The sequence below is a fragment of the Stenotrophomonas sp. PAMC25021 genome (assembly GCF_004795795.1).
Classification (GTDB): domain Bacteria; phylum Pseudomonadota; class Gammaproteobacteria; order Xanthomonadales; family Xanthomonadaceae; genus Stenotrophomonas; species Stenotrophomonas muris.
The window spans coordinates 3,737,247-3,794,917 of record NZ_CP039255.1 but is presented as its reverse complement, the minus strand read 5'-3'; the positions used below and the strand labels follow the sequence as shown (position 1 = coordinate 3,794,917).

Sequence of the window (57,671 nt, the reverse complement as noted above, 5' to 3'; positions counted from 1 at the left end):
GACTCCATCGCGAGATCCCTGCGCAGCCGGTCATGCAACCAGCGCGTCTGGAAACGCCTGCGTGAGTCTTCCCCTTCCGGCAGCAGGGCAATCACCGCTTCGCTCAGTTCCGGGTGCCACTGCTCCTGCGCGTTGTCCAGGTCCTGCTGCTCGAAAACCACCGAGGGCAGGCGTTTCCAGGGCAGCATCATTACCTTCTGTGAGGTCGACACCAGCACCACATCCGGACGCCCCGGCCGGCTCACGACAACCGTCATCATCGGCACATCATCGGTCCAGAGCCCGGAGAAATGCCGGTCGACACGCGACTGCAGGCTCCGTCCGGACAGCGCCTTGCGCGCCCACGCGCGCTGCTGTGCGAACGAGCAGGCATCCGTGTCCAAGCTGTGCAGCCCCGGGTCCAGGGACAGTATTTCGGCGCGATCCAGCCGCGAAGCGATCCGCTGCACCGCGGCCGCCCTGGTCAGCGGGGCGGTCTGCAGCGCGGTGTCGAGCGCCGCCATGGCGCCAAACGGCAGCAGCTCCGGCAATCGCGCCTTGCCGTCGGGCCTCTCCACCACCTGCACGCGGGTGGTCAGGCCATAGGCATCGCGCCGGATCACCCAGTGCTCCGATACCGAGCCCCAGCCGTACCAGTCGTATCTCACATCGACGCTCATCTGTGGCTGTGCCGCCATCGCCGCAGACGATGCGCACACCGCTGTCAGTCCCAACAACCAAGTCTTCATGGAGCTGCCTTGCCTCTGGGGTTCCGACGAACGGCAGCCGAGCATGGGCTCGGCTCTACAGAATGCAGGAAGGCCGCTCTGAGGCGGCCTTCCTGTTCCTTCACTTGGCGTTCTTCACGTAGGTATCGAACCAGTTCAGCATTTCCGCCACCAACTGTTCGTTCGATTCCAGCGCGGTGTACCAGTGCGGCTCGTTCGGCAGCATCACCAGCCGGGTGGTGCCGCCGTTGCCGCGGATCGCCTGGTACAGCTTGCGCGACTGGAACGGCTCGGTGCCCGGGTTGGCGTCGTCCTCGCCGTGGACCAGCAGCAGCGGCAGCTTGATCTTGTCGGCATAGAAGAACGGCGAGGCCTTCAGGTACACGTCCTGCGCCTGCCACACCGAGCGACGCTCGTTCTGGAAGCCGAACGGGGTAAAGGTCTTGTTGTACGAACCGCTGGTCGCCACACCGGCCTTGAACAGCTTGGTGTGCGCGATCAGGTTGGCGGTCATCAGGCCGCCGTGGCTGTGGCCGGTCACGCCGATGCGGTTGCGGTCAACCACGCCCATGTCCACGGCCTTGTCCACCGCCGCCTTGGCGTCGGCTTCCAGCTGCTCCAGGTAGGTGTCGTAGGCGTTCTTCGGATCGCCCACGATCGGGAACGAGGCGTTGTCGATGATCGCGTAGCCGGCCAGCAGCATCAGGCGGTACGGCTGCAGGCGGGTGAAGGTCTGCTGCGAACCGGACACCTGCCCCGCCTGCGCGGCGTTGGCGAAGTCGGCCGGATAGGCGTACAGGATCGCCGGCACGCGCTGGCCTTCCTTGTAGCCCGGCGGCGTGTACAGGGTGAACGACAGGTCCACGCCGTCGGCGCGCTTGTAGGTCACCAGCTGCTTCTTGATCTGGCGCACTTCCGGTGTCGGGTCGACCAGCTTGGTCAGTGCGGTCGCGGTGGACGCGAACTGCGCCTCGCCGGCCTTCGCATCAGCCACCGCCTCACCCTGCTGGCGGACGAAGGCATTCGGCGGATCGATCACCGACTGATGCCAGGTCAGGTAGCGGCCCGGCGTGTTGCTGAAACCGAGGAACTGTTCGTAGGCGTCTGCACTGCTGCGGAACAGGCGCTCGCTCTTCAACGTGGCCAGGTCGAGGCGGTCGAGGAACGGACGGTCGCCCTGCGGCGAGGCACCGCGGCCGCTGAGGAACACATGGTTGCCCTCACGGCGCACCACCTGCGCGCCATTCGGCAGGCGGGTGAAGACCAGATTGCCAGGGTTGCCGTACAGCTCATCGCTGGACATGTCCCACAGCAGGCGGCCTTCCTTCTTCGGCTGGTCCACATCCACGATGCGGGTCTGCATCCAGTGACGATTCTCGTCGTTCTCGTACTGGAAGGCCACGGCCGGATCGGCGGTCCACGCGAAGCCTTCGAAGCGCTGCGCGGTGCGGGTGATTTCGGTCGGCTTGCCGTTGAACGGCGCCTTCAGCATCAGCACGCGATCGCGATGCGGCACGTTGACCTTCCAGTCGCCCTTGTCCAGCGCTTCGGCGTAGACCAGGGTAGCCGGATCGGTGGCGCGCCAGTCGAAACCGCGCGGGCCTTCCGGCACGCCGTGCACCGGCACGCGGTCGGCCAGCGGGAGGCTGGCGATCGGCGTGCTGCGGCCACTGCTGATATCCAGCACGGCCACGTCGTTGGCGAAACGCTGGTAGGTCACCGCGTGCGAATACGGTGCCTTGATCGATTCAGTCAGCACGTGCACGCCATCGGGCGCGGCGCTGACTTCGTTGAACAGTGCCGGCTGCCCGACCGGGCGCACGCTGCCTGCGGCGGTATCTACCACGGCCAACTGCGAGGCACCGTAGTAAGCGAACAGCTTTTCGTCGTGCACGCTGGTCAGCGTGTCGCGGGCCTCATAGGTGCTGCTCTCGCCACTGCTGCCCAGCGACTCCTGTGCATCCGGGCCGGTCGGTACGCCGCCGTTGGAAGGTGCCGGGCCCTGGTTGGCCGGTACCAGTTTCACCAGCAGATTCTGGCTGCCGCCCAGCCACTGCACGGTGTAGCCGAAGATCGGGTTCAGCTGCACGTTCGGCACCTGCTTCACCTGCCCGGTGGCCGCATCGCCCACCCACAGCTGCACGCTGGTATCGACCGCATTCTGGAAGGCGAAATGGCTGCCATCGGCCGACCACAGCGCGCCGGTGGCACAGCCCTGCGGCAGGTTGACCTTGGTCTCCTTGCCACTGCCGATGTCGACCAGGGTGAAGTCGGCCACGCAGGCCGGAATGCCGTAGCCACCCGGGGTGTCATGGCGGCTGCGGTTCTTCGGCTCCAGCCGCACGCCGGCCAGCTTCAGGTAGGGCTGGGCCACGCGGCTGATCGAGGGGTAGGTCTGCGCGGTGGTCAGCAGCAGGCGCTGGCCGCCCGGGGCCACGTTCGGCGCCGGCGGTGGCGGTGCCTTCAGCACCTTGAGCAGGTGTTCCGGCGGCTTGGCGTAGTCGGCCAAGGCCGGGCCAGCGGCCAACAGGCCGACGGTGGCAACGGCAACAGCCGCCGCCAGAGAGGTTCGACGGATCAGCATCCTTATCCCCTGGGTGTGAATGGGTACCCGGAATCGGGCATGGACCCGAATCTAGCACCGCAGGGGATGGGATGAATGGGCCGGAAGGGCTAGAGGCCGGATGGGGCAAAGTGGGACACGCCCGGAGAGGCCGGCGATGGACCGGCATCTGCCAGGCGTGGTCTGTCGTCACTGCTGGGCGTGCAGGTCCCAGGCGGTCAGGTAATCGGGGTCGACCACGATCATGCCACTGTTCCGCATGCGGTATTCGCCTGGCTCGGCCCGCTGGTACTGGTCGAGCATGGGCGGCAGGTAGCGCTCATGACCATCGTCTTCGTCGGCCAGCACCACGCCTTCGTCGGCGCTGATGCGCAGCACGGTGCCCGCGTACTGCTCCAGACCCTGCACTTGGCCGTCGCCACCATAGCGGGTGACACCCACCAGCACGACCTTGCCGATCATTTCCTCGGCCTTGGCATCGTCCAGTGGGGGCAGCATGGCATTGAATTCGTCGTTCATCGGTGCACCTCCAAAGCCTGTGGGGATAGCGTGGGTTCGGCGGTCCCACGCTGCCAGCGTCGACGGCAACGCAGGAATCTCTCTCGGGGCGCAAGTAGCTGGATCGCAGGCCCGACCGGGCAACGCGGGGGTGCGATGGGTGAAAGGTGTCTGGAACTTGGCTGGAACTGCGGCGGATGGCCATCTGCGCCGATGGCGGGACCGTGTCAGGTCAAGATCAACACCACGCGTTGCGTTGCATACACGGTGAAGCGTGACAGCTGCACTGTAGTGGCATGAGCGCCTCCTGTTGAAGGTCACACGCGGGTGCGTTGCTCCGTTGGAACGAATGCTGCCACTCCACGCGGAAGGAACAAGTGAAGATTGCAGGCGACCTGCAACAAGCGGTTCGCGCGGTACCCGTTCATTAAGCTGGCGCCCCGCTCTGCTGCGGCACGCCTGCCCTGGCAGGACGCTAGAATGCGTCCATGCGCACCGTACATGCCCTCCGCTACATCACCCCGTTACGGGAAGGCGGCTCCCTGCCCGCCGTGGTCGAGACCGACGACGACGGCATGGCCGTGCTGAAATTCCGTGGAGCCGGCCAAGGCCCGAAGGCGTTGATCGCCGAGCTGATCGTCGGCGAGATGGCACGCACGCTGGGCCTGCCGATTCCGGAAATCCTGTTCGTCGAGCTGGACCGCGAGTTCGCCCGCACCGAGCCCGACCCGGAAATCCAGGAGCTGATCCGCGCCAGCGAGGGCCTGAACCTGGGCCTGGACTATCTGCCCGGTGCAATCAATTACGACCCGGCCGCGATGCCTGTGGATGCCGAGCTGGCCTCGCGCATCGTCTGGTTCGATGCATTCACCAGCAACGTCGATCGCACCACCCGCAACCCCAACCTGATGGTATGGCATCGCAAGCTGTACCTGATCGACCACGGTGCGGCCATGTACTTCCACCACGACTGGGCCAGCGCCGGCGATGCCTGCGAGAAGCCGTTCGTGCTGATCCGCGACCACGTGCTGCTGTCGTTCGCCAGCCGCATTGCCGAGGTGGACGCAGAACTGGCTGCGTGCCTGACCGATGCCGAAATCGAGCGCATCGTTGACCTGGTGCCGGACAGCTGGCTGGTGGACGAACCGGCGTTCGACAGCCCACAGGCCTATCGCCAGGGCTATATCGACTATCTCAAGCACCGCCTGAAAGTGCGTGCAGTGTTCGTGCAGGAGGCCATCCGTGCCCACGCTGCACACGTATGACTATGCGGTCATCCGCGTCGTGCCGCGGGTGGAACGCGAGGAATTCATCAACGTCGGGGTGATCGTCTCCTGCCCTGGCGCGCGCCATCTGGAGGCGGCCATCGAAATCGATCCTGAGCGCCTGCGTGCCTTCGCACCGGCGCTGGACCAGGACGCGCTGCAGCCATGGCTGGATGCAATCGTGGCCATCTGCCGTGGCGACGCCAGCGCCGGACCCATCGCAAAGCTGCCCGCGCGCGCCCGCTTTCATTTCCTCACCGCCAAGCGCAGCTCGGTTGTACAGATGTCGAGCACGCATGTCGGCCGCACTGCGGACCCGGCGGGTGTGGTGGAACACTTGATGACGAAGATGGTGCGGGTACCGGAATGAACGGCACCTGCCGCGTTCACAGTGGCAACCTTCGCGCGATGTAGTTGACCACATTGCCGATCGCATCCGGATCGACATTGGCCAGGCCAACGATCACGTAGCCCTGCGCCGGCAGCACCACGATGGCACTGTTCGATCCGGGCGCACCGCCTTCGTGGCCGTACTGATGCTCCCTGCCCTCGCCCTGAACCACGAAACCAAAGCCATACCAGCCCTTGTGGTTCTGCGCCGTGGTGGCCTGCTGCAGCAATGCAGGTGAAACCAGCTTCCCGCCTTGCAGTGCCTCGGCGAATTTCACCATATCGGCCACTGTGCTGTAGCCACCACCGGCCGACATGCCGCGCCAGGGCAGCGACTTCGTTTCACGGACCCATTGCCCATCGTGCTTCGTGTAAGCGACGGCACGCTTTGGAACGCTCGCTGTTTCCGGCTCGAAGCCGGTGCCGGTCATGCCCACCGGGTGCAGGATGTGCTCCTCCACATATGCGTAGTACGACTGCCCCGATACCGCCTCGATGATGCGTCCCAATACGATGAAGCCATAGTTGGAGTAGCTGTCCTGGCTGCCGGGCGTGAACTGCGGCGCATCCCTGGCGAACCGCTGCACGTAGTCATCCAGCGTCTTCAGGGACGCGGAATACTGTTCGAAACCATCGCCAAAGAAGTCCCCCAGGCCACTGGTGTGTGACAGCAACTCGCGCACGGTCACGCTGCTGGCGACAGCCTTGTTCGGATAGTCCGGCAAGTGCTTGCCGATCGTGTCATCGAGACTGAGCCTGCCATCCTGAACCAGCTGCAGGATGGCCACGGCGGTGAACATCTTGTTGGAGGACGCAAGGCGGAACTGCGTCTCCACGCCCACTGCAATTCCAGTGCTGCGATCGGCATCACCACCGCGCCAGTCCAGCAGCACCTTCCCATTCTGTGCCACCTGCAACGCGCCCGACAGCGCGTCCTGTGCCCGCAGCGCCTCCAGCTTTGCTGTGACGTCGGCCATCAGGGCAGGCAATGCAACCCGTGCCGGCTTGTGCTTGTCCGGCGTTTCAGTGCCCTCGATCTGGAACTGCATCAGGTGCGACGGATTGGCCGGGTCCATGACGGCGGTCACCCACATCGCGCGTTCGTTCATCTGGCCCATCACCAGCAGCTTCGCTTGGCCGGGTGCACTCTCGGTTGATTCGAGTACGCGCAAGGGGCCTGTGCTTTCGCGGAACTCGAGATAGTCCTTGGGACCGCTGCCTTGCTTCTTCGCGTATCTATCGGCGAATGCCTGCAACCCCTCGAGGCTGCCCGCATTGAAGGCCGCAAGCCAGTCACCGATGGCGTCCTGCGCACGCGGATGTGCACGCACGCTGGAGGCGGCGCCCACTGCCGGAACAGCCCAAAGCGTCATCAGCACCGAACAGGCCAGTACTTTGCAGAGCAGCAGGCATCCAACAGCCTTCATGGCAGTTCCTTTGCGGGTATCCCTGGGCGCATCCTAGATCATCGAACCGCCCGCTGCATCCACGCCAGGGACCCTGCCGCAGCACCTCAACCGTGACGATGAACGCCTCGATGCGATGCCAATCGCCCCGCTCATGCGGCAGCGATTCCACGCCCATGCCGATCTGGTACCTCACCGCATCCGGGCCGTCGCGCCAGTAGTACGGCGCGCCATTGCTCCAGCCGCAACAGGCGTAGCGCAATGCAGGCATGCCAAAGGTCTCGCGCAGATAGGCTTCCACCTTCACTGCCTGGGTACCTGGAACGCGGTAGTGGGCCTGCATGGGTTTGATGCAGGACGCGTCGTCCTGGCTGCAGCCGCTGTATTCCAGTCCCGCAGGCTTCCGGCCCATCGCCTGCAGGAAATCCTGGCATTCGATATCCGGTCGCGCCAGGCCATCCGCACGCCCCTGCGCTTCCCACGCGGCCAGCGCCTGCGCAGTCGTCTGCTGCGCAATCACGTTGGCGGCGAACAGCAATGCCGCCAGCCCCAGCAGCAAGCGCGCGCTACGCAGCGGCAACCGGCCAATCGTCTCAGGGCGATCCTTCGCAGGCAGTCACAGGAATGCCAACCGATGCCGTGCTATCGCCGTGCCATCGTCTGCTCGCTGAAGCGTGCCACGCAGAAGTCCAGGAAACTGCGCAGCTTGGGCGTCAGCTGGCGGTCGCGCGGGTACACCAGGTTGATCCACGTCGACACCGGCACGTAGTCCGGCAGCACTTCCACCAGTTCACCACGCGCCAGCGCGGCGGCAAGCATTTCATGGGGCTGCAGGATCAACCCCAGCCCACCGACTGCCGCGGTCAGCAGCGGCTCGGCCTGGTTGACCATGAAGCGGCTGGACACCGGCACGCTCAGCACGCTGCCGTCAGCATCGCGGAAGCTCCAGCGCGTGCGGATGATCGAATGCGCGAAGCCCAGGCACTCGTGCCGACTCAGATCGGCCGGATGGACAATGGCCGGGCGCGATGCGAGGTACGCCGGCGATGCACACAGCACCAGCGGATACGGCCCCAGGCGTCGCGCCACCAGCCCACTGTCGGCCAGATCACCGGTGCGGAACACAAGATCAAAGCCGTCCTCGACGATGTCCACCAGGCTGTTGGACAGGTTCAGATCAACCTGCACGTCCGGGTACTGCTGCAGGTAGGCCACCACCGCCGGCCCCAGTGCATGCACGCCGAAGGTGACCGGTGCGCTGACGCGCAGGCGCCCCATCGGCCGCCCGCGCGCTACTTCGGCCAGCTGCTCGGCGCCTTCCACCTCCTCCAGGATCACCCGCGCACGCGCCAGATAGGCCTGGCCGAAGTCGGTCAGGCTCTGCTTGCGCGTGGTGCGGTTGAGCAGGCGCACGCCCAGGTGTTGTTCCAGCGACTGCACGTGTTTGCCGACCAGCTGCGGCGACAGGCCCAGCGCGTCGGCGGCAGCGGCGAAGGAGCCAACCTCGGCCACTTTGACGAAGGTCCGCAGGGGAGCGATCAGGTCCATTGCAAACAATTGGTTTTCAATGAAACGCCAGATTACCCCTTATTCTGGAGGCTGGCCACGCGCACAGTAGCCTCCACCTTTCCGCCGGCCCCAGCGCCGGCCTTGCCCAGGAGCCCCCCCATGAGCCAGGTTGTCCGCATCCACGAATATGGCAGCGCCGATGTGCTGCGCATCGACGACATCGATGTTCCCGCCCCCGCAGCCGACGAGGTCCAGATCCGGGTCAAGGCCATCGGCCTGAACCGTGCCGAGGTGATGTTCCGCAACGGCGCCTATCTGCAGGAGGCGCAGTTCCCCAGCCGGCTGGGCTATGAAGCGGCCGGCATGGTCGAGGCGGTCGGCAGTGCGGTGAGCGGATTCACTGCTGGCGATGCGGTGAGCGTGGTGCCGCCGCTGGACATCGCCCGCTGGGGCACCTACGGCGAGCTGGCCAACGTGCCGGCACGACTGGTGGTCAAGCACCCGCAGGCGCTGGGCTTCGAAACGGCGGCTGCGGTGTGGATGCAGTACGTCACCGCCTGGGGCGCACTGTTGGAGCAGGCGCAGCTGGCCGCCGGGGATTCCGTCATCATCACCGCTGCCAGCAGCAGCGTCGGCCTGGCCGCGATCCAGATCGCCAATGCAGTGGGTGCCACGCCGATTGCGGTGACCCGTGGCCCGGGCAAGCGCCAGGCCTTGCTCGATGCCGGTGCCGCCCATGTCATCGCCACCCAGGAGCAGGACCTGGCAGCTGAGGTGGCGCGCATCACCGGCGGTGCCGGCGCCCGCGTGGTGTTCGACCCGATCGGTGGCCCGCAGTTCGTGCCGCTGACCGAGGCAATGGCCCGTGGCGGCATCCTGCTGGAATACGGCGCGCTGAGCAGCGAACCCACCCCGTTCCCGTTGTTCAACGTGCTGGGCAAGTCGCTGACGCTGAAGGGCTACCTGTACTCGGAAATCGTCTCCGACGATGCCGCGCTGGCACGTGCCAAAGCGTTCATCGTCGACGGCCTGGACAAGGGCACGCTGGCGCCGAAGATCGCGAAGGTGTTCCCCTTCGCACAGATCCAGGACGCCCACCGCTACCTGGAATCGAACGAACAGATCGGCAAAGTGGTGGTGACGCTGTAAACACCCTGCCGGCAGCGACGGACCCACTGCGGGCACGTCGCTGCCGCAGGCTCAGGCCATTGAAGGCCCGCGGTTCTCATGGTGACGGCTTTCGAGGGTGAGCTGGTGCTCGCGCTGCCGGTTGTCACCGGCCAGATCATTCACCGTTTCCTCCATCGAGCGCGCCGGCTGTGCCGTATCCACACTGGCGCGCTCACCGGGAATCAACCCGGCAACCCACAGGCGGTCTCCGGCCATCATCACCCGGTCGACGCGCGCGGCATCATCGATGCCGTTGCGCTTGGACTCCAGCACTGCCTGCATGACGTGCTCGTCGCCGATGGTGTCAGGTACCCCCTGGCGGATGCGCTCGAACAGCGCGGCGTCCCTGGGCGACAGCGATTCCATGCCATTGGGCTGCGGTGCGGGCTCCGGCGCGGCCGGACCAGCGACCGGTGCATTCGCCGCTGCCTGCTGCCGCGCCTGCACCTGCTCCGGCTGGAACTCCGCCCGCGTATAGGGCGGACGCTGCGGCGGCCAGTTCTCCGCGCGGTCGAACTCGGTGGTCGGCGCATGCTCGCGAGCGACGGCGGCATCGTTCAACTGCCGGCGCGCATCCGTGTCGATGACGCCGCCGGGGCGCAGCGGCAGGCCATAGTCCTGCTGGAAGTTGCGCATGGCCGCCTGCATGCCGGCATCAAACGTGCGCGCATCGCGCTCGGCACGTGGGTTCGGTTCGGTCAGGTACCCCGACGCCTCCAGCTGCCGGCGCATTTCGAACACCGGCTCGCCCTTCTCACCGGGGCCCAGGTTGCCGTCGGCCAGCGGCCCGGTCAGGTCGGTCACCGTCCGGCGCTTGAAGTCCGGATCGACCGCCAGCGTGTCGCTGCGCATGCGTTCCAGCAGCGCAGCGTCGATGCGGCCATTGGCCGGGCTGATACCCCGCTCGGTCTGGAAGCGGCGCACGGCCTGCTCGGTGGAGGCGCCGAAATCACCGTCGGGCTTGATCGCGGCATTGGCGTTGTTGCGGATGTCCAAGCGCTGCAGGTACTGCTGCGCTTCCAGCACGTGCTGGTTGGCGTCACCCCGGTGCAGGTCCATCGCCCCGGTGGGCGCCTGGGGGGTCGGCACCGGCATCTGGAAGCCTGGTTGCTGCACACGCTGGACCAGGCCGGCAACCTGGGATTCCCATTCAGTGGCCCGTGTGGCGATGGCGTCTGGATAGGGACTGCCGTTGTTCAGCTCACCGCCATTGACCGAGGCCCGCGCCTGCCGGTAGTCGGCATGGTTGGCGTTGACGTTGTCGGACAGCCGCGCACCAAACAGGCCGTCGCGCATCCCCACCACCAGCACCTTGGTGGCGATGTCTGCCTGGGCAGCCCGTTCCGGATGCTCGACCAGCTCGCGGCCGATCCCCAGCGCCTCGCCCAGCCGCTCGTAGTTGTTGACGTGGGTGAGGTGGGCAAAGCCCCGGCCGAAGTACTCCTCGCCGCCGAAGTAGCGCAGATCCACCGCCTGCTTCCTGCCCCAGTCTTCCTCGGGCGCGGCGAAATCACGCGATTCGTGCTGCGCCGTGGCCAGCACATAGGCAATCTGCCGATGGTCGGTAATGCCGTTGTCGATGCAGGTACGCACGATCATCTCGACCGACTGGTCCCGGGTCAGGCCGAAGCCCGACCCACCTTTTCCATAGCCTTCGCTCATCCTTCAGCTCTCCAGTTCCGGAACGCATCCATTCGTCGGGGGAAGACCTACTTCAGCAGGTCCGGTTCGGTAGGGGCCTCGCCCCTGCAGGTGTCATAGCGGCGCTGCAGCAGCGTGCGCGTGTCGGTTCCGCGCAGCTGGATGACCTTGTCCTCGCGCTCGCACGGGCTGACCTTCGCGCGAAGCACGAACCGCCCATTGTCGATATGGTCGATGTCGCGCCCACCGATGGCCGCTTCCAACGCCTTGGCACGCACATAGCGGTTGCGCTTGGCATCGAACAGGTAGAACGCATGCACCGGAACGTTGTAGACACCGCTGTTGTCCTGCCACACCTGCAGGTCCGGCACGCCATCACCATTGAAATCCGAAACGGTCAGCAGCACGGCGGTCGCACCCTGGGCACCGGTGCCGGCGCGGGTCAGGCGCGGCTGCACGTCCGTGACCACCACGTTGCGCCCACCACGGGTCACGCCCATGCTCCGCACCTGGCAGGTCGTCACGTTGTCGGTGCCGCTGCAATCGGTCACCTGGAAGACCACCTGCAGTGCCGGTGTGAGCCTGCCCTCGCCGGGCCGCAGGACGATCCTGCCCTGCTTGTCGGGCGCGGCATCGGCGGCATGCACAGCGGCCTGCGCCGGCGCCGGGGCCGCCTTGGCTTCCGCCACCAGCGCCGCCGCACCGCCGCCCTGCAACTGGCGGGCACGCAGCAGGGTCATGTGCGTGCGGCACTGCTGTGAATCCAGCTGGGCAACGGCCGTGCTGCCTTCCGGGCACCGGTTGTCGCGCTGGCGCAGCCATTGCCGCTGCAGATCGCGCAGCACCTGCTGATCACTGGCGGTCAGTGTGGAGCGCGCCGCGCTGTAGGCGGCATTGAGTGCATCGTCGTGCACCTTGAGTTCAGCGTCGGCACAACGGCGACGGGCGTCCAGCGCGGTGCCTGCGGCCGCCATGCAAGGCGCATGAGCGGGGCTCAGAGAGCGCGCATCGCCTGCGATCAGTTCGGCACCGCTGGGCAACTTGCGTGCCGCGGGCTGGGGCGACGCCTGCGCGCTTGTCCACAGGCAAGGGCCAAGCAGAAGCAGTCCTGCCAGCAACCGGGTGGCACGCCCCGGCAGGCGTTCGGAGTTCAGCATGCGTTTCCTTCCCTGGGGGCGTTGGCCGGCCCCGTCCTGTTCCGATGATGGATGCTGCCCGGTCGCCAGCGCAACTTCAGCGACCAGCGGTCACAGCCCGTAGGCCGCACTCAGGCCGGCAGCGCTATTTCGGCAGTGCGTAGGCCATCACGTAATCGCCGTTCGGGGTTTCCATGAAATGGTGGCCGCCAGCCATGATCACCACGTACTGGCGCCCGCCCTGCGCGTACACCATCGGATTGGCCTGGCCACCCGCGGGCAGCTTGGCATGCCACAGCTCCTTGCCGGTCTTCAGGTCGATGGCGCGCAGCAGGTCATCAGTGGCGGCGGCGATGAAGATCAGGCCGCTGGCGGTGACTACCGAACCGCCATTGTTCGGCGTGCCGATCTCGATGGGCAGGCCCGAACGGATGCCGAATGGTCCGTTGCCGCGCGCACTGCCGAACGGACGGTCCCACAGCAGCTTGCCGGTGCGCAGGTCGATGGCCCGGATGCCGCCATAGGGTGGCTGCTTGCACAGCAGACCAGTGAAAGGCAGGCGCCAACCGGCGTTCACCTGGATGGCGTAGGGCGTGCCCACCTGTGGGTCGCCCGCGCCTTCGGCGCCGCCCTTGTCGAACCGGACCTTCTCGCGTGGCAGCCAGCCCAGCCTGTCGGCCTCGGCGCGTGGCACCAGCCGGTTGTAGTTGGGCATGTCGTTGTAGTTGGCCACGATCACGCCGCGGCGTGTATCGATGGACACACTTCCCCAATCCGAACCGCCGTTGTAGCCGGGATATTCGATGGAATGGCGATCACTGCTCGGCGGGGTGTAGAAGCCTTCGTAGTACGCCTTGCGGAACTGGATGCGGCAGATCAGCTGGTCGACCGGGGTGATGCCCCACATGTCGCGCTCGGTCAGGTCATGCTGCCGGCGCAGCGTGTGATACAGCGAGAACAGCTGCGTGGGTGAGCGTTGTTCCGGTTCGACACCGCCGACCGGCACCCTGCGCTCTTCGGCGGCGGTCAGCAGCTGGCCGTTGCGGCGGTCAAGGATGTAGAGATCACCCTGCTTGGTCGGCAGCAGGAGCGCCGGCACCTTGCCAGCCGCCGTCGGGTAATCGATCAGGCTGGCCTGCGAACCCAGGTCGTAGTCCCACACATCCTTGCGCACCGCCTGGAAATGCCAGGCCGGCTTGCCCGTGGCCACATTGATCGCCACCAGCGACGTCGCGTAGCGGTTCTGGTTTTCCGTGCGTGAGCCACTCCAGTAATCGCCAGCGGAATTGCCCAGCGGCAGATAGACCAGCCCCAGCGCCTCATCACCGGTCGCGGTGGTCCACATGTTCGGCGTGCCGCGCGTGTAGGTCTGCTCATGCGGCGGCAGGCCGCTGCGTTCGGGCTGGTCCATGTCCCACGCCCAGCGCAGCTTGCCGGTGATCGCATCGTAGGCCTGGATCACCCCCGATGGCGCGTCGCGGCGCTGACCATCCAGCACCTGGTGGCCGGTGACGATCACCCCGCGCACGATGGCCGGTGGCGAGGTGATCGACACATAGCCCGGTGGCACCTCGCCCATGCCCAGAGTGATGTCGACCTGGCCGTTGTTGCCGAAATTCGCACAGGGGCGGCCACTGTCGGCATCCACCGCGATGATGCGCCCGTCCAGCGTGCCCTCGATGATGCGCGCCCAGCATGCCGGACGACTGCCCGGTGCAGCGCTGCGGGTGGCACTGGGCGGCGGTTCCGGCAACGCCAGATCAGCAGCGGCATCGGCCAATGCGGCATCGGCGGGGATCGGCGTGGCCGGTTGCTCGTAATAACTCACGCCACGGCAGGCGGCGGTGTATGGAATCGAAGCGTCCTTTACCTTCGGATCGAACCGCCACACTTCCTTGCCGCTGGCCGCATCCAGTGCAATCAGGCGGTTGCGGGCGGTGCACAGGTACAGACGGTCGCCGATCTTCAGTGGCGTGGTTTCCGCACCCCAGCGCTTCTTCGGCATATCGCCGGTGCGGAACTGCCAGGCCAGCTGCAGCGTGGCCACGTTGGCCGGGGTGATCTGCTGCAGCGGCGAATAGCGGGTGGCGGCATTGCTGCGCCCCCACGCCGGCCAGTCCCCTTCGGCAGGCTGGTCGGCCGGCTGCAGGCCGGTGGTGTCGCGGGTCGGTTCCAGCCCGACGCTGGCCGCGCCTTCCGGGAACGGCTGGTGCCCGTCCACTTCGCCGTGCGGCGCGAACGCCAATCCGAAGGCAGCGACGAACACCAGCATCAGCACGCCGGCCACGCTGCGCGACAGGCGCCTGGAAACCGGTTGGTGGAGGGTGGGCGCCAGCAGCGCCAGCACGATGCCAAGCGCGGTCACCAGGCCGAGCCGCGGTACCCAGCGCCAGTAGTCGCTGCCCGACTCCCACCAGGTCCACAACAGCGTACCGGCGAACACCAGCGCATACAGCAGCGCGCCGCTGCGGCGATTGCCGAACAACAGGAGGCCACTGGCCAGCAGGCCGGCCCCGGCGATGGCGTAGTACGCCGAGCCGCCCAGGCTGAGCAACCACGCGCCGAGCCCGCCGATGACCAGGCCGAGCAGGACCAGCAGCAGCGACAGCACGGTAACGAGAGGATGCCGGGAGGCGCGGACGGGAGCAGGAGCGGACGGCGGCGTGGCGGACATCGTCGATCTCCGGGGGCAGCATGCGCCGTTATCCCACCGCCGACGTGAAGCGCGCGCGTATGTGCGGCATCCGGATACGACGACGCCGGCACAGGGCCGGCGTCGTCGCGTAGCTCAACCTTGCGGCAGGATCACTCCTGTGCGGCGTCCTCGCTGCTGGAAGCCGCCGGGGCGCCATCGGTCGTGGTCGCGGCCGGGGCCGGGCCAGGCACTGCCACCTCATCCTCGTCCTCGTCGATCGAGGCATCCATGCGCTCCACCGCCTGCAGCTTCTCGTCCTTGGACAGGCGGATCAGGGTCACGCCCTGGGTGTTGCGGCCGACGCGGCTGATTTCCGAGCCACGCGTACGCACCAGGGTGCCACCATCGGAGATCAGCAGGACTTCGTCGCTGGAGCCCATCAGCACTGCGGCGACCAGCTTGCCGTTGCGCTCGGTGGTCTGGATGCCGATCACGCCCTGCGTACCACGGCCCTTGCGCGGGTAGTCCGGCAGCGGGGTGCGCTTGCCGTAGCCGTTCTCGGTGGCGGTAAGGATGTACTGAACGCTGGCGTCGTCGGCGCCGTCGATCACCGCGTCAGCGCTGGCCGCGGCGTCCTCGACACCATTGTCGTCCTCGTTCTCGTCCTCGATGCCACCGGCACTCTCGGCCACGATCAGGCTGACCACTTCCTCGCCCGGCGGCATCTTGATGCCGCGCACGCCGGTGGCGGTACGGCCCATCGACCGGACCTTGTCTTCACCGAAGCGCACGGTCTTGCCGTTGGAGGCGAACAGCAGGATGTCGCGCTCGCCGTCGGTCAAGCCGACGCCGACCAGCGCATCGCCCTCGTCCAGGTTGATCGCGATCTTGCCGCGGGCCAGGCGGAAGGCGAACTCGCTCAGCGGGGTCTTCTTGACCGTACCGTTCTTCGTGGCGAAGAACACGAACTGGCCATCGGCGTACTCGCGCACCGGCAGCACGGCCTGCACGCGTTCGCCCGGCTCCAGCGGGATCCAGTTGATGATCGGACGGCCGCGGGCGTTGGAACCGGCTTCGGGCAGCTGGTAGACCGGCAGCCAGAACACCTTGCCCGAGCTGGTGAAGGTCAGCAGCGTGTCGTGCGTGTTGACCAGCCACAGCTGTTCGATGAAATCCTCTTCCTTGGTCGCCGCCGCGCTGCGGCCACGGCCACCACGGCGCTGTGCGCGGTATACGCTCACCGGCTGCCGCTTCACGTAACCGGCATGCGACACGGTAACCACCACGTCTTCCGGCGCGATCAGGTCGAGGATGTCCAGGTCCTCTTCGCTGTGGCGGATTTCGGTGCGACGTTCGTCGCCGAATTCGGCCTTGACGTTGACCAGCTCCTCGCGGATCACCTGCAGCAGGCGGTCGGGATCTTCCAGGATGTGGATCAGCCCGGCGATCACTTCCAGCAGCTGCTTGTACTCGTCGGTCAGGCGGTCCTGCTCCAGCCCGGTCAGGCGGTGCAGCCGCATTTCCAGGATCTGGGTGGCCTGGATCTCGGTCAGCTGGTAGCCGCCCTCGATCAGGCCCACGCCCTTGGGCAGGTCTTCCGGACGGGAGGCCTCGGCACCGGCCGCACCCAGCATCGCACCGACCAGGCCCGGCTCCCACACGCGGGCCAGCATGCGCTCGCGGGCTTCGTTCGGGTTCGGCGAGGTCTTGATCAGTTCGATCATCTCGTCGATGTTGGCCAACGCAACGGTCAGGCCTTCCAGCACGTGGGCACGGGCGCGCGCCTTGCGCAGCTCGAACACGGTGCGGCGGGTGACCACTTCGCGACGGTGGCGGACGAACGCCTCCAGCATCTGCTTGAGGTTCATCAACTGCGGGCGGCCATCGACCAGCGCCACCATGTTGATGCCGAACACCGATTCCATCTGCGTCTGCTGGTACAGGTTGTTCAGCACAACCTCGGCAGATTCACCGCGCTTGATCTCGATGTAGATGCGCATGCCGTCCTTGTCGGACTCATCGCGCAGCTCGCTGATGCCTTCGATCTTCTTTTCCTTGACCAGCTCGGCGATCTTCTCGATCAGACGCGCCTTGTTCACCTGGTAAGGAATTTCAGTGACGATGATCGATTCGCGGCCGTTGTCGGCCACTTCGATATCGGCCTTGGCACGGATGCGCACGCGGCCACGGCCGGTGCGGTAGCCGGCGACGATGCCGGCAGTGCCGTTGATGATGCCGGCAGTCGGGAAATCCGGGCCCGGGATGTATTCCATCAGGCCGTCGACATCGATGTCCGGGTTGTCGATCAGCGCGATACAGGCGTTGATCGATTCGCTCAGGTTGTGCGGCGGAATGTTGGTCGCCATGCCCACCGCGATGCCAGCCGAACCATTGACCAGCAGGTTCGGGAACCGGGTCGGCATGACCGTCGGCTCCAGTTCCTTTTCATCGTAGTTGGGCTGGAAATCGACGGTTTCCTTGTCGATGTCCGCCATCAGCTCATGCGCCAGGCGCGACATGCGCGCCTCGGTGTATCGCATTGCTGCAGCGGAGTCGCCGTCGATCGAACCGAAGTTACCCTGGCCGTCGACCAGCATGTAGCGCAGCGAGAACGGCTGTGCCAAGCGCACCAGCGTGTCGTACACCGACTGATCGCCATGCGGGTGGTACTTACCGATGACGTCACCGACGATACGCGCCGACTTGAAGTAGGGCTTGTTGCTGTGCGCGTTGAGTTCGTTCATCGCGTACAGCACGCGGCGATGCACCGGCTTGAGGCCGTCGCGCGCATCCGGCAGCGCGCGGCCCACGATCACGCTCATGGCGTAATCGAGGTAGCTCTTGCGCATCTCGTCTTCCAGGTTGACCTGGATGATTTCCTTGGCGGTTTCTGCCATTCGGGTTCCGTTGTCTGGTAGCGGTCCAGTCCGGCGCAGCCCTCTGCGGGAGGGGGTCGCGCCGGAACCTCGATTCAACCTGCGGATACTACCACAACAGGCCGTTTTCCGCCTCCCTTTACGGGGATTTTACCGGCACAAATCAGGAACTTAGAGCCCCATACCGCCCCTGTAGAGCCGAGCCCATGCTCGGCTGCGCGAAATCAGTAGATCCACGCCGTGCGTGGATGAGGCCTGCCTGGGGTCAGAGCCCTTTCCTGCGAAAAGGGATCCGACCCCGGGACCTTCCTGCCCGCCTCAGCCGCCGAAGGCGGTGCGCATGTTCCCGGCGGTCGGGTTCAGGATGACCCCGCGCTCGGTCACGATGGCGTCGATCAGCTCGCCCGGGGTGACGTCGAACACCGGGTTCCAGGCAGCAATGCCCTCGGCGACGGTACGGGTACCCCCCACGCCGTACAGCTCACCCGGGTCGCGCTGCTCGATCTCGATCTGGCTGCCGTCCACGGTCTCCATGTCCACGGTCGAGGACGGAGCGACCACCATGAACTTGACCCCGTGGTGGCGGGCGGCGATGGCCAGCTGGTAGGTGCCGATCTTGTTGGCGGTATCGCCATTGGCGCAGATGCGGTCCGCGCCCACGATCACCCATTGCACGGCGCCGGTCTTCATCAGGTGCGAGGCAGCCGAATCGGCGATCAGGGTGGCATCGATGCCGTCCTGCTGCAGTTCCCACACGGTCAGGCGTGCGCCCTGCAGCCACGGCCGGGTCTCGCCGGCGAACACGCGGGCGATGCGGTGCTGGGCCATGCCGGCGCGGATCACGCCCAGCGCGGTACCGAACCCCGCAGTGGCCAGCGAGCCGGTATTGCAGTGGGTCAGCACGCCGCTGCCAGCCTCGATCAGGCCCGCGCCCAGTGCACCCATGTGGCGGTTGGCGGCCAGGTCTTCCTCGGCGATGGCCTGCGCTTCCGATTCCAGCAACGCCTTCCAGTCGGCGCCGGCGGCGTTCAGGCAACGGCGCATGCGCGCCAGCGCCCAGGCCAGGTTGACCGCAGTCGGGCGCGACGCATTGAGGCGCTGCAGGGCCGGTTCCAGCTGCTGCAGGGCGTGCGCACCATCGGCGGCCTGCACCTCGCGTGCAGCCAGCACGACACCCCAGGCAGCGGCAATGCCGATCGCCGGCGCGCCACGCACGGTCAATGCGTGGATCGCGCTGGCAACCTCGTCACTGTCATGGCAGACCACGTGCTCGACCACGAACGGCAGCTTGCGCTGGTCCAGCAGTTGCAGGGCATCGCCGGTCCACAGGATCGGGCGGATGTGGTCGTAACGGGCGTAGTCGATGTCAGAGGCAGTGTTCATGGGCCCATTGTAGGGCCACGCCCCGCAGGGTTGGAGCCTGCCCGGGCTCAATTCACCGAGAATTCGGCGCGGCAGCCGCCGTCCACCCAGATCCCGTTGCGGCTCCAGCCCCAGGTACTGCCTTCCTCGCAGGGCGTGCTGGACAGCTGCTCGGAGACCACGGCGCCAACCGAGATGCTGGCACCGCAGAAGCGCCGCTTCTTCGACTTCGATTCGCAGGTCAGGCGGCGCGGCATGTCGACGAAGCGGCCATCGTCATCGGCCACTTCGAAGTCACCCTGGCAGCCACGGCTGGTCCAGACTTCATTGCGCTTATAGCCCCAGCCCTGCCCTTCGCGGCACGGCAACACCGACAACTGGCGCAGCAGGCGCACCGGCGCGCCATCGAGTCGTACCGGGCAACTCTGCGGACGGCCATTGGACTCGCAGCGCACCACACGGCGCACCAGGCGCTTGCCCGAGCTGTCAGCCGGCGGCGCCGCGCCCGCTGCGCGCCGGGCGCGGAACTCGGCACGGCAGCCCAGGGTGACCCACACACCACTGCGGTCAGTGCCCCACTCGCTGCCGCGGATGCAGCTGTTGCTCGACAGCTGGCGCACCAGGTCGACGCCGTTGGCAACCTCGATATCGCAGTGCACCCAACCCATGTCGCGTGATTCGCAGGTCACCACTTCATCGTCGTAGCCCACCTGCTGGGCCGACGCCGGCGACGGCAGCCAGGCACCCCAGAGCGCAATGGAGTACACCGGTGCAGCGACAACCGCGAACCACTTGACCAAAGCCTTCCCCAGCAGGAATGGATGAACTGGATGCCAGTGTCCGGCATTGGCCGTGATAAGAGCATCATCGTGCTTACCGACGCAAGCGCACCGAACCCGCGTTTCGTTCAGCCTGCGATGTTCAGCAACACGCGGGGATCACGCGTGGGCGAAGTCGTAGGCCAGCACATCGGCGATGCGTGGCGTGCGGTTCATCGCCATCAACAGGCGATCGACGCCCACCGCCACGCCAGCACAGGCAGGCATCGACGGCAACGCCGACAGCAGTGCCTCGTCCACGGCCGGCTGCACCTGTCCACGTTCGTGGCGGCGCTGCTGGTCCCGCTGGAACCGGGCGCGCTGCTCGTGGGCGTCGTTCAGTTCGTGATAGCCGTTGGCCAGCTCCACTGCACCCAGGTACAGCTCGAAACGCTCGGCCAGCGGCGGCGTGCCCGGACGGATGCGGGCCAGCGCGGCCTGGCTGGCCGGCCAGTCATGCACCACGGTCATCACCGCGTCATCGAACTGCGGCTGGATGTGGTGGGTCATCAACAGGTCCAGCCAGTCATCACGGGTCAACCCGACCGGGTCGATGTGCACGTCGCCAAGTGCAACACGCAGCGCGGCTTCATCGGCCTCGAACGGATCCAGGCCCACGTGCTGCTGGAACAGCTCGCGGTAACTCAACACACGCAGCGTTGCACGGCGTCCGACCAGGGCCAGCGCCTGGCCGACCAACTCGGCGGTTTCCTCCATCAACCGGTGGTGGTCCCAGCCGACCCGATACCACTCCAGCATGGTGAATTCCGGGTTGTGGCGGCCACCGGCCTCGCCGTTGCGGAACACCCGGCCCAGTTCGTAGCAGTCGCCCACACCGGCCGCCAGCAGGCGCTTGAGCGGATATTCCGGCGAAGTGCGCAGCCAGCGACGACGGCCACCGGCATCGACATGGCCGGTGAAATCGGTATGGAAGCTGTCGATGTTCGGCTCGGTGTTGCCTGCCACCGACAGGATCGGCGTTTCCACCTCCAGCACATCGCGCTCGGCGAAGAAGCGGCGCACCAGCGCGTTGAGCGTGGCGCGCTGCTGCAGCGCGCGCAGCAGGGCCTCGCTCACAGGATGCCCTCCGGGCGCGGATGGTCGAGCGGCAGGGTCAGCAGATCGCGGGTGTCGTCGATGTAACCGCTGGCCAGGTACAGGCGGCGGGCCAGTTCGTTGTGGTGGTTCACCTCCAGGCGCAGGCGGCTGACACCACGCCCGCGAGCGCGCTGTTCACAGATGGCCAGCGCCTGCTTGCCGCGACCACGACCGCGCGCGCGATGGCTCAGGTACAGCTCGTCCAGCAGCATGAAGTGCCCGCCCTGCTCCAGGCTGAAGCCCATCGCGATCACCGCGTAGCCGACCACCTCGCCGACCTCGTCCAGCCACAGCAGCACTTCGCCATTGCGCGGATCGGCCAGCAGCGCGTCCACGCCGCGACGCACGCGCGCGTCATCGAAGTCGATCCTGTCTTCGGCGTAGAACTCGCGCATCAACGCGATCAACAGTTCTTCGTCGGCACGGGTGGCCAGGCGGAAATCCAGCGGGGCGGTCTGCATCGGCGTTCCTTTGTCTTTCATGCCGGGTGCCAGGCACCCGGCGGGGTCATCATTCGTGTTCGGCGAGGTAGGCCAGCAGGCGGTCTTCGTCCCACACCGGCACGCCCAGCGATTGCGCCTTGTCCAGCTTGGAGCCGGCCTCGGTGCCGGCGACCACGAAGCTGGTCTTCTTCGACACGCTGCCGGAGACCTTGGCACCCAGCGCTTCCAGGCGTTCCTTGGCGGCATCGCGGGTGAGCTGGGCCAGGGTGCCGGTCAGCACCACGGTCTGCCCATCCAGCGGGCCGGCCACGATCTCGGCCAGCGCCGGCGCCTTGGCCAGGATCTGCTGCATCGCCTTCTCGGCTGCCAGCAGCATCGCGCCATGGCCATCGGCATCGAGCCAGTCGGCCAGACCGCGCGCAGTGTCGTCCGGCAGGCCGGCGTTGACGAACTGGCCATGCTCGGCATCCAGCACCGCCTGGGCACCCGGCAAGGCAGCCACCAGCTTCTCCGCACGCAGGCGGGTGATGCCGGGGATTTCCGATTCGACCAGCAGTTGCGCCAGATCCAGGCCTTCGCGCAGCTTGGCACTGGGCGCGTGCACATCACTGATGCGCACCTGCCCGACCTGCAGCAGGTCGTCGATGGCCTGCTGGTTGCCCTGCTGCTCGAAGAAATGGCCGAGAGAACGCGCCACTTCGCCACCGATGTCCGGCACGCGCTTGAACAACGGCCATGGCAGGTGGCGGATCAGTTCCAGGTCACCGAACCACTGCGCCAGCGCCTTGGCCGTGCTCTCGCCGACGTGCTCGATGCCAAGCGCGAACAGCAGGCGCTCCAGCGTGGCTGCGCGACTGGCGTCGATTGCCGCGATCAGGTTGTCGGCCCATTTGGTGGCGATCTTCTTCGTGTTCCATTCGAAGCTGGCCGGCTGTGCCAGCGCCTGCGCGCGCCACGCCGGATCGTTGCCATCCAGCTTGAGCACCGCATTGAGCACCGCGCCGCTGCCTTCTGCCGGCAGGTGCAGCTTCAGCGCGGCGGCCAGTGCGGAAGGGTCCTCGGCATCCAGCACCAGCTTCAGGTGCAACAGCTGGTCGCGGTTGAGCCGGTACAGATCGGCCACGCTCCTGACGATGCCGGCGTCGACCAGGGTTTCGATGTACTTGTCGCCGAGGCCGTCGATATCCATCGCACGGCGCGAAGCGAAATGGGCAATGGCCTCCTTGCGCTGCGCAGGGCAGGACAGTTCGCCCGAACAGCGCCACGCAGCTGCACCTTCCTCGCGCACGATTTCCGAGCCGCACACCGGGCAGCGCGTCGGCATCTGCCAGGGCGAGGTGCCCTGTGGACGGCGGTCGAGGATGACGCTGACCACTTCCGGAATCACGTCGCCAGCACGTCGCACGATCACGCTGTCACCGACACGCACATCGAGACGCGCGATCTGATCGGCATTGTGCAACGTGGCATTGGACACGATCACGCCGGCCACAGCCACCGGTGCCAGCCGCGCGACCGGCGTGGCGGCACCGGTGCGGCCGATCTGGATCTCGATCGCCTCCACCGTGGTGCTCTGCTCCTGTGCCGGGAACTTGTGCGCGATGGCCCAGCGTGGCGCACGCGAGACAAACCCCATGGCCTGCTGGCCGGCGCGGTCATCCAGCTTGTAGACCACACCATCGATGTCGAACGGCAGGCCATCGCGACGCTCGCCGATGTCACGGTAGTAGCCGAGCAGGCCGTCGGCGCCTTGCACCACCTTGCACAACCCGCTGACCGGGAAGCCCCAGGCGCCGAGCTGGGCCAGCGTGCCCGAATGGGTGTCCGGCAGCTCGCCGCCCTGCACTTCACCGGTGCCGTAGGCGAAGAAACTCAGCCGGCGCTGCGCACTGATCTTCGGATCGAGCTGGCGCAGTGAACCCGCTGCCGCGTTGCGCGGATTGGCCAGCACCTTGCCGCCCTGCTGGCGCGCACGTTCGTTGTAGGCCTCGAAGTCGGCGCGGGCCATGTACACCTCGCCACGCACCTCCAGCACATCCGGCCAGTCCTTGCCGTGCAGGCGCTTGGGAACATCGCCGATTTCACGCAGGTTGGCGGTCACGTCCTCGCCGGTACTGCCATCACCGCGGGTTGCGCCGAGTACGAAATGACCGTCCTCGTAGCGCAGGCTGATCGCCAGGCCATCCATCTTCGGTTCGGCCGAGAACTGCAGGCTGCGGCGGCCCAGGCGCTCATCGATGCGGCGCACGAAGTCGGCCACTTCCTCATCGCTGAAGGCATTGGACAGCGACAGCATCGGCACCGCATGGCGCACTTCGGGGAAGCGGCCGGACGGGCGTGCACCAACCTGTTGGGTCGGGCTGTCGGCACGGGCCAGTTCCGGGTGCTCGCGCTCCAACGCTTCCAGCTCGCGCACCATCCGGTCGTAGTCGACGTCGGGGATCTCCGGCGCGTCCAGCTCGTGGTAGGCGCGGTTGGCCTGGGCGATCTGCCGGCGGAGATCTTCGGCGCGTTCGGCGGGGCTGGGGCTCATCGGGATCCGGTGGTTCTGGGATGGCCGGGGATTCTACCGCGCCCGGCCGTCAGGCCCTGTAACGCCCCGCCTTTGCAGCGTCGAGCGTGCTCGACGGGCACTCCTCGCTCCGGTAGGTGCCAACCTTGGTTGGCACGTCTGTAGTCGAGCATGGCTCGACGCCACAAAAAGCACCTTGCCGCCCGCTCACGCCGGCGCTAGCGTGCGACGGCCCCATCGGAATCCTGCCCATGACCCTGCCTGACTCCCGTAGACGCTTCCTGCAGCTGGCCGGTGCCAGCCTTGCCGTCGCCGGCAGCGGCCTGCCGCTGCGTGGCCAGGCCCAATCCGCGGCCACCGTCGGTGCGGCCCCTGCCGAAGGCGCGGTACTACTGAACTTCAACGAATGCCCCTACGGCCCCTCCCCCGCTGCCCAGCAGGCGGCGCGCGACAGCATCGCCAGCTGCGGCCGCTACCGCTTCGCCCTGGCGGCACAGGTGCGCGATGCCTTCATCGAGCAGGCCCGTATCCCGGCCGACCATGTGCGCCTCTATCCGGGCTCGAGCGAACCATTGAACCGCGCCGCCACGTTGTGGACCGGCCCGCAGGCGGGACTGGTGGTGGCCGACCCCACCTTCGAGACCCTGGGCGAGGTCGCTGCCGCACATGGTGCACACGTGCAGAAGGTGCCGCTGCGCAATGACGGCGCACACGACCTGCGTGCGATGGTCGCAGCCGCGCATGCGCGCCCGACCGGGCTGCTGTACGTGTGCAATCCGAACAACCCGACCGGTTCGATCAGCCCACCGGATGAGCTCGCCTGGCTGCTGGCCCACAAGCCTGCTTCCACCCGCGTGCTGGTCGACGAGGCCTACCTGCAATACAGCGAGCAGCCCAGCCTGATCGCGCAGGTGGCGCAGCGCGACGATCTGATCGTACTGCGTACATTCTCCAAACTGTACGGCATGGCCGGCCTGCGCCTGGGCCTGGCGGCCGCACATCCCGAGCGTCTGCGCGAGCTGGCCAGCCCCGGCGACAACCCGCTACCGGTGCCCGCGCTGGCGGCGGCGCTGGCCAGCCTGCAGGATCCGCAGCTGATTCCGCAGCGTCGCCTGCAGAACGCCAAGGTGCGCCAGGCCACCATCGCATGGCTGGGCAAGCGTGGTTTCAGCTGCCTGCCGTCGGAAGCGAACTGCTTCGTGGTCGACGTGCAACGCGACGGCAGCACGTTCGCCAAGGCGATGGCCGACAACGGTGTGGTGATCGGGCGCAGCTGGCCGATCTGGCCGCAGCACGTGCGCGTGACCGTCGGCAGCGAGGACGAGATGGCCGCGTTCCGCCGCGCGTTTGCCAAGGTGGCCGGCGTACCGGCGTAGACCCCATCCACGCAGGGCGTGGATCTACTGTTGTGGGTGCCGACCGTTGGTCGGGGTGGGTGCCGACCGTTGGTCGGCACGCCATGGCGCTCACCAGCGCGGGGTCTTGGTCAGCGGCGGCGCCTGGTGCTGACGGTCGTAGGCGCGCAGCTCGTCACGGATGTGCGCGATGCGCTGGCGACCCAGGGCGTTGCGGCTGTCATCCAGCACCACGCCATCCAGCAGTTCGGCCATGCGCTGCACCGTCGGCAGCATCTTCTCCCAGGCATCCAGCGCGGTCAGCGGCGCCGGCAGGGTCAGGAAGAAGGCGATGGCCGGGGTTTCCATGGCACGGATGTTGGCCATGTCGAAGCTGCCTGGCTTCATGATGCTGGCCATCGAGAAGATCGGCCCGCGCTCGGGATGGCCTTCCACCAGACGGTGGAACACGTTCATGTGGCCGAACACCAGGCCGGTCTTCTCCGCCGCTACCACGATGTCTTCGCCGCGCAGCTGCTCGCCGGCCCGGGCGGCCACGAACAGCGAAACGATCTTGTCGAAATCCTGGGTGGCGCGCTTGCCGAGATCGCTGGCGCCCGGGTCGGTATCGCCCAGGCCGAGTTCGGCCTGTTCGCCTTCCGTGCCCATGCCCGGTTCGACGCGGCCATCGGCCACGACAACGCCGTCCTCGCCCAATACCGGTTCGCGGCGCTCGCCGCTGGCCGGTTCCGCGCTTTCCACGCGGCGTCCCTGGGGCTTCTTCTTCGGACGGCCAAACAGGAAGATCGCGGCGATCAACAGCAGGCCGGCGGCCAGGATGCCGATGCGCAACAGTGCCGTGTCGGACATTCGATAGGTTCTCCGGCTAGTTCATTCAGGTAACTAGGATGGCACGTCAGGCCGCGCCCGCCAATCGCGCGGCTTCTTCCAGGTCCACGCTGACCAGGCGGCTGACGCCCGGTTCGCGCATGGTCACGCCCGAGAGCTGGTGCGCGGCCTCCATCGTCGCCTTGTTGTGGCTGACGAACAGGAACTGCACCTTCTCGCTCATTTCCTTGACCATGTTGGCCAGCCGGCCGACGTTGGCTTCGTCCAGCGGCGCGTCCACCTCGTCCAGCAGGCAGAATGGCGCGGGGTTCAGCTGGAAGATGGCGAACACCAGCGCCACTGCCGTCATCGCCTTCTCGCCGCCGGACAGCAGCGAGATGCTGGACACGCGCTTGCCCGGCGGGCGCGCCATGATGGTCACACCGGTGTCGAGCAGGTCTTCACCGGTCAGCTCCAGGTAGGCGTGGCCGCCACCGAACAGGCGCGGGTACAGCGCCTGCACGCCAGCATTGACGCGGTCGAAGGTGTCCTTGAAACGGCCGCGGGTCTCGCGGTCGATCTTGCGGATGGCATCCTCGAGGGTTTCCAGCGCCGTAGTCAGGTCGGTGTGCTGCGAATCCAGGTAATCCGAGCGCTGCGAAGCCTCGCCGTACTCGTGGATGGCCGCAAGGTTGACCGGCTCCAGCCGGCGCATGCGTGCGTCGATCTGATGCACGGCCTGCTCCCAGTCGCCCAGGCGCGCATCCTCGGGCAGTGCGTTGAGCACGTCCTGCAGCACGAAGCCGGCCTTTTCCACCGCCGCCTGCAGGGTGTCCGCGCTCAGCACCAGCGCCTGCTGGTCCAGCTTGCGCTGCGAAATACGCTCGCGCTGGGCCAGCGCCTGTTCGTCACGCTGGTGACGGGTCTGCTCGTAATTGCGCAGCTCGGCGTCGATGCCGTCCAGCAACGTACGCGCTTCGGTCAGCACGCGATCGGCGCGCACGCGCTCTTCCAGTGCATTCTGGTGCTCGGCCTGCAACGATTCGACCGGCGAATCACCTTCGTCCAGCTGTGAATGCAGCTCGCCCAGCCGCGAATCCAGCTGCCCGCGCTGGGTGCCCATGCGCTCCAGCGCCTGGCTCAACGAGGCCAGCTGCGCACGCTGCGATTCCAGGGTCAGGGCCAGCGAATGCGAGCGCTCGCGCACTGCACGGGCAGCATCGCGGGCCAGGTCGCGCGCCTCGGTCAGCTGGCGGCGCTCGCCCTCCAGCCGCTGCCGGGTCGACTCCAGATCACCCATGCTGCTGACCGCGTTCTCCAACCGCGAGCGCGCTTCGCGCGCCTGCGCGTTGTTGGCTTCAATCGTTTCCTGCAGTTGCTTCAGCTCGCCTTCGATGCGGTCGATGCGCGTGCGTGCAGCCTCTACCTTGCCCTGCTGGCCCTGCAGCTGGCCAGCCAGCTCGGACACCGCGCGGTGGGCCTGGTACAGCGCACGCTGCGCGTCTTCGCGCTGCTGTTCAGCCGCCTGCAGCTGCTCGCGGAAACCGGCCAGCTGTTCTTCCAGCTCGGCCTCGCGGTCCTGCAGCTGCTCGATCTGCTCGCGCAGCTCGTTGATCTCGCGTTCGCGCAGTAGCGCGCCCTGCTGGGCTGCACCGGAGCGCGACACGCGCAGCCAGCCCTGGCCCAGGCGCTCGCCGCTCTGGGTGATGATCGAATCGCCTTCCGGAAGGCTGGCCTGCAGGGCCTTCGCCTCGGACAGGTCCTTGGCACCATGCAGGTGCGCGAGCAGGCGACGGATCGCCGCCGGGCCACGCACGCGTGCGGCCAGCGACGTCGGTGCAGCCTTGACCTCGGCATCCGCGCTGGCGACCAGCGCAATGTGGCCGTCGCCGAGTTCGCCAAGGGCGTTGACCAGGCTGCCCGGGTCATCGACCAGCACGCCTTCGATCAGCTGGCCGAGCGCACTTTCCACCGCGTTTTCCCAACCGGCATCGACGTCCAGGCGTTCGCCGACACGTGCCGCCGAATCCAGCCCGCGCGCCTTCAACCACGCGACGGCCGCGCCCTGCTCCTGGCCCAGCGCGGCCTGCTGCAGGGTTTCCAGCGAGGCCAGGCGACCGCGCAGGCCGTTGGCCTGCTTGCGCAGTTCGGCCAGTTCGTTCTGGCCATTGCGCTGCTGTTCCTGCACGGCCGCCACGCCCTGCTTGCGCAGCTCGACGTCTTCGCTCAGTTCATCCAGCGCGGCCTTCTGCGTGTCGTGCTGCAGGTGCAGCTGCTCGAAGGCTTCTTCCAGCGCGTCCACGTCCAGCCCGGCGCGCTCGGCGGCCAGGGCCTCGCGACGCCGGTCGGCGTCGAGGATCTGCTTGTCCAGGTAGTCCACGCGCGTGCGCTCGACATCACCGGCGCGCGACGCCTCCGAACTCTGCGAGGTGTGCTGCTCCCAGCGCTGCTGCCAACTGGCCAGCCGGTCTTCGGCCTCGCGCAGGCTTTCCTGCTTGATCTCGTTCTCTTCCTGCAGCGCTTCCAGCTGCGGGGTGGCGGCCTCCACTGCCTCGCGCAGCACCCTCAGTTTGGCCTCGTCGCCGCTGATGTGCTGGCCCAGTTCGGCCAGGGCCTGCTGGGTTTCATCGCGCGCCTTGTGCAGGCGCTGCGACAGCTCGCGCTGGTGCTGGATCTGCTGTTCCAGGCGCGCCAGCGTGCTGCCAACCTGGTAGACCGCGGCCTGCGCGGTGTTGAGCGCGTCGGCGGCCTCTTCGCGCCGCGCGCGCGAGGTCTCGATGCGGGCCTCGGCATCACGCTGGTCGGCGATCAGCTGCTGCAGCTTGGTCTCTTCCTGCGACAGGCCTTCGCGCAGCTTCGACAGGCGACCGTCGAGACCACGGAATTCCAGCGCCTTCCACTCGGCATCCTTGATCCGGCGCTCTTCCTGCAGGGCCTGGTACTGCTCGGCCTGCCTGGCCTGGCGCTTGAGGTGTTCGAGCTGCTTGCTGATCTCGTCGCGCAGGTCGCCCAGCCGGTCCAGGTTCTCGCGGGTGTGGCGGATGCGGGTCTCGGTCTCCTTGCGGCGCTCCTTGTACTTGGAGATGCCGGCTGCCTCTTCCAGATACACGCGCAGGTCTTCCGGGCGCGCCTCGATGATCTGGCTGATCATGCCCTGCTCGATGATCGAGTAGCTGCGCGGGCCCAGGCCGGTGCCGAGGAACAGGTCGGTGATGTCGCGACGGCGGCACTTGGTGCCGTTGAGGTAATAGTTGCTGGTGCCGTCGCGGCTGACCGTGCGCTTGACCGAGATTTCGTTGAACGAGGCGTATTCGCCGGAGATCGTGTGGTCGGAGTTGTCGAAGATCAGCTCGACGGTAGCCTGCGAGACCGGCTTGCGGGCATTGGACCCGGAGAAGATCACGTCGGTCAGCGAGTCGCCACGCAGGCGGCTGGCCGAACTCTCGCCCATGACCCAGCGCACGGCATCGATGATGTTCGACTTGCCGCAGCCATTGGGGCCCACCACGCCGGTCATGTTGGTCGGCAGGTGCAGGGTGGTCGGATCGACGAACGACTTGAAGCCGGACAGCTTGATCGTGGAAAGACGCATAGGGGTTCCGGACTGGGGCCGGCAAGCGGCCTGCGTTTACCCTCCAAGTCATTGATCCTGCTGGGATCGATGCCCGTGGAACGGGTGTGACGCCCTGAGTATACCGATGTGGCCGTGTTCTACGAATGGGCGTGGAACATTGTCCAGCCCCACCCCGTCGGCCGGACGTGGCCGCACGCCACGAAACGGAGCCATAAAACAAAACGGGCACCCTTGCGGGCGCCCGTTCTGCGGTGATGCCAGGCCTTGCGGCGTGGGATCAGGCTTCGGCGACGACGACGACCTTGACGGTGGTCTCGACGTCGGCGTGCAGGTGGATCAGCACGTCGTACTCGCCGATGTTGCGGAAGGCGCCTTCGCCCAGGATGACTTCGCTCTTGCTGACCGGCAGGCCGGCAGCGGTGAAGGCATCGGCGATTTCGCGGGCGCCGACCGAGCCGTACAGCTTGCCTTCGGTCGAAGCGTTGGCCGGGATGGTCACGCTCGCGCCGTCCAGCTTGGCCTTGCGGGCGTCAGCGTCGGCGTGGATGGCCTGGGCCTTGGCTTCGTATTCGGCGCGCTTGGCTTCGAACTCGGCCTTGTTGCTCTCGGTGGCCGGAACGGCCTTGCCCTGCGGCACGAGGAAGTTACGGCCGTAGCCCGGCTTCACGTCGACCAGGTCGCCCAGGTTGCCGAGGTTGGTGACTTTCTGCAGGAGGATCAGCTGCATGGTATTGCTCCAGATGAGTTATTCGTTAGCGAGGCGATGCCCCGCAACAAAGGCTGTCCGAATAGCTGGCACAGCGGGGGCGGCACCGGGCCGCCCCGCCGGGCATCAGACGTCGTGGTTGTCGGTGTACGGGATCAGGGCCAGGAAGCGAGCGCGCTTGACGGCGGTCGCCAGCTGGCGCTGGTACTTCGACTTGGTACCGGTGACGCGGCTCGGCACGATCTTGCCGTTCTCGGTCAGGTACTGGCGCAGGGTGTTGAGATCCTTGTAGTCGATCTCCTTCACACCTTCAGCCGTGAACTTGCAGAACTTGCGGCGACGGAAGAACTTGGACATGGGAAGGCTCCTTAGGCGGCGGAAGCGGCGTCGTCGCCGGCTTCGTTGTCAGCGGTGGTGGTGGACTCGCCCTCTTCGTCGTCACGACGACGGCGCTCACCGCGCTCCGGCTTGTCACCCTTCTCGTCCTTGCTCTTCATGATCAGCGACTGCTCGGTGTCAGCCTCGTCACGCTTGATGACCAGGTTGCGCAGCACGGCGTCGTTGAAGCGGAAGCTTTCGGTCAGTTCGTTCAGAACGGCCTGGTCGGCTTCGATGTTCATCAGCACGTAGTGGGCCTTCACCAGGTTCTGGATCGGGTACGCCAGCTGGCGGCGGCCCCAGTCTTCCAGACGGTGGATGGTGCCGTTGCCGTTCTCGACCAGCGACTTGTAGCGCTCGATCATGGCCGGGACCTGCTCGCTCTGGTCCGGGTGGACCATGAACACGATTTCGTAATGACGACTCATGTTTTTTCTACCTTTCGGATGTGGCCTTGCGGCCGGACAGCCCCCCGCCGTTGAGACCGCGGTGGGGCAAGGATTCCCGCCGGGAAGGCAGGAAGCCGCGCATTATGCGGCAAGCGGCGCCACCGGGCAACCGGGCGCAAACCGGGCAACCTGAACGGGAGCGCCGGCCCATGTCCGGCACGTGCTCATTCCAGATCGACGTGAAGACGATGCTGGCCGCATTCCAGGCATTGGAACAGGCAGCCGACCATCATCCCGTCCCGGCTCAGATGCTCCAGCACCCAGTCGGCGTCGCGCGGATTGACCGCCGCCACGTCCGGCCGGACCTGGTCGAGGATCGGCAGCAGATCGTCGCTGCCGGCGTAGCCGAGGAAGGCGCAGGGCCGTTCGCAATGGCTCAACCAGACCGATTGCTGCCAGGAGGAGTAGCCCGGGGTGCGCTCGCAGATCTCCAGCAGCAGCTCACGGGCGATGGTCGGCGGCGGATCAGCCGGATCCGGGGATACCCCCTCGATATCGCTCCAGCCGATGAACTCCCCCTCGTAACTGGCCGCAGCCCTGCCATCGGCGATACACCAGGGGCACAGGTAATCCGGGCGCAGGCGGGTGTAGAACGGTCCGCGATAGCGCAGTGCGCGCGCCTGTCCGCAGCAGTCGCAGATCCCCTCGACCTCTTCGAAGGAGAGGTCGTAGGCATTGGGGTGATAGGTGAAAAGCGGTCGTTCCATCCGTGGGGTCCCTGCCGAGCCCAGCGTGCCGACCAAGGTCGGCGCCCACCAGAGCACGCCTGGTCAGCGCCGGGCCATGCCCGGTGGCCGGCCCTCAGGCCTTGTCGGCGTCGGTGGTGAAGCTCTCGCCGCAGCCACACTCGGCGGTGGCGTTCGGGTTGCTGAACGTGAAGGTCTCGCTCAGGCCGTGCTTGCCGAAGTCGATCACGGTGCCGTCCACCAGGGCCAGGCTCTTGGCGTCGACGTAGATCTTCACGCCCTCCTGCTCGAACACCGTGTCGCCCTCGCGCTCATCGCGGGCCAGGTCGGTCACGTGGCCCCAGCCGGAGCAGCCGGTCTTGGTCACGCCGAAACGCAGGCCCAGCGCGCCGGGGGTCTGGGCGACGAAGCGCTGCACGCGCTCGAAGGCAATGGGGGTCAGGCTGACGGCCATGGGGCTACTCCAGAGGTACGGGGACATTATAAGGAGCCGTTGCCACGAAAAATGCCTCGCAAACAGAACGCTGCAACCGGTAAACTCCCGTGTTCACAGATCGAGTCGATCAGCAGAGGATTCAAGTCATGACGGTGGTCAGCGTTGAACATGCGCTTGCCGGGAAGATCCCGGAAGGCGGCGAAGTCACGGTACGCGGATGGGTGCGCACGGTGCGCGGTTCAGCGAATCTGGCCTTCGTGAATGTGAGCGACGGCTCCTGCTTCGCCCCGATCCAGGTCGTGGCCGGCGACAGCCTGGCCAACTTCGATGAGATCAAGCGCCTGACCAGCGGCTGCTCGGTCATCGCCACCGGCACGCTGGTGAAGTCGCAGGGCAAGGGCCAGTCGTTCGAGATCCAGGCCAGCACGCTGGACGTGGTCGGCTGGGTCGAAGACCCGCTCACCTACCCGATCCAGCCCAAGCCGATGTCGCCGGAGTTCCTGCGCGAAGTGGCGCACCTGCGTCCGCGCACCAACCTGTTCGGCGCGGTCACCCGCATCCGCAATTGCCTGGCCCAGGCCGTGCACCGCTTCTTCCACGAGAACGGCTTCAACTGGATCAGCACCCCGATCATCACCACCTCCGACGCCGAAGGCGCCGGGCAGATGTTCCGTGTGTCCACCCTGGACATGGTGAACCTGCCGCGTGACGAGAAGGGCGCGATCGATTTCAGCCGCGACTTCTTCGGCAAGGAAACCTTCCTGACCGTGTCCGGCCAGCTGAACGTCGAGGCTTACTGCCTGGCGCTGAGCAAGGTCTACACCTTCGGCCCGACCTTCCGCGCCGAGAACAGCCACACCACCCGCCACCTGGCGGAGTTCTGGATGATCGAGCCGGAAATCGCCTTCGCCGACCTGGCCGAAGACGCGCGCCTGGCCGAAGAGTTCCTGAAGTACCTGTTCCGCGCAGTGCTGAACGAACGCAGCGACGACCTGGCCTTCATTGCCGAGCGCGTGGACAAGAACGCGATCACCAAGCTGGAAGACTTCATCAACGCACCGTTCGAGCGCATCGACTACACCGACGCGGTCAGCCTGCTGCAGAAGTCCGGCAGGAAGTTCGACTTCCCGGTCGAATGGGGCCTGGACCTGCAGACCGAGCACGAGCGCTGGCTGACCGAGGAACACGTCGGCCGCCCGGTGGTGGTGACCAACTATCCGGAGCACATCAAGGCCTTCTACATGCGCCTGAACGACGACGGCAAGACCGTTGCCGCGATGGACGTGCTGGCCCCGGGCATCGGCGAGATCATCGGCGGCAGCCAGCGCGAAGAGCGCCTGGACGTGCTGGACGCGCGCATGGCCCAGTTCGGCCTGGATCGCGAGCACTACAGTTGGTACCGCGATTTCCGCCGCTATGGTTCGGTGCCGCACGCCGGCTTCGGCCTGGGCTTCGAACGCCTGGTGGTGTACGTCTGCGGGCTGTCCAACATCCGCGATGCGATCCCCTACCCGCGCGCGCCGGGCAGCGCGGACTTCTAAGCCCCACACGACCACGGAGGTACCGCCCCATGACCCTGTTCTTCGCCCTCTGTTTCGTCGGCGTTGCAGTGGCCGGGTTCAGTGCCTTCGTGATCTTCTGGCCGCTGACCCTGGTGCACGTGCGCGACCGCCATCCGGCGCTCGCCGCGCGCTTCGGCAGCGGCGCCTTCCTCAAGCCCGATGCCCTGGCCTGGCTGCTGCGACGCGACTATCGGCAGCAACCGGACCGCTCGCTGTCCGGGCTGGCGACACCGGCCTGGGTATCGCTGCTGACCCTGCTGTCCGGACTGGGCATGGCCGCCCTGCTCTGGCTGGCCTCGCTCTGGTAATACGCTCATGAATGACATCACCGCCTCGCGCGACAGCTGGTGGCTGGCCAGCCTCGGCAACACCCTCATCTGGGCGCGCCTGCGCGTTCGCCCGGCCGGCACTGCCGAAGTGCTCGACAGCGATGGCAACACGCTGAGCTACGACAGCGAAGACACCGCCCGTTCGCAGTTGTTCGACGCCGAGTTCGTCGAGTACGACGGCCTGGACGAGGAGGACGCACTGGTGCGCGGCTTCAGCCTGCACGAAGTGCAGCCGCCGCAGGCCGACAGCGACGAGGGCCTGCGTGGCCGCATGATCCAGTCACTCGGCGGGCGCGCCTGACCCCTGCATGTTCACCCCGCGCGCCTTCGCCGAGACCGACCTGCTCTGGCTGGACCGCCTGCTGGCGCGCGACCCGTTCGTTACCGTGCTCACCCCCGGCAGCGATGGCCTGCCGGAGCTGACCCGGATGCCGGTGCTGTACCGGCGTGACGGCGACCAGATCGAACTGCGCGGCCACTGGGCCCGCGCCAACCCGCAGTCGCGCCACAGCGGCGCGGCCAAGGTGCTGGTCGATGGACCGCACGGTTACGTCTCGGCCAGCTGGTATCCGGACAAGGAGCCCGCCGCGCGGGTACCGACCTGGAACTACGCTGCTGCCGAGCTGCGTGGCCAACTGCAGACCTTCGACGATGCCGGCGCGCTGGCGGAGCTGGTCGGCGCGATCAGCGACCGCTTCGAAGCCAGCGTCGGCCAGGCCTGGCAGTTCGATGCCACGCGTGCCGAACATGGCCCGGAGCTGCGCGCCATCGTCGGCTTCCGTTTCCAGGTCGAACATGTGCAGATGAAGCTCAAGCTGAGCCAGAACCATCCCGACGCCAACCAGCGTGCGGTGATCGCCGAACTGGAACAGCTGGGCACCCCCTCTTCCACCGAGTTGGCGCAGTGGATGCGCTGGCACCGCGAACAGGCCGCCCGCAGCGACTGAACGCCGCAGATTCCCGCGACGACGCAGCCGGACGGCTGCGGCGCGCCCCCACCCGACGCCAGGGACCCGAACATGAAAGACATCCACAAGCTGCTGCAGAACAACCGCGACTGGGCCGACCGGATCGAGAAGGAAGACCCCGAGTTCTTCCACCAGCTGGCCAAGCAGCAGCACCCGGAATACCTGTGGATCGGCTGCTCCGATTCGCGCGTGCCGGCCAACCAGATCATCGGCATGGCCCCGGGCGAAGTGTTCGTGCACCGCAACGTCGCCAACGTGGTCGCGCACACCGACCTGAACTGCCTGAGCGTGGTGCAGTACGCGGTGGACCAGCTGAAGGTGAAACACATCCTGATCGTTGGCCACTACGGCTGCGGCGGTGTGCATGCCTGCCTGCACAACACCCGCGTCGGCCTGGCCGACAACTGGCTGCGCCACGTCGGTGACGTGATGCAGAAGCACACCGGCATCCTCGATGCGATCGAGACCGATGAGCTCAAGCACGCGCGCCTGTGCGAACTGAACGTGATCGAGCAGGTGGCCAACCTGTGCCGCTCGACCATCGTGCAGGATGCGTGGGCCCGCGGCCAGAAGCTGATGGTGCATGGCTGGGTCTACAGCCTGAAGGACGGACGCGTGCGCGAGATGGGCATCGACGTCGGTTCGCAGGAAGAGCTGCAGCCTGCATATGAAAAGGCCCTGTCCTACATCCCGCGCAAGGGCAAGCGCGACTGATCCCTTACGGATGACCATCATGCTCGCTTCGCCGATCAACCTGCACGCCTGGATCGAAGAGAACCGCCACCTGCTGAAGCCGCCGGTGGGCAACAAGATGATCGACAACGGCGATTTCATCGTGATGGTGGTCGGCGGGCCGAATTCGCGCACCGACTATCACTACGACGAAGGCCCCGAGTGGTTCTACCAGCTCGAAGGCGAGATGGTGCTGAAGGTGCAGGAAGACGGCGCGGTGCGCGACATCCCGATCCGCGCCGGCGAGATCTTCCTGCTGCCGGCAAAGGTTCCACACTCGCCGCGGCGCCCGCCCGGTGGCATCGGCCTGGTGGTCGAGCGCAAGCGCCTGCCGCACGAGATGGACGGCGTGATCTGGCACTGCGAGCGCTGCAACCACAAGCTGCACGAAGAGTTCTTCCCGCTGCAGAACATCGAGACCGACCTGCCCAAGGTGTTTGCGCGCTACCACGCCAGCCTGGAGCTGCGTACCTGCAGCCAGTGCGGGCACGTGGATCCGCTGCCGGCGCCGGCGGTGGGCTGAACGGTCGCCGGGCATGGCCCTTGTAGAGCCGAGCCCATGCTCGGCTGCCGGGCCGCGAAGCCGAGCATGGGCTCGGCTCTACAGTTCAACCGGCGCGCAGGCGTTCAGGGCGTCGGTCCCACCATCCCAAGCGCTACACTGGCGGTCCCGTTGCAGCCTGTTGCCCGACCATGTCCGACCTGCTCAGCCGCACCCACGCCATCGCCTTGGACGCCGCCGATCCGCTGCGCCCGCTGCGCAGTGAATTCCTGATTCCGCGCCATGAGGGCGGCGAGCAGACCTACTTCGTGGGCAACTCGCTGGGCCTGCAGCCGCGCGGCGCGCAGGCAGCGGTGCAGGAAGTGATGAAGCAGTGGGGCGAACTGGCGGTGGAAGGCCACTTCACCGGCCCGACGCAATGGCTGTCCTACCACCGCCTGGTGAGCGCGCAGCTGGCCCGCGTGGTTGGCGCGCTGCCCAGCGAAGTGGTGGCGATGAACACGCTGAGCGTAAACCTGCATCTGATGATGGTCAGCTTCTACCGGCCGACCACGCAGCGCCCGGTGATCCTGATGGAAGCCGGCGCGTTCCCGACCGATCGCCACGCAGTGGAAGCCCAGATCCGCTTCCATGGCTTCGACCCGGCCGAGTGCCTGGTGGAAGTGCAGCCGGACGAAGCCAACGGCACGATTTCACTGAACGCCATCGAGCGCGCCATGACCGAACACGGCCCGCGCCTGGCGCTCGTGCTGTGGCCTGGCGTGCAGTACCGCACCGGCCAGGCCTTCGACCTCGATGCGATCACCCGCGCCGCCCGCCTGCAGGGCGCACGCATCGGCTTCGACCTGGCGCACTCGGTCGGCAACCTGCCGCTGCGCCTGCATGACGTGGCCCCCGATTTCGCCGTGTGGTGCCATTACAAGTACCTCAACAGCGGCCCGGGCGCAGTGGCTGGCGCCTTCGTGCACGAGCGCCACCACCGCGACACCACCCTGCCACGCTTTGCTGGCTGGTGGGGCCATGAGGAAGCCACCCGCTTCCAGATGGCGCCGCAGTTCACCCCGGCCATCGGCGCCGAGGGTTGGCAGCTGAGCAATCCACCGATTCTCGGCCTGGCACCGCTGCGTGCCTCGCTGGACCTGTTCGAGCGCGCCGGCATGGAGGCGCTGCGCAGCAAATCGCTGGCGCTCACCGGCATGCTCGAAGCACTGGTGCGCGCGCGCCTGCCGCAGGTGCTGGACATCATCACCCCGGCCGATCCGCAGCGCCGCGGCTGCCAGTTGTCGCTGCGCGTGATCGGTGGCCGCGAGCGTGGCCGCGCACTGTTCGAGCACCTGCGCGGCATCGGTGTGCTCGGCGACTGGCGCGAACCCGACGTGATCCGCATCTCGCCCACCCCGCTCTACAACCGCTACCTGGACGTGCACCACTTCGTCGAGGAAGTGGAAGCCTGGGCCGGCCTTTGAGCCGGTCCCTCCCCTGCTGCTGGACAGTTCGTTGATCGCACATGCTTCCCGCTCGTTGAGCATTATCGGTGCCGGCCTGGCCGGGTCCCTGCTGGCCATCCTGCTGTCGCGGCAAGGCTGGCGCATCACCCTGTACGAACGCCGCGGTGATCCGCGCGTGGCTGATTACGAGAGTGGCCGCTCGATCAACCTGGCATTGGCCGAGCGTGGGCGCAATGCGCTGCGCCAGGCGGGTGTGGAGGACGAAGTGATGGCACGCGCGGTGATGATGCGCGGCCGCATGGTGCACCCCCGCGACGGCGAACCGCAGCTGCAGCGCTATGGCCGTGATGACAGCGAAGTGATCTGGTCGATCCACCGCAGCGATCTGAACACCACGTTGCTGGAACTGGCCGAGCAGGCCGGCGCCACCGTGCACTTCCATCGGCGCCTGCACACCGTTGATTTCGACGCCGGTTACGCGCGTTTCATCGATGACCGCGACGACAGCCCGCACGACATCCGCTTCGACACCCTGATCGGTGCCGACGGCGCCGGTTCGGCCCTGCGCGCAGCGATGAACCGCCGTGCCCCGCTGGGCGAGGACATCGCCTTCCTCGACCACTCCTACAAGGAGCTGGAGATCCCACCGGCCGCCGACGGCAGCTTCCGAATCGAGCGCAATGCGCTGCACATCTGGCCACGTGGCCATTACATGTGCATCGCCCTGCCCAACCACGAAGGCACCTTCACCGTCACCCTGTTCCTTCCCAACCAGGGCGATCCCAGCTTCGCCACGGTCAACACCGGCGCGCAGGCCGAGGCGCTGTTCGCGCGGGAGTTCGCCGACACCCTGCCGCTGATCCCGAACCTGCGCGCGGACTGGGAACAGCACCCGCCGGGGCTGCTCGGCACGCTCACCCTGGAGCGCTGGCACCAGCACGGTCGCGCCGTACTGATCGGCGATGCCGCGCATGCGATGGTGCCATTCCACGGCCAGGGCATGAACTGCGCGTTCGAGGACTGCGTTGCGCTGGCCCGGCACCTGATGGAAGCGGATGATCTGGAAGGCGCGTTCGCCGCGTTCGAAGCCGAGCGCAAGCCGAATGCACGTGCCATCCAGCAGATGGCGCTGGAGAACTACCTGGAGATGCGCGACCGTGTCGCCGATCCTGCGTTCCTGCTGCAGCGCGAACTGGAGCAGGAACTGCAGCGGCGCTGGCCGACCCGCTTCGTGCCGCACTACACGATGGTCACCTTCCTGCACACACCGTACGCCGAGGCGCTGCGCCGCACCGAACTGCAACGCGACATGCTGGTGGCCGCCACCACCGGTCACGATTCACTGGACAACATCGACTGGGCCGCGCTGGAAGCGCAGATCCACGCGCAGCTGCCGGTCCTGGAGGGCGCGCACTGATGGCCGACAGCTTCCTGTTCTACGACCTGGAAACCTTCGGCCAGGACCCGCGGCGCACGCGCATCTCGCAGTACGCCGCGATCCGTACCGATGCCGACCTCAACGAGATCGATACGCCGGTCAGCTTCTTCGTGCGCCCGGCCGATGACCTGCTGCCCTCACCGATGGCCACCCTGGTTACCGGCATCACCCCGCAGCAGGCCCTGGCCGAGGGCATCAGCGAGGCCGAGGCCTTCGACCGCATCAACGAACAGCTGTCGCGCCCCGGCACCTGCGCGCTGGGCTATAACACGCTGCGCTTTGACGATGAATTCGTCCGCTACGGGCTGTTCCGCAATTTCCACGACCCGTACGAGCGCGAGTGGCGCAACGGCAATTCGCGCTGGGACCTGCTGGACATGCTGCGCCTGATGCGCGCGATGCGCCCGGACGGCATCCAGTGGCCGCTGCGCGAGGACGGCGCCACCTCGTTCAAGCTTGAGCACCTGGCCGAGGCCAACAACGTGCGCGAGGGCGATGCGCACGAAGCGCTGTCCGACGTACGTGCCACCATCGGCATGGCACGCCTGTTCAAGCAGTCGCAGCCGCGCCTGTGGGAGTACGCGCTGAAGCTGCGTGACAAGCGCTTCGTCGGCGGCCTGCTGGACGTGGCCGCGATGAAGCCGGTACTGCACATTTCCATGCGCTACCCGGCCAGTCGCCTGTGCGCGGCGCCAGTACTGCCGCTGGCCGTGCACCCCATCATCAACAACCGGGTGATCGTGTTCGACCTGGAAGGCGAGATCGACGACCTGCTGGAACTGCCGGCCGAGGTGATCGCACAGCGCCTTTACCTGCGCGCCAGCGAGCTGCCCGAAGGCGTGGCGCGGGTGCCGCTGAAGGAAGTGCATCTGAACAAGGTGCCAGCGCTGATCGCCTGGAACCACCTGCGCGCCGATGACCACGCGCGCCTCGGCCTGGACGTGGCCGCGATCGAGGCCAAGGTGGAACGGCTGCGCGCGTTCGCCCCGCAGCTGGCCGAGAAGGCGCGCCAGGTCTACAACCAGCCCCGCGTCGCCACCGTGGCCGACGTCGATGCCTCGCTGTACGACGGTTTCCTCGGCAACGGCGACAAACCGCTGCTTGCGCTGGCACGCACCACCGCGCCCGAGCAGCTGGCCGCGCTGGAAGGCCGTTTCCGCGACCCGCGCCTGCCGGAGCTGCTGTTCCGCTACCGCGCGCGCAACCACCCCGACAGCCTCGCGCCGGCGGAACGCCAGCGCTGGCAGGATTACCGCCGCCAGCGCCTGCTCGGCGACGGCGGGCTGGGCGAACTCAACCTGCCCCAGTACCGGCAGCAGCTCGATGCACTGGCCGCCGAAGCGCCCGACGATGCGCGGCGCCAGGCCCTGCTGCAATCGCTGCGCGACTGGGGCCAGCACCTGCAGGAGACACTGTGAGCACCTACTTCTCGGACGCCAGTTTCAGGTTCCTGCGCAGCCTGGCGCGGCACAACGACAAGGCCTGGTTCAACGACCACCGCCAGCAGTATGAAGACCACGTACGGCAGCCGTTCCTGCGCCTGCTGGGCGACCTGCAACCGGCCCTGGCCGAGGTCAGCGAACACTTCCGTGCCGATACGCGCGGCGTCGGCGGCTCGCTGTTCCGCATCCACCGCGACGCGCGCTTCTCCAACGACAAGTCACCGTACAAGACCTGGCAGGGCGCACGCCTGTTCCATGAGCGCCGCCGTGAAGTAGCCGCGCCTTCGTTCTACGTGCACCTGCAGCCGGGCGAGAGCTTCGTCGGTGCCGGCCTGTGGCATCCGGAACCGGAAACCCAGCGCCGCGTGCGCCACTTCATCCTCGACAACCCGGGCAGCTGGAAGGCCGCCGCGCACGCACCGGGCCTGCGCAAGCGCTTCGATTTCGAGGAGAGCGAAAAGCTGGTGCGTCCGCCGCGTGGCTTCCCCGCCGACTTCGAGTTCATCGACGACCTCAAGCACCGCAACTGGGTGATGTGGCGCTCGCTGGACGACGCCACCATGACCGGTCCGCGCCTGCTGTCCACGCTGGGCAAGGATCTGGCCGCGCTCGGCCCGTTCGTCGACTACCTGTGCGCGGCGCTGGACCTGGAATTCTGATGCCATTGGCACAGCAACGCCGCACGCTGGGCCGCACCGGCCTGGCGGTTTCGCCGGTGGGCCTGGGCTGTTCCGGCTTCTGGGGGCATCGCCGATTCCCGGAACAATCGGCCGCGAACGTGGTCGAGCATGCACTGGCACAGGGCGTGAACCTGTTGGACACCGGCCACAACTACTCCGGTTTCCACGCCGAGCCGCGGCTGGGCCGCATCCTGCGCCCGTTGCTGAAACAATACCCGCGCGACGCGCTGGTGATTTCCAGCAAAGGCGGCACGCTGACCGGCCAGGCCGGCGTCAGCGGCGCCGAGCAACGCAATTTCTCGCCGGCAGCCATCATCGCCAGCTGCGAGGCTTCGCTGCGCAATCTCGGCCTGGATCACCTGGACATCTACCAGTTGCATGGCGCCAGCGAGCACGACATCAACGACGACCTGCTGGCCGCGCTGCAGCGCCTGCGCGAACGCGGGTTGATCCGGCACACCGGCATCAACACCCACTCGGCCTCGACCCTGCGCTGGATGATCGCCCATCCCGACGCCTTCGATGTGGTGCTGCTGGACTACAACGCCCTGCAGCAGGACCGCGAACCGCTGATCGACCAGTTGCAGGCGGTGGGCATCGGCGTGCTGGCCGGGACCGTGCTGGCGCAGGGCCACCTGCTGCCCGCGCGCCCGCGCCTGCCACGGCTGGCCGATGGCTGGTACCTGGCGCGCGCCTGGCTGAAGCCCAGCAGCCGGCAGCTGATGCGCAGTGCCCGCCAGATGCGCCGGGCAGTGGCCGCGATCCGCAGCCAACGCCCGGCCCAGACCGCCTTCGCCTATGCGCTGGGCCATCCCGGCGTGGCCAGCGGCATCCTTGGCACCACCCGTACCCGCAGCCTCGACGAGGTGCTGGCGACGCGGCTGGAAGCGCTGACCCCGGCCGAACGGCAACAGCTGGTCGATGCCTTCGGTGACGGCCGTGGCTCGCCCAGTCATTGAGTCTTCACCCGGCACTGCCGCCATTGCGGCAGTCTGGTCGGCATGAAGAAACTCACCGCACTCATTGTGCTGCTGGTCCTGGCCGTCGCGGCCTGGTGGTTCGGCGGCCCCTACATGACCGTCAATGGCCTGTCCAGGGCCATCGAGCAGCGCGACACCGCCCGCCTGGAGCGTTACGTCGACTTCCCCCGCGTGCGCAGCAGCCTGCGTGCGCAGCTCAACGACTACCTGGTGCGCCAGGCCGGCCCCGACGTGGCATCCAGCCCGTTCGGCGCCCTGCTCTATGGGCTGGGCGACCAGCTTGGCGGTGCCGCAGTGGAGACCATGGTGACCCCGACCGGGATCGGCGCGATGCTGCAGGGCCACGTGCTGTGGAAGCGTGGCCGCAATGAACTGCAGGGCGGCGATGCCTTCGGTGCGACCGAACCGGCGCGGCCGCTGAAGCATGCCGAGCATCATTTCGAGGCACTGGACCGATTCGTGATCGACGTCGATCGCGGCCCCGGCCAGCCACCGTTGAAGGTGGTGCTGGAGCCGCAGGGCCTGCGCTGGAAGGTGGTGGACCTGCAGCTGGGAATGTCGGGCAGCCCTTGATCGGACCCGTGGCCTGACGGCAGCGCCAACCAAGGTTGGCAACTACCGAGGCATGTGGCTCTGGTAGATGCCCACCTTGGTGGGCATGGGTCCTAGGCAGTGCCAACCAACGGTTGGCACCTACCGGTCGAGTCCGCCCTACCCCTCGTTGGCGACGCCGTGCGGCACGTGGCCGGCGGCCACATGCTCGCGGGCGCTGTCGATGTTGTGCTGCGAATCGTCGAAGAAGATGTCGGCACCGAAGGCCTGCAGGAACGGGCCCTTGTGACGGCCGCCCAGGAACAGTGCCTCGTCCAGGCGCACGCCCCACTCGCGCAGGGTGCGGATCACCCGCTCATGCGCCGGTGCCGAACGCGCGGTCACGAGCGCGGTACGGATCGGCGCGCTCTCGCCGGCCGGGAACACTTCCTGCAGCGTATGCAGGGCCGACAGGAAGCCACGGAAGGGACCGCCGCTGAGCGGCTCGCGGGCGCGCTCGCGCTCGTGGCGGCCAAACGCTTCCACGCCCTGCTCGCGCGAGATGCGCTCGCTCTCGTCACCGAAGATCACCGCGTCACCATCGAAGGCGATGCGCAGCTGGCCGGCCGGGCGACCAGTATCGATCTGGTCGGCGGCTGCCGCAGCGGTCTCGCCCGGCGGCTTGGGCAGGATGGTTGCCGCCGCGATGCCGTGACGCAGCGCGCTGCGCACCGATTCGGGGTTGGCCGACAGGAACAGGTCGGTACCGAACGGCTTCACGTACGGCCAGGTCGGCTCGCCGGCGGTGAAGGTCGCGCGGATGATGCCCAGCCCATAGTGCTGGATCGAATTGAAGATGCGCAGGCCGGTATCGGCCGAGTTGCGCGACAGCAGGATCACCTCGACCCGCGGGTTCTCCGGGCTGGCGCCCTGGTTCAGCGCCAGCAGCTTGCGCACCACCGGGAAGGCCACGCCGGGGCCGAGGATATCGTCCTCGTGCTGGCGCTGGAATTCGGCGTAGGCCGCCACGCCATCACTTTCGAACAGCGCATGGCTTTCCTCGAGGTCGAACAGCGCGCGCGAGGTCACCGCGACGGTCAGCAAGCGGGGGGAGTTGTCGCCCATCGGTGGGGGTCCTTCAAGCGGTCGGCGGGGCCGGCCGCCCATTGTCCTCAAAAAACGAACTGTTCGCTCAGGATCCTGTCTTCCAGGTTGTGCTCCGGGTCGAACAGCAGGGTCACGCGGCGGTCCTTCGACTCGCGGATGGTCACCTCGACCACGTCGCGGGTCTCGTGCGAATCCGCCGTGACGCTGACCGGGCGCTTGTACGGATCGAGCACGCGGAAGCGCACCTCGGTATCGGCCTTGAGGATCGCCCCGCGCCAGCGACGCGGCCGGTACGGGGCCAACGGCGTCAGCGCGATGGTGTGCGAGCCCAGCGGCAATACCGGGCCATGCGCGGAATAGTTGTAGGCGGTGCTGCCCGCCGGGGTGGCCACCAGCACGCCGTCACCGATCAGCTCGGCCACGCGTTCCTGGCCGTTGAGGTCGATGCCGATATGCGCGGCCTGCCGGGTCTGGCGCAGCAGCGAGACATCGTTGTAGGCCAGCGAACCGGTACTGGTGCCCGACTCGGTCAGCGCCACCATTTCCAGCGGGCGCAGGTTGGCCGGTTCGGCACGCGCAATGCGGGCCTGCACGTCGTCGTCGCCGCGGTACTGGTTCATCAGGAAGCCGACGGTGCCCAGCTTCATGCCGAACACCGGCTTGCCCAGGTGCCCATGCCGATGCAGGGTCTGCAGCATGAAGCCGTCGCCCCCCAGCGGACACAGCACGTCGGCCTGCTCCGGCGCGTGATCGCCATAACGCGAGACCATCGCGGCGCGGGCCATCTGTGCAGGTTCGGTGGCGCTGGCCAGGAAAGCGATGCGGGGGGTGTCGCTCATCGGTGGATCCGGGTGGGTGTGCCAGCAAGAGCATACCCGGTAGTGCCGGCCGCTGGCCGGCAGCTGCACCCGATTGTGGTCCGCGCGGTTGCCGGCCAGCGGCCGGCACTACCCGGCAATGCAGAACGGCCCCGCTTTCGCGGGGCCGTTCCTCCAACTGCTGCAGATCAGGAGCCCCCCCTGAGTCAGGGGGGCGCGCCAACGGCGCGGGGGTCTGGGAGCATGGTTGGCATGGGGCCCACGGTTTGCAGAGCAAACCGTGGGGCGTCAGCGCGAATGCGCTTACGCACCATGCGCGGCCAGCTGACCCAGGCGCTGCACCGCGACCGAAACGGTCGGGTAGTCCAGGGTCTTCTGCTCGGCCAGTTCGGCCAGCATTGCCAGGGTGAAGCGCAGGCTGCTGTCGTCGCGCCCCATCCAGGCCGCCACCTTTGCTTCGGCACTGCTGCCCTTGGTACCCAGCACCTGGCCCGCCAGGTTGCGGTGGTTGGCGGCCAGCTCGTCACGCAGCACGCCACGTGCCACCGCGTGCCAACGGCCATTGACCTCCAGCGCATCGACCTGCTCGAACAGCCACGGCAGCTGCAGGGCATCGCCCAGGCGGAAGTGGACCTTGGACACGTCCACCGGCTTCAGCTTGCGGGTACGGGCCAGTTCGATGATGTCGAACGCCGGCTCCAGGAAGTGCAGTTCGGCCAGCTGCTGCGCCAGCGCGGACGGCAGGCCCTTTTCCTTCCACTCGGCCACCAGGGCTTCGTAGGTCGGACGCTGCGAATCCGGCAGCACACCCGAGGCAACGCGGATGTCGTTGAACGGGCCCTGGTAGCGGTTGACCGCTTCGGTGATGCCGGGCATCGCGCCGGGGCGCGACAGCAGCCAGCGCACGAACGAGCGCTGCAGCTTCCAGATCACTTCCAGGGCGTCGATCTGCACCGACTCCGGCACCTTGCCGTCGAGGGCATCGATCTGTGCCCACAGCGCGCGTGCATCCAGCGTTTCACGGCTGATGGTGTAGGCCTTGGCAACCTCGGCGATGGAACGGCCGGTGTCTTCCTGCATGCGCATCAGGAAGGTGGCGCCCATGCGGTTGATGGTCTGGTTGGTCACGGCCGTGGCGATGATTTCGCGCTTCAGGCGGTGACGCTCCATTGCGTCGGCATACTTCTTCTGCAGCGGGGTCGGGAAGTAGCGCTGCAGTTCCTTGGACAGGTACGGATCTTCCGGGATGTCCGAATCCAGCAGCTGGGCGAATGCCACCAGCTTGGAGTAGGACAGCAGCACCGACAGTTCCGGACGGGTCAGGCCCTGGCCGCGCGCCTTGCGCTGCGACAGCTCGGCATCGGACGGCAGGAACTCGATCTGGCGATCAAGCAGGCCCTGCTGTTCCAGGGTGCGGATGAAGTGCTGCTTGGAACCCAGGCGCTTGACCGCCATCCGCTCCATCAGGCTCAGCGCCTGGTTCTGGCGGTAGTTGTCGTTGAGCACCAGCTCGGCGACTTCATCGGTCATCGAGGCCAGCAGCTTGTTGCGCTGCTCGACGGTCAGCTTCTTGGCCCGCACCACATCGTTGAGCAGGATCTTGATGTTGACTTCATGGTCGGAGGTGTCGACACCGGCCGAGTTGTCGATGAAGTCGGTGTTGAGCAGCACGCCGGCCTGCGCGGCTTCGATGCGGCCCAGCTGGGTCATGCCCAGGTTGCCGCCCTCGCCCACCACCTTGCAGCGCAGCTCGCCACCGTTCACGCGCAGCGCGTTGTTGGCACGGTCGCCGACATCGCTGTGCTGCTCGCTGGCGGCCTTGACGTAGGTACCGATGCCGCCGTTCCACAGCAGGTCGACCGGTGCCTTCAGGATCGCGCTCATCAGCTCGTTCGGCGACAGCGCCTTGACGTTCTCGTCCAGGCCCAGCGCTTCACGCACCTGCGGGGTGATCTCGATCGACTTCAGGCTGCGCGGGTACACGCCGCCGCCCTTGCTGATCAGCTTGGCATCGTAGTCCGCCCAGCTCGAACGCGGCACGGTGAACAGGCGCTCACGTTCGACGAACGTGGTGGCCGCGTCCGGGTTCGGGTCCAGGAAGATGTGGCGGTGATCGAACGCAGCCACCAGGCGGATGTGGCGCGACAGCAGCATGCCGTTGCCGAACACGTCGCCGGACATGTCGCCGACGCCGACCGCGGTGAAGTCCTGGCTCTGGCTGTCACGGCCCAGCGCACGGAAGTGGCGCTTGACCGACTCCCACGCACCGCGTGCGGTGATGCCCATGCCCTTGTGGTCGTAACCGACCGAACCACCGGAGGCGAACGCATCGCCCATCCAGAAGCCGTGCGCGATGGCCAGGCCGTTGGCGATGTCGGAGAAGGTCGCAGTGCCCTTGTCGGCGGCCACCACCAGGTACGGATCGTCCATGTCGTGGCGCACGACATCCACCGGCGGCACGATCTTGTTGTTGACGATGTTGTCGGTGATATCCAGCAGGCCCTGGATGAACAGCTTGTAGCAGGCCACGCCGTTGGCGAAGATCGCATCACGGTCGCCGTTCACCGGCGGGGTCTTGGCGAAGAAGCCGCCCTTCGCGCCGACCGGCACGATGACGGTGTTCTTGACCATCTGTGCCTTGACCAGGCCCAGCACTTCGGTACGGAAGTCTTCGCGACGGTCCGACCAGCGCAGGCCACCACGGGCGACCGCGCCGAAGCGCAGGTGGGTACCTTCCACGCGCGGGCCGTAGACGAAGATCTCGCGGTACGGGCGCGGCTTCGGCAGGTCCGGCACCAGCGCCGAATCGAACTTGAAGCTGATGACATGGCCGTGCTGGCCGTTGGCATCGGTCTGGTAGTAGCTGGTACGCAGGGTCGCGTCGATCACGCCCATGAACGAGCGCAGGATGCGGTCCTCGTCCAGGCTGGACACGCGGTCCATCAGCTTCAGCAGCGCATCGCGCGCGGCCTGCATCTGCGCGTCGCGGTCACCCTTGCGGGCGTCGACCACGGTCTTGAGCACCTTCAAGGTGGCATCGTCACCGGCAGCCAGCACGTCGAAGTGGGCCTTCAGCTGGGCCTGGCCGGCGGCGATGTCGTCCTTGCTCTCGTGGCCGGTGGCCGGATCGAAGCGGGCTTCGAACAGCTCGACCAGCAGGCGGGCCAGCAGCGGGTAGCGCGCGAAGGTGCCTTCCACGTAGGCCTGGGAGAACGGCACGCCGGTCTGCAGCAGGTACTTGCAGTAGCCGCGCAGCATGGCGACCTGGCGCCAGTGCAGGCCGGCAGCCAGCACCAGGCGGTTGAAGCCGTCGTTCTCGGCATCGCCGTGCCAGACGCGGGCGAAGGTCTCGCCGAAGGCTTCATCGACACTGGCGGCATCGATCGCGCCGGCGGTCGACTCGACCTCGAAGTCCTGCACGTACACCGGGGCGTTGTCGACCGACAGGCGGTACGGACGCTCGGCGATCACTCGCAAGCCCATGTTTTCCATCATCGGCAGCGCGTCCGACAGCGGAATGTCGTCCAGCTGGCGATACAGCTTCAGGCGCAGGCCATCACCGCTTTCGCGCGGCACGGCCTGCAGGCTCAGGCGCAGGTCGTCCGGGCCGGTCAGGGCGTCGAGCTGGCTGACATCGTTGGCGGCAACCGCGGTGCTGTTGTCTTCGATGTAGCCGGCCGGCAGCGCCTTGCCGATACGGGCGGCGATGCGCAGGCCTTCGGTCTCGCCGTGGCGGGCCACCAGCGCTTCGCGCAGGTCGTCCTGCCAGTTGCGCAGCACCTGGGCCAGCTTCTGCTCCAGTTCGGCGGTATCGACGTCGAGCATCTCACCCGGCTTCGGGCGCACGATCAGGTGCACCTGGGCCAGCGGCGATTCGCCCAGCACCACCGAGCTGTCGACGTACTCGCCGTGCAGCGCGTCCTTCAGCATCGCTTCGATGCGCAGGCGCACGTCGGTGTTGAAGCGCTCACGCGGCAGGTAGACTAGCGCGGAGATGAAACGGCTGTACTTGTCGCGGCGCAGGAACAGGCGGCTGCGCACGCGCTCCTGCAGGCCCAGCACGCCCATCGCGGTGCGGAACAGTTCGTCCTCGCTGGACTGGAACAGTTCTTCGCGCGGCAGGGTTTCCAGGATGTGGCGCAGGGCCTTGCCACTGTGGCTGGCCGGGGCCAGGCCCGACTGCTTCATCACGTGCTCGTGGCGCTGGCGCACCAGCGGGATTTCCCACGGGCGGCGGTTGTAGGCGCTGGAGGTGAACAGGCCGAGGAAGCGCTGCTCGCCGATGATCTTGCCCTTGGCGTCGAATTCCAGCACGCCGATGTAATCCATGTAGCCAGCGCGATGCACGCGCGAACGGGCATTGGTCTTGGTCAGGATCAGCGCATCCTTCAGACCGGACGTGGTGTTCAGGCCCTGCGCGGCCAGGGTCTTGACCGGACGGGCGGCGGACTTGTCCTTGCCGCGCATCAGGCCCAGGCCGGTGTCGTTCAGCGGCGCCAGCACCTCTTCCTTGCCCTGCTTCTCGACGCGGTATTCGCGGTAGCCGAAGAAGGTGAAGTGGTTGTCGGCGGCCCAGCGCAGGAACTCCTGTGCTTCCTTGCGCGATGCGTCGTCGACCGGCAGCTGGCGGCTGCCGAGGTCGTCGGCCAGCGCCAGTGCCTTGTCCTTCATCGGCTGCCAGTCGCGCACGATCGCACGCACTTCGTCCAGCGCCTTGTTGATGGCCTGTTCGATGGCAGCCATGGCGTCGGCCGGCTGGCGGTCGATCTCCAGCAGCATCACCGACTCGGCATCGCCCTCGCCGACCTTGACCAGCTTGCCGGCCTTGTCGCGGGTGAAGCGCAGCACCGGGTGGCCCAGCACGTGGACACCCACGCCCTGCTCAGCCAGCGACATGGTGACGGTATCCACCAGGAACGGCATGTCGTCGTTGACGATCTGCAGCACGGTGTGCGGCGATTCCCAACCGTTGGCCTTCGCAGTCGGATTGAACACGCGGACGTTGGCCTTGCCGGCCTTGCGGGCACGGGCGAATTCCAGCGTCTCAGCCGCGAGCGCGGCCCACTCTTCAGCGCTGTGGTGCGGGAACTCGTCCGATTCCATGCGCTTGTAGAAGTCAGTGGCGAAGGCCACCGCTTCGGCCTGTGCGGCCGCGGGGTAGCGCTTGCGCAAGGCCGTGTACACCGGCTCCAGGGAGAAACCAGCGGTCACTGCGACCTCCGACTCTGCTGGTTTCGTCTTGTTTTTCACGGTCTTGGCTGCGGTTTTTTGCGGTTTCATGGCAGAGCGATGCGCTTGCTCAGTTGGGAAAATGAAATTGTAGCCCTACCGCACGAAAAGGCCTTGCTGCAGGACGGAATAAGCAGATTCGGGTTTGCTGCGGTTTAGACGCCTATTCAGTTCGCTCCGGTATGGAGCTGGCGCCTGCTTCAGCAGTGCCGACAGGATCGGCAAAGCGTGTTACCGAAAGACACACGCGGCGACGCCGATTCGATTCCACAATCCTGAACTGGACGGTATAGTCCACCGCGTGAACCCGGCCTACCTCCCCGTTGCCCTCGACGCGCGCGATGAGCGCGTGTTCGATGCCGTGCGCAGACTGCTGGCCGAGCAGGGCATGCAGATGAGCATGGACGCAGTGGCCCAGCATGCCGGCTGCTCCAAGCAGACCCTGTACTCGCGCTACGGCAGCAAGCAGGAACTGCTGCGCCGGGTGATGCAGCGCCACGTCGGCCACGCCACCGGGGCCATGCTGCGTGCACTCCGCAGTGACGACCTGCGTGCCAGCCTTCTCCAGTTCGCCACCGACTTCCTGGAGCATTTCAACCAACCGCACGTAGGACAGGCCTGCCGGCTGATTGCAGCCGAGGCAGCCCAGTTTCCCGAAGAGGCGCGTACGCTGTACCGGCACGGTGCCGGCGCGCTGACGCTTCATCTTGCTGAATGGATTGAAACCGTTTGCATGCAAGGCCAGCTCCGGCATGACGACCCGCACTTCATGGCCGAACTGCTGCTGAGCATGATCGCCGGTCAGGATTTCGACAAACAGCGCTTCCATACCCCCCATCGTGATGACGCGCTCCTGCGTCGGCGCTGGGCAGAGTTCTCCGTCGACAGCTTCCTGCGCGCGTTCGCGCCACAGCCGTCGCCGGCCCCGTCTACAAACCAACCCCGGAGTTCCTCCTGATGACCGCCCCACTCCGCACCCTTGCCTTGACGTGCGCCGTTGCTGTCGCGCTGGCTGCCTGCAAGAAGCCGGAACAGCAGACGCCCCCGCCGCCGGAGGTGGGCGTGATCGACGCCAAGCCGCAGACCCTGCCGCTGCAGCGCGAGCTGGTCGGCCGCCTGTCGCCGTTCCGCAGCGCCGACGTCCGCGCACGCGTACCCGGCGTGCTGCTCAAGCGCGTTTACCAGGAAGGTTCGCAGGTCAAGCAGGGCCAGACCCTGTTCCTGATCGACCCGGCGCCGTTGCGTGCCTCGCTCAACGCCTCCGAGGCCCAGCTGGCTTCGGCCCGCGCCACCTACGCCAATGCCAAGGTCGCCGCCGATCGCGCGCGCTCGCTGGCGCCGCAGCAGTTCGTCTCCAAGTCCGACCTGGACAACGCCGAATCGGCCGAGCGCACCGCCCTGGCCGCCGTCAAGCAGGCCGAAGCGGCAGTGACCTCTTCGCGGATCAACCTGGGCTACGCCGAAGTGACCGCGCCGATCAGTGGCGTGGCCAACAAGCAGCAGGTCACCGAGGGCGCGCTGGTCGGCCAGGGCGATGTGACCCTGCTGACCACCGTTGACCAGCTCGACCCGCTGTATGTGAACTTCTCGCTGAGCGTGGATGAGCTGACCCAGCTTCGCGCGCAGCAGGCCAAGGGCTCGCTGGCGCTGTCCGGCGACGGCAAGGCCACGGTCGACGTCAAGCTGGCCGACGGCAGCACCTATGGTGAGCCGGGCACGCTGGACTTCTCCTCGACCACGGTCGACCCGGCCACCGGTGCGGTGTCGCTGCGTGCGCTGCTGCCGAACCCCCAGCAGATCCTGCTGCCGGGCGCCTTCGTCAGCTTCCAGGCCAACCTGGGCGAGCGCAACAATGCCTACCTGGTGCCGCAGCAGGCGCTGCTGCGTGACACCACCGGCGGCTACGTGATGGTGGTCGGTGCCGACGGAAAGGTGGTGCGCAAGAACGTGAAGACCGATGGCGCGCAGAACGGCAACTGGCTGGTCAGCGACGGCCTGGCCGCCGGTGACAAGGTGATCGTGGCCGGCGTGCAGAAGGTCAAGGAAGGTGCACCGGCGGTGGCCAAGCCGTGGACCCCGGGGCAGGACGCCAACGGCAAGCCTGCCGCAGGCGGCGCCGCTCCGGCGGGCGCAGCACCGGCGGCAGGCAAGGCACCGGCCGACGCGGCCAAGCCGGAACAGGCCGATGCGGCCAAGCCGGCCACCACCGATTCGAACAAGCAGTAACGGGAACCTTCCGTCATGCCTAAATTTTTCATCGAACATCCAGTCTTCGCCTGGGTGGTTGCGATCCTGATCTCGCTCAGCGGCGTGATCGCGATCCTCAACCTGGGCGTGGAGTCCTATCCCAACATCGCCCCGCCGCAGGTCACCGTCTCGGCGACCTACCCGGGCGCCAGCGCGGACACCACCGAGAAATCGGTCACCCAAGTGATCGAGCAGCAGCTGACCGGTATCGATCACCTGCTGTACTTCAGCTCCTCGTCGGCCTCCAACGGCCGCGCGCAGATCACCCTGACCTTCGAGACCGGCACCGATCCGGACATCGCCCAGGTGCAGGTGCAGAACAAGGTTTCGCTGGCCACGCCACGACTGCCTTCGGAAGTGACCCAGCAGGGCGTGGTGGTGGCCAAGGCCAATGCCGGCTTCCTGATGGTGGTGGCGCTGCAGTCCGATACCCCGACCATCAACCGTGACGCCCTGAACGACATCGTCGGCTCGCGCGTGCTCGACCAGGTCTCGCGTATCCCCGGCGTCGGCAGCACCCAGCAGTTCGGTTCCGAGTACGCCATGAACATCTGGCTGAACCCGGAGAAGATGCAGGGCTATGGCCTGTCGGCCAGCCAGGTACTGGCCGCGGTACGTGCGCAGAACGTGCAGTTCGCCGCCGGTGCGCTGGGTTCGGACCCGTCGCCGGAAGGCCAGCACTTCACCGCCACGGTCTCGGCCGAAGGCCGCTTCAGCTCGCCGCAGGAATTCGAGAACATCATCCTGCGCGCCAACGCCGATGGCTCGCGCGTGCTGCTCAAGGACATCGCCCGCGTCGCCTTCGGTGCCAACAACTACGGCTTCGACACCCAGTACAACGGCAAGCCGACCGGCGCCTTCGCCATCCAGCTGCTGCCGGGCGCCAACGCCCTGAACGTGGCCGAAGCGGTGCGCGCCAAGATGGACGAGCTGCAGCCCAGTTTCCCGTCCGGGGTGACCTGGTTCTCGCCGTACGACAGCACCACCTTCGTCAAGATCTCGATCCAGGAAGTGGTCAAGACCCTGTTTGAAGCGGTCCTGCTGGTGTTCCTGGTGATGCTGATCTTCCTGCAGAACTTCCGCGCCACACTGATCCCGACCCTGGTCATCCCCGTCGCCCTGCTCGGTACCTTCCTGGGCATGTGGATGATCGGCTTCACGATCAACCAGCTGACCCTGTTCGCGATGGTGCTGGCGATCGGCATCGTGGTCGACGATGCGATCGTGGTGATCGAGAACGTCGAACGCATCATGAGCGAGGAAGGCCTGGCGCCGAAGCCGGCCACGCAGAAGGCGATGACCCAGATCACCGGCGCGGTGGTGGCGATCACCGTCGTGCTGGCGGCGGTGTTCATCCCGTCCGCCCTGCAGGGCGGCGCCGCCGGTGAGATCTACAAGCAGTTCGCCCTGACCATCGCCATCTCGATGGCGTTCTCGGCGTTCCTGGCACTGGGCTTCACCCCGGCGCTGTGCGCGACCTTCCTCAAGCCGACGCACAACGACAACCCGAACATCGTCTACCGCACCTTCAACAAGTACTACGACAAGATCAGCCACACCTACGTGGGCCACATCACCTCGGCGGTGCGCCATGCGCCGCGCTGGATGATCCTGTTCGTGGTGCTGACCGCGCTGTGCGGCTTCCTGTTCACCCGCATGCCGGGCAGCTTCCTGCCGGAAGAAGACCAGGGCTATGCGCTGGCGATCGTGCAGCTGCCGCCGGGCTCGACCAAGGGCCAGACCAACGAAGTGTTCGCGCAGATGCGTGGCATCCTGGAAAAGCAGGATGGCTATGAAGGCATGCTGCAGGTGGCCGGCTTCAGCTTCGTCGGTTCCGGCGAGAACGTGGGCATGGGCTTCATCCGCCTGAAGCCGTGGGAGGAACGCAAGTTCACCGCGCCCGAGTTCATCCAGAACATGAACGGCGCGTTCTACGGCATCAAGGAAGCGCAGATCTTCGTGGTCAACCTGCCCACCGTGCAGGGCCTCGGCCAGTTCGGCGGCTTCGACATGTGGCTGCAGGACCGCAGTGGTGCCGGCTACGAACAGCTGACCCAGGCGCGCAACATCCTGCTGGGCAAGGCCGCGCAGAAGCCCGAAGCCCTGGTCGGCGTGCGTCCGAACGGGCTGGAGAACGCCCCGCAGCTGCAGCTGCACGTGGACCGCGTGCAGGCGCAGTCGATGGGCATGTCGGTGTCGGACGTGTACAGCACCATCCAGCTGATGCTGGCCCCGGTCTATGTCAACGACTTCTTCTACGAAGGCCGCATCAAGCGCGTGACCATGCAGGCCGATGGCCCGTACCGCACCGGCCAGGAGTCGCTGAAGAGCTTCTACAGCCCCTCCACCCTGACCCAGAACGCCGATGGCACCAACGCGATGATCCCGCTCAACACGGTGGTCAAGTCCGAATGGGTGTCGGCACCGCCGTCGCTGAGCCGCTACAACGGCTACTCGGCGATCAACATCGTCGGCTCGCAGGCCCCGGGCACCAGCTCGGGCGAAGCGATGCAGACCATGGAGAGCATCGTCAACGACGACCTGCCGGCCGGCTTCGGCTACGACTGGTCCGGCATGTCCTACCAGGAAATCCTGGCCGGCAATGCCGCCACGCTGCTGCTGGTGCTGTCCATCGTGGTGGTGTTCCTGTGCCTGGCCGCCCTGTATGAAAGCTGGTCGATCCCGGTGGCGGTGCTGCTGGTGGTGCCGCTGGGCGTGCTGGGCGCACTGGGCCTGTCGATGCTGCGCGGCCTGCCCAACGATCTGTTCTTCAAGATCGGCCTGATCACCGTGATCGGCCTGGCCGCGAAGAACGCGATCCTGATCGTGGAGTTCGCGGTGGAGCAGCGCGCAGCCGGCAAGAACCTGCGCGATGCCACCATCGAAGCGGCCCGCCTGCGCTTCCGCCCGATCCTGATGACCTCGTTCGCGTTCATCATGGGCGTGATCCCGATGGCGATCTCCACCGGCGCCGGCGCCAATTCCCGCCACGCCATCGGTACCGGCGTGATCGGCGGCATGCTGTTCGCCACCCTGCTCGGCCTGCTGATGATCCCGGTGTTCTTCGTGGTCGTGCGCCGCATGCTGGGCGACAAGCTGGATGAACCGTCCAAGGAGTTCATGGAACGCCAGCGCGACGCAGATGCTGCACACCGCCCGGATCGTTGATCCGGCAGTGCGCTGAAACGAAAAGGCCCCGGAGCGATCCGGGGCCTTTTTCTTGCCGCTTTTGAATTCATGCCAACCGAGGTTGGCATCTACCAGGGCAACGGCATGCCGGTAGCCGCCAACCTTGGTGGGCGCCGTTCGAGTCACGTCTCAGCGCAACAGCGCGACCACCGCGCACACTGCCACGATTGCGAGTGCAGCCCACTGCATCGGCACAAAGAAGAAATGATGGGGCGCCACTTCGCCCTTCTGCCGGGGTGCCCGGTTGAGCCACAGGCCCAGCAGCACGTTCACCGCCGCGCCAATGCTGGCACCCAGCAACACCTGCGAGAGTGGGGTGTTGCCCCTGGGGCCTGCGTGCGGGAAGAAATACGCCAGCAGCAGGATCGCTGCGATCGGCGTGATCAGTGTCAGGATTCCCCAACCACGATAGATCATCTGTGCAGACCGTATGGAAACGGCCTGCATTGGAACAGATCCGGCATCGCTCGGCCAAGAGCACAGCGCATCCACGCGTGGCGCGGATCGACCGGCCGCGCCGCCCTTGCAGCGGCGCGGCCGTTGCGTCTCAGCGCAGTCCGGTTTCGTTGCGGGCGATCACCAGGCGCTGGATTTCCGAGGTGCCTTCATAGATCTCGGTGATCTTGGCATCACGGAAGTAACGCTCCAGCGGCATCTCCTTCGAGTACCCCATGCCGCCGTGGATCTGCACCGCCTGGTGGGTGATCCACATCGCCGCTTCCGAGGCGGTGAGCTTGGCGATGGCGGCTTCGTTGCTGAAGCGCTTGCCCTGGCCCTTCACCCAAGCCGCGCGCAACGTCAGCAGCAGCGCTGCATCCAGCTTGCACTTCATGTCGGCAATCTTGGCCTGGGTCATCTGGAAGGTGCCGATGGCGGCACCGAAGGCCTTGCGCTCCTTCACGTACTCCAGGGTCGCTTCATAGGCGGCACGGGCGATGCCGATGGCCTGCGAGGCGATACCGATGCGGCCGGCATCGAGCACGCTCATGGCGATCTTGAAGCCCTCGCCTTCCTGGCCCAGAACGTCCTCGGCCTGCGCCACGTAATCGTTGAACTCGATCTCGCAGGTGGCCGAGGCGCGGATGCCCAGCTTGGGCTCGGTCTTGCCACGACCGAAACCGGCCTTGTCGGTATCGATGAGGAAGGCGGTGATGCCGCGCGCGCCCTTGTCCGGCTCGCTCATCGCGAACAGCACGATGTACTTGGCCACCGGGCCGGAGGTGATCCAGCTCTTCTTGCCATTGATGACGAAAGTGCCGTCGGCCTGTTTCACCGCGCGGCAGCGCATGGCAGTGGCATCGGAACCGGACTGCGGCTCGGTCAGCGCGAACGCGCCGATGGCGGTGCCTTCGGCGATGGCACGCACGTAGGTCTGCTTCTGCTGCTCGGTACCGTGGGTGAGGATGCCGTTGCAGAACAGCGAGTTGTTGACCGACATGATGGTCGAGTGAGCGGCGTCGGCGGCGGCGACCTCCACCATCGCCAGCACGTACGCAACCGGGTCCATGCCCGCACCGCCGTACTCGGTCGGCACTTCGATGCCCATCAGGCCGTTCTCGCCCAGCAGGCGGATGTTGTCCAGCGGGAACTCGCCGGTGCGGTCATGGTGCTCCGCGCTGGGGGCAATCTTTTCCTGCGCGATGCGCCGCGCCACGTCCTGCAGCATCAACTGCTCTTCGGTAAAGCTGAAATCCACAACACCCTCCCGGGTACATGAAGTTATGGGCCGCATACGGCGCGCCCAGGTGCTCCGATTGTACCGGGGGCCGGCTGTTTCCGTACCCTGGCGACTTGACCGCGGCAGCCTCCTCGGCGAATATATCTCTATATCGCGATAGGTAGATATTTATGGATCTGGAAGACTGGTCGACCCGCCTGAAGGTGTTCGCCGATGCCACCCGCGTGCGCCTGCTGGCGCTGCTGGAGCAGGAGGAGCTGACCGTGGCCGAACTGTCGGCAATCACCCGGCTGGCGCAGCCGCGCGTGTCCACCCACCTGGCGCGCCTGAAGGAAGCCGGCCTGGTCCGCGACCGCCGTGCCGGCGTGTCG

Annotated in this window: 47 protein-coding genes (2 of these 47 cut by a window edge); 20 read left to right on the top strand and 27 right to left on the bottom strand. The window is 66.8% G+C overall.

Going from position 1 to position 57,671, the window contains the following annotated elements:
- The 3 genes from E5790_RS17505 to E5790_RS17495 all read right to left on the bottom strand — a co-directional run.
- Positions 1-773, bottom strand: the 5' portion of a protein-coding gene (locus E5790_RS17505; RefSeq protein ID WP_229653710.1) for a hypothetical protein. The gene continues 40 nt to the left of window position 1, outside the view; only the first 773 of its 813 coding nucleotides appear in the window; its start codon is at positions 771-773; the stop codon falls past the left edge of the window.
- 55 nt (positions 774-828) lie between these two features.
- Positions 829-3,291, bottom strand: coding sequence for a prolyl oligopeptidase family serine peptidase (locus E5790_RS17500; RefSeq protein WP_111207043.1), 2,463 nt, complete (start codon positions 3,289-3,291; stop codon positions 829-831).
- 168 nt (positions 3,292-3,459) lie between these two features.
- The gene (locus E5790_RS17495) at positions 3,460-3,789 is read right to left on the bottom strand and encodes a hypothetical protein (RefSeq protein WP_014647641.1); all 330 of its coding nucleotides are present in this window, start codon (positions 3,787-3,789) and stop codon (positions 3,460-3,462) included.
- A 467-nt stretch (positions 3,790-4,256) separates the two neighbouring features.
- Here E5790_RS17495 and E5790_RS17490 point away from each other — a divergent pair, with 467 nt between their 5' ends.
- The gene (locus tag E5790_RS17490) at positions 4,257-5,033 is read left to right on the top strand and encodes a HipA family kinase (protein ID WP_111207042.1); all 777 of its coding nucleotides are present in this window, start codon (positions 4,257-4,259) and stop codon (positions 5,031-5,033) included.
- The gene (locus tag E5790_RS17485; protein WP_014647643.1) at positions 5,011-5,403 is read left to right on the top strand and encodes a DUF3037 domain-containing protein; all 393 of its coding nucleotides are present in this window, start codon (positions 5,011-5,013) and stop codon (positions 5,401-5,403) included. Before E5790_RS17490 ends, E5790_RS17485 begins: the two co-directional genes overlap by 23 nt.
- A gap of 16 nt (positions 5,404-5,419) precedes the next feature.
- Here the strand turns inward: E5790_RS17485 and E5790_RS17480 are convergent, their stop codons facing one another.
- The 3 genes from E5790_RS17480 to E5790_RS17470 form a co-directional block, all read right to left on the bottom strand.
- Complete coding sequence (locus E5790_RS17480; protein WP_229653780.1) at positions 5,420-6,796, bottom strand: serine hydrolase domain-containing protein; 1,377 nt, start codon at positions 6,794-6,796, stop codon at positions 5,420-5,422.
- Positions 6,717-7,409 (bottom strand): DUF4952 domain-containing protein, encoded by a 693-nt coding sequence (locus tag E5790_RS17475; RefSeq protein WP_247594916.1) that lies wholly within the window; start codon positions 7,407-7,409, stop codon positions 6,717-6,719. The genes E5790_RS17480 and E5790_RS17475 overlap by 80 nt, the downstream gene beginning before the upstream one ends.
- 62 nt (positions 7,410-7,471) lie before the next feature.
- The gene (locus tag E5790_RS17470; protein WP_032962018.1) at positions 7,472-8,377 is read right to left on the bottom strand and encodes a LysR family transcriptional regulator; all 906 of its coding nucleotides are present in this window, start codon (positions 8,375-8,377) and stop codon (positions 7,472-7,474) included.
- Between the two features lie 120 nt (positions 8,378-8,497).
- On the opposite strand from E5790_RS17470, the gene E5790_RS17465 reads away from it, so the two are divergent.
- The gene (locus E5790_RS17465) at positions 8,498-9,487 is read left to right on the top strand and encodes a zinc-dependent alcohol dehydrogenase family protein (RefSeq protein WP_046431502.1); all 990 of its coding nucleotides are present in this window, start codon (positions 8,498-8,500) and stop codon (positions 9,485-9,487) included.
- 51 nt (positions 9,488-9,538) lie between these two features.
- On the opposite strand, the gene E5790_RS17460 is transcribed toward E5790_RS17465, so the two are convergent.
- From E5790_RS17460 to ligA, 9 genes are all read right to left on the bottom strand, one after another.
- Positions 9,539-11,170: a peptidoglycan-binding protein gene (locus E5790_RS17460; protein WP_111207041.1), complete on the bottom strand. Its 1,632-nt coding sequence runs from the start codon at positions 11,168-11,170 to the stop codon at positions 9,539-9,541.
- Positions 11,171-11,217: 47 nt separating this feature from the next.
- A complete protein-coding gene (locus E5790_RS17455; protein WP_111207040.1) occupies positions 11,218-12,306 on the bottom strand; it encodes a lysozyme inhibitor LprI family protein in 1,089 nt (362 codons plus the stop codon).
- Positions 12,307-12,430: 124 nt separating this feature from the next.
- Positions 12,431-14,959 carry a membrane-bound PQQ-dependent dehydrogenase, glucose/quinate/shikimate family gene (locus tag E5790_RS17450; protein WP_111207039.1) on the bottom strand — a complete coding sequence of 843 codons (2,529 nt, stop codon included), beginning with the start codon at positions 14,957-14,959 and terminating at the stop codon, positions 12,431-12,433.
- 131 nt (positions 14,960-15,090) lie between these two features.
- Positions 15,091-17,817, bottom strand: coding sequence for a DNA gyrase subunit A (gene gyrA, locus E5790_RS17445; protein WP_111207038.1), 2,727 nt, complete (start codon positions 17,815-17,817; stop codon positions 15,091-15,093).
- Between the two features lie 297 nt (positions 17,818-18,114).
- Positions 18,115-19,179, bottom strand: coding sequence for an S-methyl-5-thioribose-1-phosphate isomerase (mtnA, locus tag E5790_RS17440; RefSeq protein WP_014647652.1), 1,065 nt, complete (start codon positions 19,177-19,179; stop codon positions 18,115-18,117).
- 47 nt (positions 19,180-19,226) lie between these two features.
- Positions 19,227-19,958, bottom strand: coding sequence for a DUF3011 domain-containing protein (locus tag E5790_RS17435; protein WP_014647653.1), 732 nt, complete (start codon positions 19,956-19,958; stop codon positions 19,227-19,229).
- 138 nt (positions 19,959-20,096) lie between these two features.
- A complete protein-coding gene (epmA, locus tag E5790_RS17430) occupies positions 20,097-21,053 on the bottom strand; it encodes an EF-P lysine aminoacylase EpmA (RefSeq protein ID WP_014647654.1) in 957 nt (318 codons plus the stop codon).
- Complete coding sequence (locus E5790_RS17425) at positions 21,050-21,535, bottom strand: GNAT family N-acetyltransferase (protein ID WP_111207037.1); 486 nt, start codon at positions 21,533-21,535, stop codon at positions 21,050-21,052. Before E5790_RS17425 ends, epmA begins: the two co-directional genes overlap by 4 nt.
- Positions 21,536-21,584: 49 nt before the next feature.
- Entirely contained in the window at positions 21,585-24,056 is a 2,472-nt protein-coding gene (ligA, locus tag E5790_RS17420) for an NAD-dependent DNA ligase LigA (protein ID WP_172412079.1), read from the bottom strand.
- Between the two features lie 224 nt (positions 24,057-24,280).
- Between ligA and E5790_RS17415 the strand changes: the two genes are divergently transcribed.
- Positions 24,281-25,405 carry a pyridoxal phosphate-dependent aminotransferase gene (locus E5790_RS17415; protein ID WP_049420860.1) on the top strand — a complete coding sequence of 375 codons (1,125 nt, stop codon included), beginning with the start codon at positions 24,281-24,283 and terminating at the stop codon, positions 25,403-25,405.
- Positions 25,406-25,495: 90 nt separating this feature from the next.
- Here E5790_RS17415 and zipA read toward each other — a convergent pair whose 3' ends face one another.
- The 7 genes from zipA to E5790_RS17380 form a co-directional block, all read right to left on the bottom strand.
- Positions 25,496-26,233 (bottom strand): cell division protein ZipA, encoded by a 738-nt coding sequence (zipA, locus tag E5790_RS17410; RefSeq protein ID WP_014647658.1) that lies wholly within the window; start codon positions 26,231-26,233, stop codon positions 25,496-25,498.
- 46 nt (positions 26,234-26,279) lie between these two features.
- Entirely contained in the window at positions 26,280-29,783 is a 3,504-nt protein-coding gene (gene smc / locus E5790_RS17405; RefSeq protein ID WP_111207036.1) for a chromosome segregation protein SMC, read from the bottom strand.
- 259 nt (positions 29,784-30,042) lie between these two features.
- Positions 30,043-30,492, bottom strand: a complete 450-nt coding sequence (gene rplI, locus E5790_RS17400) for a 50S ribosomal protein L9 (protein ID WP_014647660.1) — start codon at positions 30,490-30,492, stop codon at positions 30,043-30,045.
- 105 nt (positions 30,493-30,597) lie between these two features.
- On the bottom strand, positions 30,598-30,828 hold the full coding sequence (gene rpsR, locus E5790_RS17395) for a 30S ribosomal protein S18 (RefSeq protein WP_002804494.1): 231 nt from the start codon (positions 30,826-30,828) through the stop codon (positions 30,598-30,600).
- Positions 30,829-30,839: 11 nt separating this feature from the next.
- Entirely contained in the window at positions 30,840-31,277 is a 438-nt protein-coding gene (gene rpsF / locus E5790_RS17390) for a 30S ribosomal protein S6 (protein WP_006452997.1), read from the bottom strand.
- 185 nt (positions 31,278-31,462) lie between these two features.
- On the bottom strand, positions 31,463-32,005 hold the full coding sequence (locus E5790_RS17385; protein WP_014647661.1) for a CbrC family protein: 543 nt from the start codon (positions 32,003-32,005) through the stop codon (positions 31,463-31,465).
- A gap of 94 nt (positions 32,006-32,099) precedes the next feature.
- The gene (locus tag E5790_RS17380; protein ID WP_111207035.1) at positions 32,100-32,438 is read right to left on the bottom strand and encodes an iron-sulfur cluster assembly accessory protein; all 339 of its coding nucleotides are present in this window, start codon (positions 32,436-32,438) and stop codon (positions 32,100-32,102) included.
- 128 nt (positions 32,439-32,566) lie between these two features.
- Here E5790_RS17380 and asnS point away from each other — a divergent pair, with 128 nt between their 5' ends.
- From asnS to E5790_RS17320, 12 genes are all read left to right on the top strand, one after another.
- Entirely contained in the window at positions 32,567-33,961 is a 1,395-nt protein-coding gene (gene asnS / locus E5790_RS17375; protein WP_111207034.1) for an asparagine--tRNA ligase, read from the top strand.
- A gap of 29 nt (positions 33,962-33,990) precedes the next feature.
- Positions 33,991-34,290, top strand: a complete 300-nt coding sequence (locus E5790_RS17370; protein ID WP_049408582.1) for a hypothetical protein — start codon at positions 33,991-33,993, stop codon at positions 34,288-34,290.
- A 7-nt stretch (positions 34,291-34,297) separates the two neighbouring features.
- Entirely contained in the window at positions 34,298-34,612 is a 315-nt protein-coding gene (locus E5790_RS17365) for a hypothetical protein (protein ID WP_006453002.1), read from the top strand.
- Between the two features lie 7 nt (positions 34,613-34,619).
- Complete coding sequence (locus E5790_RS17360; protein WP_014647665.1) at positions 34,620-35,258, top strand: FMN-binding negative transcriptional regulator; 639 nt, start codon at positions 34,620-34,622, stop codon at positions 35,256-35,258.
- A 72-nt stretch (positions 35,259-35,330) separates the two neighbouring features.
- A complete protein-coding gene (gene can / locus E5790_RS17355) occupies positions 35,331-35,993 on the top strand; it encodes a carbonate dehydratase (RefSeq protein ID WP_010480460.1) in 663 nt (220 codons plus the stop codon).
- Between the two features lie 19 nt (positions 35,994-36,012).
- The gene (locus E5790_RS17350) at positions 36,013-36,534 is read left to right on the top strand and encodes a 3-hydroxyanthranilate 3,4-dioxygenase (protein WP_049442510.1); all 522 of its coding nucleotides are present in this window, start codon (positions 36,013-36,015) and stop codon (positions 36,532-36,534) included.
- 170 nt (positions 36,535-36,704) lie between these two features.
- Positions 36,705-37,979 (top strand): kynureninase, encoded by a 1,275-nt coding sequence (kynU, locus tag E5790_RS17345; protein ID WP_014647667.1) that lies wholly within the window; start codon positions 36,705-36,707, stop codon positions 37,977-37,979.
- A 31-nt stretch (positions 37,980-38,010) separates the two neighbouring features.
- The gene (locus E5790_RS17340) at positions 38,011-39,378 is read left to right on the top strand and encodes an NAD(P)/FAD-dependent oxidoreductase (protein WP_014647668.1); all 1,368 of its coding nucleotides are present in this window, start codon (positions 38,011-38,013) and stop codon (positions 39,376-39,378) included.
- The gene (sbcB, locus tag E5790_RS17335; RefSeq protein WP_111207033.1) at positions 39,378-40,817 is read left to right on the top strand and encodes an exodeoxyribonuclease I; all 1,440 of its coding nucleotides are present in this window, start codon (positions 39,378-39,380) and stop codon (positions 40,815-40,817) included. The genes E5790_RS17340 and sbcB overlap by 1 nt, the downstream gene beginning before the upstream one ends.
- The gene (locus E5790_RS17330) at positions 40,814-41,500 is read left to right on the top strand and encodes a DUF2461 domain-containing protein (protein WP_032962055.1); all 687 of its coding nucleotides are present in this window, start codon (positions 40,814-40,816) and stop codon (positions 41,498-41,500) included. Before sbcB ends, E5790_RS17330 begins: the two co-directional genes overlap by 4 nt.
- Entirely contained in the window at positions 41,500-42,480 is a 981-nt protein-coding gene (locus tag E5790_RS17325; protein ID WP_014647671.1) for an aldo/keto reductase, read from the top strand. The genes E5790_RS17330 and E5790_RS17325 overlap by 1 nt, the downstream gene beginning before the upstream one ends.
- Before the next feature lie 42 nt (positions 42,481-42,522).
- Positions 42,523-43,074, top strand: a complete 552-nt coding sequence (locus tag E5790_RS17320) for a DUF2939 domain-containing protein (protein WP_111207031.1) — start codon at positions 42,523-42,525, stop codon at positions 43,072-43,074.
- Between the two features lie 138 nt (positions 43,075-43,212).
- Here E5790_RS17320 and E5790_RS17315 read toward each other — a convergent pair whose 3' ends face one another.
- From E5790_RS17315 to E5790_RS17305, 3 genes are all read right to left on the bottom strand, one after another.
- On the bottom strand, positions 43,213-44,157 hold the full coding sequence (locus E5790_RS17315) for a 5'-nucleotidase (RefSeq protein WP_005410242.1): 945 nt from the start codon (positions 44,155-44,157) through the stop codon (positions 43,213-43,215).
- A gap of 47 nt (positions 44,158-44,204) precedes the next feature.
- The gene (locus E5790_RS17310; protein ID WP_032962058.1) at positions 44,205-44,978 is read right to left on the bottom strand and encodes an NAD kinase; all 774 of its coding nucleotides are present in this window, start codon (positions 44,976-44,978) and stop codon (positions 44,205-44,207) included.
- 282 nt (positions 44,979-45,260) lie between these two features.
- Positions 45,261-50,237, bottom strand: a complete 4,977-nt coding sequence (locus tag E5790_RS17305; protein WP_046431556.1) for an NAD-glutamate dehydrogenase domain-containing protein — start codon at positions 50,235-50,237, stop codon at positions 45,261-45,263.
- A gap of 250 nt (positions 50,238-50,487) precedes the next feature.
- On the opposite strand from E5790_RS17305, the gene E5790_RS17300 reads away from it, so the two are divergent.
- The 3 genes from E5790_RS17300 to E5790_RS17290 are packed head-to-tail and all read left to right on the top strand — an operon-like array spanning position 50,488 to position 55,601.
- Entirely contained in the window at positions 50,488-51,144 is a 657-nt protein-coding gene (locus E5790_RS17300) for a TetR/AcrR family transcriptional regulator (protein WP_111207029.1), read from the top strand.
- Entirely contained in the window at positions 51,144-52,412 is a 1,269-nt protein-coding gene (locus E5790_RS17295; protein ID WP_111207028.1) for an efflux RND transporter periplasmic adaptor subunit, read from the top strand. The genes E5790_RS17300 and E5790_RS17295 overlap by 1 nt, the downstream gene beginning before the upstream one ends.
- Positions 52,413-52,427: 15 nt before the next feature.
- Positions 52,428-55,601, top strand: a complete 3,174-nt coding sequence (locus tag E5790_RS17290; RefSeq protein WP_046431562.1) for a multidrug efflux RND transporter permease subunit — start codon at positions 52,428-52,430, stop codon at positions 55,599-55,601.
- A 150-nt stretch (positions 55,602-55,751) separates the two neighbouring features.
- Here E5790_RS17290 and E5790_RS17285 read toward each other — a convergent pair whose 3' ends face one another.
- Together E5790_RS17285 and E5790_RS17280 are read right to left on the bottom strand one after the other, a co-directional pair.
- Positions 55,752-56,039: a hypothetical protein gene (locus E5790_RS17285; protein WP_049442457.1), complete on the bottom strand. Its 288-nt coding sequence runs from the start codon at positions 56,037-56,039 to the stop codon at positions 55,752-55,754.
- Between the two features lie 130 nt (positions 56,040-56,169).
- On the bottom strand, positions 56,170-57,318 hold the full coding sequence (locus E5790_RS17280) for an acyl-CoA dehydrogenase family protein (protein WP_049442456.1): 1,149 nt from the start codon (positions 57,316-57,318) through the stop codon (positions 56,170-56,172).
- Positions 57,319-57,470: 152 nt separating this feature from the next.
- Between E5790_RS17280 and E5790_RS17275 the strand changes: the two genes are divergently transcribed.
- Positions 57,471-57,671, top strand: partial view of a metalloregulator ArsR/SmtB family transcription factor gene (locus tag E5790_RS17275; protein WP_014037755.1) — the start only. 729 nt of this gene lie beyond the right edge of the window; the window shows 201 of its 930 coding nt (coding positions 1-201); its start codon is at positions 57,471-57,473; its stop codon lies off the right edge, out of view.

Excerpts from the sequence above, each read along its gene's own strand:
- E5790_RS17415 (WP_049420860.1), top strand. The coding sequence starts at position 24,281 with ATGACCCTGCCTGACTCCCGTAGACGCTTCCTGCAGCTGGCCGGTGCC.
- rplI (WP_014647660.1), bottom strand. The coding sequence starts at position 30,492 with ATGCAGCTGATCCTCCTGCAGAAAGTCACCAACCTCGGCAACCTGGGC.
- E5790_RS17295 (WP_111207028.1), top strand. The coding sequence starts at position 51,144 with ATGACCGCCCCACTCCGCACCCTTGCCTTGACGTGCGCCGTTGCTGTC.
- E5790_RS17310 (WP_032962058.1), bottom strand. The coding sequence starts at position 44,978 with ATGAGCGACACCCCCCGCATCGCTTTCCTGGCCAGCGCCACCGAACCT.
- E5790_RS17480 (WP_229653780.1), bottom strand. The coding sequence starts at position 6,796 with ATGACGCTTTGGGCTGTTCCGGCAGTGGGCGCCGCCTCCAGCGTGCGT.
- E5790_RS17460 (WP_111207041.1), bottom strand. The coding sequence starts at position 11,170 with ATGAGCGAAGGCTATGGAAAAGGTGGGTCGGGCTTCGGCCTGACCCGG.
- E5790_RS17450 (WP_111207039.1), bottom strand. The coding sequence starts at position 14,959 with ATGTCCGCCACGCCGCCGTCCGCTCCTGCTCCCGTCCGCGCCTCCCGG.
- smc (WP_111207036.1), bottom strand. The coding sequence starts at position 29,783 with ATGCGTCTTTCCACGATCAAGCTGTCCGGCTTCAAGTCGTTCGTCGAT.
- E5790_RS17380 (WP_111207035.1), bottom strand. The coding sequence starts at position 32,438 with ATGGCCGTCAGCCTGACCCCCATTGCCTTCGAGCGCGTGCAGCGCTTC.
- kynU (WP_014647667.1), top strand. The coding sequence starts at position 36,705 with ATGTCCGACCTGCTCAGCCGCACCCACGCCATCGCCTTGGACGCCGCC.
- sbcB (WP_111207033.1), top strand. The coding sequence starts at position 39,378 with ATGGCCGACAGCTTCCTGTTCTACGACCTGGAAACCTTCGGCCAGGAC.
- E5790_RS17495 (WP_014647641.1), bottom strand. The coding sequence starts at position 3,789 with ATGAACGACGAATTCAATGCCATGCTGCCCCCACTGGACGATGCCAAG.
- E5790_RS17455 (WP_111207040.1), bottom strand. The coding sequence starts at position 12,306 with ATGCTGAACTCCGAACGCCTGCCGGGGCGTGCCACCCGGTTGCTGGCA.
- E5790_RS17470 (WP_032962018.1), bottom strand. The coding sequence starts at position 8,377 with ATGGACCTGATCGCTCCCCTGCGGACCTTCGTCAAAGTGGCCGAGGTT.
- E5790_RS17370 (WP_049408582.1), top strand. The coding sequence starts at position 33,991 with ATGACCCTGTTCTTCGCCCTCTGTTTCGTCGGCGTTGCAGTGGCCGGG.
- E5790_RS17465 (WP_046431502.1), top strand. The coding sequence starts at position 8,498 with ATGAGCCAGGTTGTCCGCATCCACGAATATGGCAGCGCCGATGTGCTG.
- E5790_RS17385 (WP_014647661.1), bottom strand. The coding sequence starts at position 32,005 with ATGGAACGACCGCTTTTCACCTATCACCCCAATGCCTACGACCTCTCC.
- E5790_RS17425 (WP_111207037.1), bottom strand. The coding sequence starts at position 21,535 with ATGCAGACCGCCCCGCTGGATTTCCGCCTGGCCACCCGTGCCGACGAA.
- gyrA (WP_111207038.1), bottom strand. The coding sequence starts at position 17,817 with ATGGCAGAAACCGCCAAGGAAATCATCCAGGTCAACCTGGAAGACGAG.
- E5790_RS17350 (WP_049442510.1), top strand. The coding sequence starts at position 36,013 with ATGCTCGCTTCGCCGATCAACCTGCACGCCTGGATCGAAGAGAACCGC.
- rpsR (WP_002804494.1), bottom strand. The coding sequence starts at position 30,828 with ATGTCCAAGTTCTTCCGTCGCCGCAAGTTCTGCAAGTTCACGGCTGAA.
- E5790_RS17290 (WP_046431562.1), top strand. The coding sequence starts at position 52,428 with ATGCCTAAATTTTTCATCGAACATCCAGTCTTCGCCTGGGTGGTTGCG.
- E5790_RS17365 (WP_006453002.1), top strand. The coding sequence starts at position 34,298 with ATGAATGACATCACCGCCTCGCGCGACAGCTGGTGGCTGGCCAGCCTC.
- E5790_RS17325 (WP_014647671.1), top strand. The coding sequence starts at position 41,500 with ATGCCATTGGCACAGCAACGCCGCACGCTGGGCCGCACCGGCCTGGCG.
- E5790_RS17305 (WP_046431556.1), bottom strand. The coding sequence starts at position 50,237 with ATGAAACCGCAAAAAACCGCAGCCAAGACCGTGAAAAACAAGACGAAA.
- E5790_RS17315 (WP_005410242.1), bottom strand. The coding sequence starts at position 44,157 with ATGGGCGACAACTCCCCCCGCTTGCTGACCGTCGCGGTGACCTCGCGC.
- can (WP_010480460.1), top strand. The coding sequence starts at position 35,331 with ATGAAAGACATCCACAAGCTGCTGCAGAACAACCGCGACTGGGCCGAC.
- zipA (WP_014647658.1), bottom strand. The coding sequence starts at position 26,233 with ATGTCCGACACGGCACTGTTGCGCATCGGCATCCTGGCCGCCGGCCTG.
- E5790_RS17500 (WP_111207043.1), bottom strand. The coding sequence starts at position 3,291 with ATGCTGATCCGTCGAACCTCTCTGGCGGCGGCTGTTGCCGTTGCCACC.
- E5790_RS17360 (WP_014647665.1), top strand. The coding sequence starts at position 34,620 with ATGTTCACCCCGCGCGCCTTCGCCGAGACCGACCTGCTCTGGCTGGAC.
- asnS (WP_111207034.1), top strand. The coding sequence starts at position 32,567 with ATGACGGTGGTCAGCGTTGAACATGCGCTTGCCGGGAAGATCCCGGAA.
- E5790_RS17320 (WP_111207031.1), top strand. The coding sequence starts at position 42,523 with ATGAAGAAACTCACCGCACTCATTGTGCTGCTGGTCCTGGCCGTCGCG.
- rpsF (WP_006452997.1), bottom strand. The coding sequence starts at position 31,277 with ATGAGTCGTCATTACGAAATCGTGTTCATGGTCCACCCGGACCAGAGC.
- E5790_RS17490 (WP_111207042.1), top strand. The coding sequence starts at position 4,257 with ATGCGCACCGTACATGCCCTCCGCTACATCACCCCGTTACGGGAAGGC.
- mtnA (WP_014647652.1), bottom strand. The coding sequence starts at position 19,179 with ATGAACACTGCCTCTGACATCGACTACGCCCGTTACGACCACATCCGC.
- E5790_RS17285 (WP_049442457.1), bottom strand. The coding sequence starts at position 56,039 with ATGATCTATCGTGGTTGGGGAATCCTGACACTGATCACGCCGATCGCA.